Here is a 57,671-nt window from a genome sequence, read left to right as displayed (position 1 = left end):
CTGAGAGCCATCAAAAGGTGCTCCCCAGTGATTTTGTCCGTGATTGGCCGCGTCCTGCTGACTTGCAGGTTTTACACCACCATATCCCTGACCGTATTGGTCCTGTATTTCCCATAAATAATACGGAACATCAAAGGTATTGTGACTAGTAATTTCAACTCCCAGGCCTTTCTTACCAGCACCGGATTTGGTGGTGATTACGATCGCACCATTTTTAGCTCTTGAACCGTACAATGCAGCTGCTGTAGCGCCTTTTAGCACAGTGATCTCTGCGATATCGTCTGCGTTAATACTGGAAATATTGTCTCCCCAGTCAGGATTTGCTCCTGATGGACTACCAAATTGGGTATTGTCCATAGGCATACCATTAATCACATACAAAGGTTGGTTGTCTCCGGAAATAGAGGTATTTCCCCTAATGGTGACTCTTGAAGAGCTTCCTGGACCAGAACCTACACCTGTAACATTTACACCTGCCACTTTACCCACCAAAGAGTTGGCGAAGTTGGTTTCCCTTGCCTTGGAAAAACTTTCCCCATCTATTTTAGTAACCGAATAGCCAAGTGCTTTCACTTCTTTTCTTATACCTAAGGCTGTCACGACAACTTCATCAAGTGCTTTGGAATCCTCTTGAAGGGTGATTGAAATCATAGAACTGTTGCCTACAGCTACTTCCTGGGTAAGGAATCCTATATAGGAAAAAACCAACACATCATTGCTCTCAACACCATCCAGCGTAAAGCCACCGTCGAGGTCGGTTACCGTTCCACGGTTTTTGCCTTTAATCAAGATGGTAACACCAACGAGTGATTCTCCGCTAGCACTAACTACTTTACCCGTGATATTGGCAAACAAATTACCTGGATTAGCAATAGGTCGCGGCGCCAATACCGCTTGTTTATTGAAGGCTTTTTCTTCCTCCTTAATTAATTTATCCAGGTGTTTGGACATGCTGCGGAGAGATTTCAAACCCTCTTCATCATTTTTATAAATGATTAAAAATTGCTCATTAATAAGTTTAAAAGTAAGCGAGGTCTTCTTCAGCACCGTACCGACAGCATCTTCTACATTTACCGCATTTTTGTCATAATTCACCTTAATGCCACTTACCAAGGCTTTGTCAAAGGTGAAGTAAACGTCAAAATCCCGACTAATTTTATCAATTGCCTCAAGGAGGTACATCTCCTCACTAATTTTCAGGTCCAGCGCATTTACGTCCATTACGGACAGTAAACTCATTGTCCAAAGGCTAAATAAGCCTAGCCTCCATCTAAATTGTTTCATAATTTATCTCAGTTATTTAGGGTAATTGTTAATTATGTTATAAGCGTTTAATTTCTACTTGATCCTCATTTTCTATAAATTCTATGTCCAGTGACAAGGACAAAACCTGCTTTACGGTATCCCAGTCGGCAAAAGGGACACCCAGGTAAAGGTCTATGTCCAATAAGGCTTCATCTTCACAGACAAAAGTTTTTCCGTAAATATTGGTAAGCTTTACCAGCACTTCAGCCAGCTTCATGTCTTTGAAATTGAGAATTCCATTTTTCCAGGAAGCTGAATTAATAAAGGAGGTATTCGTTTCTTTAGCAACTTTATTGGTTTCCTGATTCACCTTTACTTTGTCTCCCGGAACCATTTTTATGACCTCAATCTCAGGATCATTCAAATGGACATCGAGGCGACCTTCATCCAGGTAGATTTCTACTTTTTCACTTCTATTGTCTACATTAAAGGAGGTGCCTATTACTTTCAGGGATACTTCGCCTGTTTCCACTACAAAGGGAATCTTTCCAGGAAGCGATTGTATGTCAAAAAACGCCTCGCCTTTCAAGACGATTTGCCGTTTGCCCTTTGCCTCCCAGGCTTTGTCCCAGGTTATGCTGGAGTTGGCATTTAGCTTGATCTCACTCCCGTCAGGCAGCGTTAATTCCTTCACCTCTCCGAAGTCCGTGTGGTACTCTTCAAAACCTGTAGCGCTGTTCTGCAAGAAGACGAACCATGAGGTAAATCCTACAACCAATAAAACGGTGGCGGCTATTCCCCAAAAAGTGAGTTGCCTGGTTGACTTCTTTGCGACTGAGGCAGTTGGGATGCGTTCGGGCTTGGAATCCTCATCCTGCACCCATAATTTATCCAATTCCTTATTTAATGCTGCCAACGAATCATCCCTATCAAGTAGGCTTAGGAATTTTTCGTATTCCTCTCTTGAAAGGGAACCATCAACATATTTTTTAAATAATTCTTCGAATTTATTTTTCACAGGTAAAGCTTTAAATGACAACATAGGTATCCCATGCAACCTCTTATCGGCATTGTCAAAGGGTAAACAGGTAGCGAAATGGACATTCCATTTCAACTTTCTCACATAAGTACAAAAACGATTTCAGGCATCTCCTTCTCAAATAGCCTTAGTCAATAAATTCACAATCGTAAAGAAGACGCCACTTTGATAAAAACAGACCAGTGGAAAAGAAAAAAAATTAAATAAAAGTAGATTGTTTGGTATTTTAAGTGAATTAAAACATAATACGATACCGTTAAAACATTAAAAATCACATCTGTTTTTGTTTTTGCGTTTTTTTAATAAATTAGCCATTCATATCTCCTCTCAGATATTAAAGTAGTCTTTGTTCAATCTATAGCCCAATATTTATTATTAAATATGAACAATGGAAAATAGAATGAAAATCTTAAGGAATAAGGTTTATTTCTTTATTTTAAAACTTGTCAAAGACAGCTCCCTCGCAGAGGACATCACCCAAGATATCATACTGAAAGCCTGGGAGTGTAAGGATAAAATCCTGGGGATGGAGAATCCTGATTTTTATGTTTTTAAGATGGCGAAAAATGCCGTGATGGACCATTTTAAAAAACTTGCCAGGGAGAAGTCTTTACAAGAAACAGTTTGGTTGTCTATGGCAAAATGGGAAAACAAAACAGAAAGCCATATCTACGAACGAGAAACGATACATCGCCTGGACCTCATTATCAAAGAGCTTCCCCAAAGGCAACAGGAAGTATTTAAGCTACACCATTCAGAAGAGCTGTCACTACCTGAGATCGCGCAGGAATTAAACATTGCTCCCAACACAGCAAAAAACCATCTTTTCAGGGCGTTAAAGGTAATCCGTTCACAAATGAAACCTGAATTGTTGACCGTTATCATAGGATCTATTGGCCAATTGAATTTTTAGGGAAGAATTTATCCTCACTTTTTATCGCACTTAAAGGAATAGGTGCTCACGACATACTCCCTATGGTAATATTGACGGCTAAGCCTAACAAATTCCAAAACCCGATAGGGTTGTCATTTTTGTAGCCAAGGCTGTCAAGCCTTGGTCAAAACGATAAGCACAATCCGATTTTGGCGGTATTGTTGCTTTTTTTTTGCAACAATGCTGACAAAATCACTCTCGCTTATAGTTAACCAAATTTCTACCTATTCATTTTTGGCCCTGAGTTGCTACGCTTCAGGGCAGGCCCTGAGTGAGTTAAAAATCAGGGCAGGCCCTGAGTGGGTTAAAAATCAGGGCAGGCCCTGAGTGAGTTAAAAATCAGGGCAGGCCCTGAGTGGGTTAAAAATCAGGGCAGGCTTGCCACAAAAACGAACCAAAAAAGTCAAGGCTGTATGTAAATCTTAACGCAAAATGAATCACTCCCTGTCTAAACAAAAAAACTCGGCCGAAAAGGCCTCAAACAGTTTTTTGTTTTTAACGCCATTGAGCAATCCATTTAACTAATTTCCATAAGGCCGAAAAAAGTAAATGGAATTGAATAAGCTTAGGCAGCTAAAGCTATACAGGCTAGCTATTTAACCTAGCATAGAACTCATTTTCGCTTGACATTACTCCCTATGGAAATATTGACGGTAAAGCCTAACAAATCCCAAAACCCCAAGGGGTGCCATTTTTGTAGCAAAGGCTGTCAAGCCTTGGTCAAAACGGTAAGCATAACCTGATTCTGGCGGTATTGTTGCTTTTTTTTCTGCAACAATGCTGACAAATTCAATCTCGCTTAAAGTTAACCAAATTTGTACCTGTTCATTTTCCCCCCTGAGTTGCTACGCTTCAGGGCAGGCCCTGAGTGAGTTAAAAATCAGGGCAGGCCCTGAGTGGGTTAAAAATCAGGGCAGGCCCTGAGTGGGTTAAAAATCAGGGCAGGCTTGCCACAAAAACGAACCAAAAAAGTCAAGGCTGTATGTAAATCTTAACGCAAAATGAATCACTCCCTGGCTAAACAAAAAAAACTCGGCCGAAAAGGCCTCAAACAGTTTTTTGTTTTTAACGCCATTGAGCAATCCATTTTACTAATTTCCATAAGGCCGAAAAAAGTAAATGGAATTGAATAAGCTTAGGCAGCTTAAGCCATATAGTCTAGCTATTTAACCTAGCATAGAACTCATTTTCGCTTGACATTACTCCCTATGGAAATATTGACGGTAAAGCCTAACAAATCCCAAAACCCCATAGGGGTGCCATTTTTGTAGCCAAGGCTGTGAATCCTTGGTAAAAACGATAAGAATAACCCGATTTTGGCGGTATTGTTGCTTTTTTTCTGCAACAATGCTGACAAAATCATTTATAGGCATTATTTTTTTTATTCAGCTATTCTATTTTTCAAATCCATTCTTTCGTGTAAGATCCTGATAATTTCAATTCTTTCGGGCTTAATTATTTGATAGAAGATTATATGCTTTCCAGATTTTATTCCAAGAAGGTTTCTATTTATTCCATCATATTCTTTTCCAATGTTTGGATTATCAGCGATTCCATTACACACCATTTTTATCGTTGCGTAATACTTGTCCGCTTGAGTTTCAGACCAGGTTTCGAAAGTGTAAAACCAAATATTATTTAAATCGTCGATGGCTTTTTGCCTTAATACAACTTTAGCCATTTTTTCTTTTTTCCGCTTTTAATTTTTTAAGATTCTCATCGAAATCAAAGTCTTCAACAATTGGACTATTTAATCCTTGTTGAATTGCATTTCTTAAAGCAATTTCTTTGCTTTCCTCATTTTCCAATAATCGAAGTCCAGCTCTGATTACCTCGCTTACATTTTTATACCGTCCGGTAGAAACTTGGCTACTCACAAATTGGTCAAAATAATTCCCGAGTGATATTGAAGTGTTTTTACTCATAATTTTAACTTTTACTCTAAAATACCAATTATTGGTAATTTTCCCAAATAACACTAAACAACTTTATAAACTCAAGCTTAGCTGAGAATTTGCGCATAAGCCAAACATTCACACTATCGGCTTGAATTTTGCTTTTTTATTTTGAGCCTTGATAGTGTGATTTTTACCAGCAATGGGTGAAATAATATTGTTGTAAAGCCTAAAAAATCCCAAAACCCCATAGGGGTGCCATTTTTGTAGCCAATGCTGTCAAGCCTTGGTCAAAACGGTAAGCATAACCTGATTCTGGCGGTATTGTTGCTTTTTTTCTACAACAATGCTGACAAAATCAATCTCGCTTAAAGTTAACCAAATTTCTACCTGTTCATTTTCCCCCCTGAGTTGCTACGCTTCAGGGCAGGCCCTGAGTGAGTTAAAAATCAGGGCAGGCCCTGAGTGAGTTAAAAATCAGGGCAGGCTTGCCACAAAAACGAACCAAAAAAGTCAAGGCTGTATGTAAATCTTAACGCAAAATGAATCACTCCCTGTCTAAACAAAAAAACTCGGCCGAAAAGGCCTCAAACAGTTTTTTGTTTTTAACGCCATTGAGCAATCCATTTTACTAATTTCCATAAGGCCGAAAAAAGTAAATGGAATTGAATAAGCTTAGGCAGCTTAAGCCATACAGGCTAGCTATTTAACCTAGGATAGAACTCATTTTCACTTGACATTACTCCCTATGGAAATATTGACAGCTAAGCCTTACAAATCCCAAAACCCGATAGGGTTGTCATTTTTGTAGCCAAGGCTGTCAAGCCTTGGTCAAAACGATAAGCACAATCCGATTTTGGCGGTATTGTTGCTTTTTTTTGCAACAATGCTGACAAAATCATTTATAGGCATTATTTTTTTTTATTCAGCTATTCTATTTTTCAAATCCATTCTTTCGTGTAAGCTCCTGATAATTTCAATTCTTTCGGGCTTAATTATTTGATAGAAGATTATATGCTTTCCAGATTTTATTCCAAGAAGGTTTCTATTTATTCCATCATATTCTTTTCCAATGTTTGGATTATCAGCGATTCCATTACACACCATTTTTATCGTTGCGTAATACTTGTCCGCTTGAGTTTCAGACCAGGTTTCGAAAGTGTAAAACCAAATATTATTTAAATCGTCGATGGCTTTTTGCCTTAATACAACTTTAGCCATTTTTTCTTTTTTCCGCTTTTAATTTTTTAAGATTCTCATCGAAATCAAAGTCTTCAACAATTGGACTATTTAATCCTTGTTGAATTGCATTTCTTAAAGCAATTTCTTTGCTTTCCTCATTTTCCAATAATCGAAGTCCAGCTCTGATTACCTCGCTTACATTTTTATACCGTCCGGTAGAAACTTGGCTACTCACAAATTGGTCAAAATAATTCCCGAGTGATATTGAAGTGTTTTTACTCATAATTTTAACTTTTACTCTAAAATACCAATTATTGGTAATTTTCCCAAATAACACTAAACAACTTTATAAACTCAAGCTTAGCTGAGAATTTGCGCATAAGCCAAACATTCACACTATCGGCTTGAATTTTGCTTTTTTATTTTGAGCCTTGATAGTGTGATTTTTACCAGCAATGGGTGAAATAATATTGTTGTAAAGCCTAAAAAATCCCAAAACCCCATAGGGGTGCCATTTTTGTAGCCAATGCTGTCAAGCCTTGGTCAAAACGGTAAGCATAACCTGATTCTGGCGGTATTGTTGCTTTTTTTCTACAACAATGCTGACAAAATCAATCTCGCTTAAAGTTAACCAAATTTCTACCTGTTCATTTTCCCCCCTGAGTTGCTACGCTTCAGGGCAGGCCCTGAGTGAGTTAAAAATCAGGGCAGGCCCTGAGTGAGTTAAAAATCAGGGCAGGCTTGCCACAAAAACGAACCAAAAAAGTCAAGGCTGTATGTAAATCTTAACGCAAAATGAATCACTCCCTGGCTAAACAAAAAAAACTCGGCCGAAAAGGCCTCAAACAGTTTTTTGTTTTTAACGCCATTGAGCAATCCATTTTACTAATTTCCATAAGGCCGAAAAAAGTAAATGGAATTGAATAAGCTTAGGCAGCTTAAGCCATATAGTCTAGCTATTTAACCTAGCATAGAACTCATTTTCGCTTGACATTACTCCCTATGGAAATATTGACGGTAAAGCCTAACAAATCCCAAAACCCCATAGGGGTGCCATTTTTGTAGCCAAGGCTGTGAATCCTTGGTAAAAACGATAAGAATAACCCGATTTTGGCGGTATTGTTGCTTTTTTTTCTGCAACAATGCTGACAAAATCACTTACGTAAACCGGCTTACCTAACCACTCTAAAAATTGTGGATTTTCATCCAACCCATTGGCCACAGCGAAAAAATCCCTCATCCAATCATCTATCTTACAAAGGTTGCCTCTTTGGTTTTTGTGGCATCTTGTGACTCCCCTTTTACTCTCAAGTAGGTAGAACGTACCGCTTCTATATCTGAAATCATTGCCCTTACAGCATTTAAATCATCCACAGAAATCTTGAACCTTGCGAGTTTGCTATTCAGCTGGGGATCTGTGATTTAGTGATCAGTGATCTGAGGTTATACCAATTTGAAAATAATTCAAAACCATCACACGATCACCACATCACCAACTCACTACATCACAACATCACCCGATCACCAAATCACCCCATCACCACATCACCACATCCATTTAAATCAGTATTCCGGCGGCTCTAATTCTGCAAGAAGTTGTGCGAACAGTCCCATTCCCCAATTGCATATTGAACCTTTTGTTTTTCTTTGAAATGCTATACCACCTTTATTTTCTTCCGCTACACCATCAAGATACCCGTCGGCTGTAAGTCTTTTCTCCACCCCTTGTAAAGCCAGCAATGCAGCTGCTTTAGCATTCTTTCCTAACCAACCTCTACGCACTCCAATTGCCATTGCCGTGGCTATACCGCATGTGCCGGATGTTTCAGGTGCAGTAAGAGAATCTCCGGCAAAGACTGACCACATCCCATCTTCTCCTTGAATTGTAATTAAATAATCAGTTGCCCTTTGTAACTCTTCAATTAAATCTTGTGGAGGATTAGGTAAGACATCCAATGTTTTTGCAAGCCCTAATACATACCAGGTTAAACCTCTCGACCACAAGCGGAAAGTTCTTTCCTGTGTAGCTAAATTGTATCTTAACCAAATTGCCCCTTGTTTGTCAATTAGGTAATCGCGTCGAAATCTTAACTGACTGATTGCTACATCTGCCAATTCAGGTTTGTTTAATTGTTGAGAAATTACCGCTAAAGGCCAAGCGACAGTGTAATTTCCTTCGGCAACAATTGTATTTCCATTTTTTATGACACCCGCTGAATCTGTTTTACTTTCCCAAAAGTTTAAAACATGCTCAATTTCAGGATGCTCAGGTTTCCATAGGGCCAACTGAGCCAGACACGATGTAAACTCTATTCCAATTTTTTCATAGTTGTGATTAATACTATCATTATTAGGAAAAATGAGTGACATGTGCTTTTCCAGGCTATTTTTATACCTTGTTCCATCCCCTGCCCTTTCCGACAGTTTAGCGATTCCATCTATTACGCATCCCTCTTGCCATCCGTACTCTGTTAAACTGGCAAGAGAAGCCATTCTTTTATAAAATTCTTCTCGAGGTGATGTTTCGCCCGGAATGAGTAGATGTGGTAAAAAGTTATCTAAACCCAGTGCTGTATGCGTAAAAACGCCAACAGGCCCTCCTTTTCCTTTTGACCGGACTTTCAATCCGTTCTTTAAAACATCAGGTAGGTATTTTCCTTGAATTTTACATTGTACGAGCTGAAAGGGTGTACCAAGAGATATATCCATTGAATCAATTAATTCATTTCCCTCCGTAAACAATAAAAATTTTTGGCGACTGTTTAAATCAGAATCAAGCGTAAGCCTGAAATAAGCCCCTTCATTAAATGATTTATCGGATAAACTATCCCATTTAAAGATCAATTCACTCTGCGAAGAGTCAGGATACAATAGGGCAGATTCAAATCCCATTTTCACCCCGCCTGTTTCTTCTTCCTTGGACTGCCTATAATTCCCCATGATTTTAGGAACGGAATAAGAGGCTTCCTCCCTTACCTTATCAATTTGTGTTTTAGTATTATGCTTGCAGCCCCATCCAACAACTATCAAAATGATCATTACTATTACTTGCTGACATCCCATTCTCATTGATTTTTCTATATAGTATTTTTGGCTCTTTAATCTCATTGTAAGTATTTTAATAACCACTAACGGTCCAGTATATCGATCGTATTTTTCTGTGTTGCGCCTGCGGCTAAAAATATGCTCCGACCAGCGTTTGTTATGTGTCTGATTTCATTTTATAGCATAATTTGTCCCGGGTCCTTTTCCAAATTTTTCGATTATTTCATCTTTAATCATTTGACTTAATATCCTCTTGGTTGTTGGGTTAGGAATAATAAGTTTTGCTGATATTTCTCCAGATTTACATCCTGGATTTGACGAAATAAATAAATATATGGACCTATCTCGTGGTGACAGTTTTGCAGTGGTTGCTTTAATTTCTAATTTTTTATCGAGTTTAATTTGAATCTTTATTAGTGAATCTAAAAAAAAATTCACCCATTCTGATATATTTTCATTAGGTCGTTGTGCCTGACAATTTCTGAGAACATTATAATATTCTTTCTTACGATTTTCAATTTCATGCTCGAAGCTTATGTATTGAATCCAGATATAGTTATTTTTTATTAGTAACAATGTTGTCAGTAAGCGGCTTAATCGGCCGTTACCATCTTGGAATGGATGAATACTTAGGAATTCATATACGAATAAAGCTACTTTGATTAAATGATGCGTTTCAGATTTTCGATTGTACCAGTTAATTAGACTATTCATTGCATCGTCAGTAGCAAATCCTGGTTCGGTGGTTCTGAAAATTACTTGCTTACTACCATCTGGAAAGTTTGCTTCCACTGCGTTACTGTGTTGCTTATATTCCCCTTTATGCCATTTATCCTTTTCACTTATTTTTAATAATTGATTGTGTAAGTTTTTTATAGCACTTTTCGAAATGGTGATTTCATTAGGGGAATCCGTTATAATACTTAGTACATTATAGTACCCTGCAACTTCTTGACTATCCCTATCGTCAATTTGTGATAGCTTAATATTCTGGATTAAGGCTTTAACCTCATCATTATTCATATGAGAGCCTTCGATTCTCGTTGAAGAACCTACACTTTGAATGGTTGCAAACGCTTTCAATTGGCTAAGATTCTGCTTTTCTCGTTTTTCAAGTGCCGTCCAAGAAGCATCAAATCTATCTATTTGACTAAGCTGGGATATTAACTTCCAATTTAGATCAATTTCGAAATTGTATATTTTTTGGCTCATTACTATCAAAGATACAAAAATTACTGATACGGTATGATACGATATGAGCTATTTTTGATTCGGTAATTGACATAGTAGCGTATAGCCTGATAGCCTACTTGTGTCCTGCTAGTTTACTACAAATCAAATGACTGTTGATCTTTGTAGTAGGACAGGGTTCTCCCGAAAAATCGGATTCAAAACTGTCCCCAAATCTATGGGTACAATTATTGAAGCTACAACGGGTTCACACTTGCGCATTGCGGCTTAAGTATTTGAAACATCGGAGCTTCAGCGAATTCCTCACGAAATTTACTGTCCGCTTTTCTTCAGGGTGAACAGTCTATTGCCCTGGTAGGATTTACACCTACTGGATAAATCCCACTTCGTGGCGCACTAACGTTTAATGTAAAATGCGTTTTAATTCATTTTTTCTTAGTGTTGGCTACAGTTTTTATTTTATTAAATAGTCCAATGTTCAATAAAATCGGTGCAGTCCACCATGCATAATAAGTCCCGCAATTTTGGAACCATATCGTTAAATCGTAAGTCTTTATTCCCATATCTGATATGAATTTTATCGTACAGTTACTGTCGTTTAACCAAATGTAACTTGCAATCAAAATGCAGATGAATGTCCCGTACCATATCCAACTTTTCTTCTTAACTACTTGATAAAACAGACTTATAAAGATTACTGAGAATAGTAAAAAGGGAAGTGACCTGTCTAAGAGTATTAGAAGAGTCAGGTCAGATTTATGGAAAACCACATAAAGAAGATCTTCAAATAAGGTCGTATTAGTCAGCAGTAGTAGGGCTGAGACAATAAATCCTGCTTTTAGATTTTTAGTCAGAACGAGTATTAATGCAATTGGAAAAAGCAGCAAAATATAAGGGGAATATCCAATTTGGTCAGTTTTTGCGAACGAAATAATGGTTTCCAAATCATAAGAAGTCAGCCTGCTTGGGAGAAATATAGATGCGATTAAAATCAGTGTCGCTGCTCCGATTATGTATTTGGATTTCTTCTTCATTTTAATTGTTGCCAACGGTAAGTGTAGCCGATTGCGTGGCACTTAGCTGTCAAGTTACACAAAAGTTGGAGCGAGCTACAACCCTTGAATTTACTACTGTCTCGGCTATTATTTTTATACATTGTTACCAGCTGGGCTTTATTATTTTTTATTCTTAATCAAATCACTAATAGCAGCTTGTAAAACTTGCCATGATATTTTTGCTGTATCAATATCAGGTGAAAATCCACTAATCATTTGTTGATATGGATGAATATAATTTCTAAAATCTCTCAATGAGTGACTAAATTTCTGTACATCTAATCCAAGTAATCCAACACTATAAGCAACATCTATCAAATTGTTTAATGTCCAGTCTTGAAATGAAAGAACCTTACCTGTTTCTTTATTTTTAGGGCTTGCAGTTGATTGATTGAATTCTTTCATATTTGAAGTAGCAGTTCCTAATAGAATCCCCTCTAAAACACTTCCACACATTATCACTACCGACAGAGAAGATTCGCTTTGAATACTTTTTCTAATTTCATTTAATCTTGATTTCAAGATTTCAATTACGCCACTGTCAATTCCCAATTAATCAATAGCAAGGTTTTTAAATTCCTTTTTCAGAAAATCACTTTCAGATGTTTCAGAATTATTATTAGTCTTTTTTGATACTCCTCTTAATTTATTTGCAAGTGTAAGACTATCATTAAATATTTGAACTTCACTTTTAGTAAGCTCCTCATTATTAATTTTCTTCTTTGCTCTCCAATAAGCAAGCATCTCATTTGTCAGTATGCCAACCTGCTTATCTGATTCCAGTTGCCAAAAAGCTCTTAGTCTTTTTGCCTTTGAATCACCATACACTTCATATTTTGAATTATAAATATCAATTTTACATGTGTCGTATACAAACTGTTGAAATGTTGTGTTGGAAAAATCTAAGACATAGCCACCGCCCATATCAAATAGGTTTTCAAGTATTAATTTATCAGTCTGTTTTAAATTTGCCACAATTTATTTTTTTTCAAGTTTATTTATTCCTTTTAAAACAGCTTCTCTATTTTTTCCAGAAGTCATCCAAGTGGGGAGTTTTTCAACCATTGTCCAGCCACTACGACCATACTTCTCTCTCAAATCTGCCGATATGTATTCTTTCAAGTATGAAAGATGGTCATAATTATATGCCCACAAAGTATTTCCCTTAACTGACTGTGTTAGCCACAGAGGAAGTTGAAAATAAGGGTCTGTAGGTTTTCCGTTATATTCATAAATCCACTCAAGTCTAATATTCCTCGGCTTGTAGTTGTTTGTCTCATCACACTTCGAACACTTTAATGCTACTTCCTCTTTCTTTTCATTGACACTTGGGATACTAAATTTTATATCCTCTGCACAATTTGAACACTTACAATTTAACTCAACTTTGTATGATTCTTTTCTTCCAATCTGAGTATATGAACAATTTGGACAATTAATCCGCCTAGTGGAGAGGTAACTTGGTTCGTCTCTTGAAACAATTGCTCTTAATTGACATTTTGGACATTGAATATATATTTCATTTTCAAAGTGGCCTAATCCATAATTTTTATCTTGGAATCTTTTCATTTTTAGCAATAAAGTTTATTTAGTAGCACTGTCTCCGCCTTGCTGGTAACGCCATGGCTAAGAAACGTGCGGTTTTTGGAACACGTTAATGACCATTTAGCCGTGATTTGAGTGGAAGATAATCATCTTCAATTTAACGGGATCCCGCATGTTTTCTTAGGTGATGTTGTGCTTAGTTTTTATTTTTTTTCGTATTTCAGTTAATCCAAAATTCATGATTATCGAAACAATGATTGTCACGGCTAATATGGGTCTCCAATTTTCTATTGGGTAGAACATTACGATTATCAATAACAGTAGTGGAATAATGTAGCTAAACTTCTTCAAGCTTAAGAGATTCTGTGTCAATGCTGTCAAAGCAAGAGTCGCAATAATGGCAATCATACAAGGAATAAAAAAAACAACTAGATACATTCCGCCTGCATTCATGTCTCCGTGCTCCTTGACGTAGCCATAAACAAGCAAGCAGGGAATCAAACTTAAGGTCAGTATGATGAGATTTTTAATCATCCTAATTGTCTGCGTTTGAAAAAAGCGAATATGAAACCTGCAAGAATGTGTCCTAGAACGACAGCAGCAATCAAGAACAATTGTCCTAGTCCATATTCATCATGTCCCAAAAATTCAATCTTCGATTGTGTCAGCCAAGTCAGATAGCCAACCATAAGAATCAAGTTAATCAAGAAAAACGTCCAAAATTTTGTCCACCTAGACAGCCAATAAAGACTAATCATCCATACTCCAAGTGGTATCATCATTATAAGTGCGATTTCCATTTTTTTTAATTAGGCACAACAATTGTATATAAACACATTTTAGCCCAGGAGTTACGTATATATCGACTATGCACACCACTCCTTCCTTTACCTTCCCCTTAAATTAACAATTTAGGCCAACCAAACCATTGTAAATACTAAAATCTTAATGGAATTAATTAAAAACGGTCAGAAAAATGACATAAATGGACATTACTTTTACCAAAAAACAGAATATACTTAGGCCTACGCTTTTCTCACTTCCATAATTTAGAAGCAATAAGCCCGAAAGCCAGTCTATATACAAAAAGCCACCAGAAATTAATCTTGGTGGCTTTGGCATGGTTTTATGTTGGTATTTTTGGTCTAGTCCAATACCCCAGGATCTCCAAGTTTACCCACAAACAAAAGCGCTCCACTGCTGTTCTCCTGAATAAAAAAGACAAAGGGCTTGTCCAGACTAAAAATCCTTGGTTGGGAAGGACCTGCACTGGTTAACTCGATTTCCACCACAGTGGCCGCAGCAGCTTCTGTACCTTTTTCACTGACTTCAATAACCGCCTCGTGAATCACCCTACTGATCGCCATTGGTGCGGTTGGATTCACAAAGAGCTTACTGAAATTAATAGGACTGGGCACAAATGGTTTTACCAAACCTAAATTCTGTAGCTGTTCTTTCAAATTGTCTATTCTATACCCCATCTTAAACTTGGGCATCTTTAGGATAAAATTTGAGGTATCCGCATTGGCTCTAAAATGCTCGAGGTCTTCCAAAGTAAAAGCCTCCATCTTATTGTCCAATTCAAAATCCTTATCCATGATTACACCCATGGTATACTGCCCGGTGCTATATGGGATTTCCAGGTACTCCAATGCGCCATCAGCGTAATACCTCAACCCGGCCGGAGAAGACATTTCCATCATGTCCACTTCTACTTCCTGACCCGAAGCGGTATAAAAAGGTGCTTTCTTCGTATTACCAACATCAAAACGATACTTCCAATCCGCTTTAAAATAGATTGCATTAACCAAGTACATGGCTGCATCCGGAGAAACTGCGTCAAGCATATCTTTGATCATCCCATTGGTATTGTTTTCGATCCACTGATTAATTATGTCCTTGGATTGTGGGTTGGACATGTCCAGGCTCGCAATCTCTGCACTGAAACTGTCCCTGACATCTGCTGCAAACTCCTGATTCAATTCCAAGCCCTGCCTGTACCAAATGGCATTGGCGATAGCCAACCTCACCTTGGGATCAAGTGCCAACAAATAATTGGTCAGAGACTTTGCTGCTTGATTCGCTTCTTCCAATTCCATCCCCTCAAATCTCAAAACCCGCATGAATTCTGCCTCAATCTCGCCCTCATTGCCATTCATGGCCATGGCGAGTGCCTGATGCACACTGTAGGGACTAAAAAACTGATTGACATCCTCCTTCTTCTGAAGTTCATGAAACAAATCGAAGGCAAACTGGGAGCTGCTCAAAACCATCTCTTGCTCCTGAACCTGCAAAGGCCGGATATTGGGCTTAAGGTCGATCTCCTCCTCTTCACCCCAGTTACAAGCGGTAAATACGAATAAACAGAACAAAGCAGTAGATATTTTCATGATTTTTGGAATTTATTTATCACCTATACGGAAAGCTGTGAGGAAATGCTACAATGAAAATTGAAAAAACCAAAATAGTCTTCCAATTCCGGATTGAAATAACTAATTCCCCCTTTCAAAAGGGGGATTTTGGTTTTTTAGGATTTACGAGTACGTTCCTGATTTAACATTTCAACAGTACCTATAAATTCTAAAAATTCAGCGTTAAAACACATTGGCTGAAACTTCCCCAAGGGGGATTTAAACGGCCTTTAGCTAGATTTCACTTTTACTCCTTTTCGAACCTGACCACCAGGTACCTGAAAACTCCCTCATCATAATCAGCATGAAACTGGTTATTTCTAGAAAGGTACAAGCCATCTTCCCTGACAAAATAATTGTTGCCAACATAAACTTCGAAAGCGTCAAAAGTATGTTCAGCCAATAAATTAAGTTCTTTGTCCAAAACCATGATACCGGTGTAGGGGCGGTGATAGTTCAGCCTGTTTAAATCTTCATCTGAAGCCTCCGGGTCATATTCTACTGCCGGTGTGGTGACCCTATAAAAAACATCTCTAAAAGGATCATAAATCAGGGCACCATATTGGTCATATTTTATCCTTCCTTCCAAAGCTGCCCTAGGATTAGGTGCCATTTCATTTACATAATGAAAATTATTGACCGTTTCAGATTTAACCTGTTTCCTATTGATAACCTTACCCGATTTCGTGTCAAAAACTTGGATTTCATGATCATGCAAGGCCGCAATATAAATTTTATCGGCTCTTTTTGCCCAGGAATACCCGCTGATCTTTTTCCCCTTTCCCCAATAGTCTTCCCTGTAAAAAACATCATACCACTGCGCGGTATCCTCTAATATATCATAACTGTATACCAGCTGGTGCTTTTGAATGTCCGCCTTATCCATGTCATGATGCCCCATAAAAAGTGGCTGCGCACCATATACCTCATTACCTATTTGGTAAAGCGGGGTTCCCGAGGAAACACCTATATGAGAAACAGGGAAAAGTGAATTTTCAATGGACTTTTCTAGTTGAACCTCCCCTTCAAAATTGATTAGCTTTATTCCTGGAGGTGCTCTTTTAACAATCCAAATGGAGTCTTCAGCAGTGAGTACTCCACCCGAAAATGGCTTGACGCTATTGGGGCCTTCTAAATATAAGGGGACCTCTTTCACCAACTTTCCCTCAGGATAGGAATAAAATTGGTATATTTTTTTAAAATAATTGTATAGAAATATTTGAGAACCCGAATCAGTTTCCAAAAACTGAATATGCCCCGGATTGACAGGTACCAGACTGTCCGTTTCAAAAGTAATTTCATCCACAACTTTCAATTTCAGTTCCCCTTTCTCATTGTTATTCTGGCAGGCAATAAACAAGAGGGGTAGTACTAGACAATAGCAAAACAGATTCCATTTCATAAAACACATTTGTTAACCTTCAATCTAAAACTAAAAAAATAATTGTCTCTTTGCAATATTCACCTCACTTCATCTTTGAATATGAACCCTTTGTTGGGCAAAAATGCGTTCAGGCATGCCATTACTTAATAGGACTTCCTGGAACGCTCAATCAAACCAGGTCAAAACTTAATTTAACCCGATAGTATTTGCATAATTAAGATTAAATTAGAAGATTAAGCCCTTCATTAGCAATAAACCCTACATTAATTATGGAAAGAAGACAATTTTTAAAGCTTGGTGGCCTTGGTTCCGTCGCTTTATTTTCCGGAATACCTTTTTCAAGCCACGCTCGATCTGATTTCAAAATCAAAAAAATCCGCTATTATGCTGCCCCAGGTTATAACAAGCCTCTTTTTAATCAGGCCAGAGGCATCGTAGAAATAGAAACAGATTCCGGATTAATCGGGATCGGCGAGGGCGGCACCCCTGACATGGTCAAGCAATGTGCTGAAATGCTTATCGGCGAAGACCCATTCAGAATCGAACACCTTTGGCAATACCTTTATAGAGGAATGTTCTACCCTCCCGGCCGTGAGAAGCTCCATGGAGTGGGCGCCATAGAAATGGCACTATGGGACCTTAAAGGCAAAGCTTTGGGAGTTCCTGTTTACGAATTATTGGGTGGGAAAACACGTAATTATGTAGAATGCTATGCCACTGGATTCCGCAAAAGCAATGCTTCAACAATGGAAGGCCAGGCACAGGACTGTCTTGAAGCAGGGCTAAGGTGTTATAGAATAGGCCCTACCGGTGGCAATGGGGACTTGCCTTTTGATTTTTATGAAAATAGTAAAAAAACCATTGAAACTTGTCAAAGGCTAGATAAAGCTGTGGGCGGAAGTGGGAATTGGGCCATTGACCTACACACCCGCTTTGATACGACAGAAGCGATAAAAATCTGTGATGCGCTGGAAGAATTGGAACCCTATTTTGTTGAGGACATCATCCGATCTGAAAATCCTGAAGTTTACCGGACCATCAGAAACATGACCAAAGTGCCCATAGCAGTGGGAGAGCAATTTGGCGATCGCTGGGACAGCAATGTGCTGATGGAAAACCACTTGATAGATTACAGCAGGGTCACCCTACCAAATACGGGAGGGATTAGCGAAATAAAGAAAATAATAGCGATTGGGGAGACCCATTATGTTGGCATCATTCCACATTTTACCGGCCCGCTTTCTACAGCCGCACTTGTGCATGTCTTGGGATCCTCCAGCCCCACCCGATGCATGATAGAATTGGCAGGCGGAGAACCTGAGAAACCCACTTATTTTAATGAGGATTTTATTGATTTCAGGGAGGGTAAAATTCATCTGAATGACCGTCCCGGGCTTGGTGTGATTTTCTCCCCAGAAAAAGCATCGCTTTTGTTTGAGGTCACAAAAAACACCGAGTTTACGCATCCCTACCTAAAAAGCCCTGATGGCGCCATTCACAATTGGTAGGAAATGGTTTTAAGTAATCAAAGAACTTAAGATTTTGGCGGTATTGTTGATTTTTTCTGCAACAATACTGACAAAATCACAACCTAGGTTTCATTCTTCAATGGTTTTAGTATTCCATTTCCATTGTTATCGCTTAATATACTCCCTATGGTAATATTAACGGCAAAACTCAACGAATCCCAAAAACCCTGTAGGGGTGTCATTTTTGTAGCCAAGGCTGTGAAGCCTTGGTCAAAACGATAAGAACAACCCGATTTTGGCGGTATTGTTGCTTTTTTTTCTGCAACAATACTGACAAAATCATTTAATGCGTATTTCCTAAACCACGGTTATACCTCTGGCTGTGATATTTCGGGCTGTGGGCTTGTGTTTTTATTTTTTATTAGAGCCCTGTATTCTAATATCTACCAGCGATAGGTGAAGCCCATCGTTAAAAGACATACGATTTTAGCATTATAGCCTATGGTAATATTGACGGCAATGCTCAACGAATCCCAAAAACCCCATAGGGGTGTCATTTTTGTAGCCAAGGCTGTTAAGCCTTGGTCAAAACGATAAGAACAACCCGATTTTGGCGGTATTGTTGCTTTTTTTCTGCAACAATGCTGACAAAATCATTTAATGCGTATTTCCTGAGCCACGGTTACACCTATGACTGTGATATTTCGGGCTGTCGGCTTGTGTTTTTATTTTTTATAAGAGCCCTATATTCTAAATATCTACCAGCGATGGGTGAAGCCCATCGTTAAAAGACATACGATTTTAGCATTATTGCCTAAGATAATATTGGCGGCAATACTCAACGAATCCCAAAAACCCCATAGGGGTGTCATTTTTGTAGCCAAGGCTGTGAAGCCTTGGTCAAAACGATAAAAACAACCCGATTTTGGCGGTATTGTTGCTTTTTTTTCTGCAACAATGCTGACAAAATCATTTAATGCGTATTTCCTGAGCCACGGTTATACCTATGACTGTGATATTTCGGGCTGCCGGCTTGTGTTTTTATTTTTTATTAGAGCCCTGTAATCTAATATCTACCAGCGATAGGTGAAGCCCATCGTTAAAAGACATACGATTTTACAAGCCCTGGAAGGGTGACATAATATTCTCTTTGCACAAATCAACAAATTGTAGGTCTCGGTTTCTATTTGAATCCTGTAACAAGGGCTTCGCTTTACATTAGGATGGGCAACCTTCGGAGCTTGGAATTTCTCCCCGCTTTTTATCGCCCTTACAGGAATTGGTGCTCAAGTCACAATTGGTATTACACCCTTTCCTTGGGTACTTTGAATTACCCAATAAACTTTCTACCTGTATTGAATATTTTCGTAGGATCTGAAAAAATGAAAACTATGGGCGCATGCCAATGGTCAGAAAAAGGTAAGATATGATTGGCATTATAGCCTATGGTAATATTGTCGGCAATGCTCAACGAATCCCAAAAACCCTGTAGGGGTGTCATTTTTGTAGCCAAGGCTGTGAAGCCTTGGTCAAAACGATAAAAACAACCCGATTTTGGCGGTATTGTTGCTTTTTTTTCTGCAACAATACTGACAAAATCATTTAATGCGTATTTCCTAAACCACGGTTATACCTCTGGTTGTGATATTTCGGGCTGTGGACTTGTGTTTTTATTTTTTATTAGAGCCCTGTATTCTAATATCTACCAGCGATAGGTGAAGCCCATCGTTAAAAGACATACGATTTTAGCATTATTGCCTAAGATAATATTGACGGCAATGCTCAACGAATCCCAAAAACCCCATAGGGGTGTCATTTTTGTAGCCAAGGCTGTTAAGCCTTGGTCAAAACGATAAAAACAACCCGATTTTGGCGGTATTGTTGCTTTTTTTTCTGCAACAATGCTGACAAAATCATTTACCGTATTTCCTGAGCCACGGTTACACCTATGACTGTGATATTTCGGGCTGTCGGCTTGTGTTTTTATTTTTTATAAGAGCCCTATATTCTAAATATCTACCAGCGATAGGTGAAGCCCATCGTTAAAAGAAATACGATTTTAGCATTATTGCCTAAGGTAATTTTGGCGGCAATGCTCAACGAATCCCAAAAACCCTGTAGGGGTGAAATTTTTGTAGCCAAGGCTGTGAAGCCTTGGTCAAAACGATAAAAACAACCCGATTTTGGCAGTATTGTTGCTTTTTTTTCTGCAACAATGCTGACAAAATCATTTAATGCGTATTTCCTGAGCCACGGTTACACCTATGACTGTGATATTTCGGGCTGTCGGCTTGTGTTTTTATTTTTTGTAAGAACCCTATATTCTAAATATCTACCAGCGATGGGTGAAGCCCATCGTTAAAAGACATACGATTTTAGCATTATAGCCTATGGTAATATTGGCGGCAATACTCAACGAATCCCAAAAACCCCATAGGGGTGTCATTTTTGTAGCCAAGGCTGTGAAGCCTTGGTCAAAACGATAAAAACAACCCGATTTTGGCGGTATTGTTGCTTTTTTTTCTGCAACAATACTGACAAAATCCCGACCGGAGATCGCTGACCTAACATTCCTTTTCAACAGAACCTAAGCCCCATTAAATTAAGGACTTAATTATTTCAATCAAATCACATATAACTTTTAGTACAATAGATTATTTGATTAACAATGTTTTTGGAATAAATATTCGAATTTAATTCATAATTTAATATAAGTAAATTTCTATTTTTTCTATAGAATAATTCTTCAAAAATTAATTAATACACCATATTAATTCTTACAAATACATTTTAACAATCATAAATTGTTTGTTTTAATGAATACTAATATATTGGGTAATTAATTAATAAAGCTTATAGCAAAATAAACATAAATATAGAACACTTTAACAGCTATAAAAAGTACTTATTTTAAATTTTAGAATTATAAAGCATCTAAAATCTAATTAAATATTTATTTTATGCATTCATATAGGTTCATAAATATGTTTTTTGCTATAGCTATTTAATATTATTCAACCCAAAACAACCTAAATTATGAAAAACAAAGTACTTTTGCTTTTTCTGACAATGATTTGGTATGGCCAGATCTACGCCCAGAACAATAGTATTTCTGGAACAGTGACAGATGCTAATGAGGAGCCCATTCCAGGGGCCAGCATCATGATTAGTGGCACCTCACAAGGAACCGTCTCAGACATTGACGGGAAATTCACCTTAAACGCAGCACCGAATTCGACCTTAATTTTTTCCTTTATAGGCTACGAATCTCAATCCATTGATATCCAAAACAGAACAACCATTAACGTAACGTTAAACATAAATGACATTGGTCTGGAGGAAGTAGTGGTAACCGCATTGGGTATAAAAAGAGAAGCCAAAACACTGGGATTCTCTACCACCACTCTGGATGGTGAACTGGTTTCAGATAACAGAACGCCAAATTTCGCCGATGCGCTTCAAGGTAAAATCGCTGGTGTAAACATCTCATCAATGTCCACCGGCCCAGGAGGCACAAGTAAAATCCGAATAAGAGGCCAGTCTTCCTTCAGTGGACAAAACAACCCACTGGTAGTAATTAACGGGGTCCCTATGGACAATTCCAATTATTCTCTTGGCGGCAATTTTGGTGATCGCCAATTGAATAACTCAGATGGTGGAGACGGATTGCTAAGCATTAACCCTGATGACATTGAAACATTAACCGTCTTGAAAGGAGCGACCGCCGGAGCATTGTATGGATCCCGAGCCAAAGATGGTGTCATCATGATCACCACCAAAAGCAAAAACGCAAGTAAGGGCCTCGGGGTAGAAATCAACTCCAACTTTACGTCCGACACACCGCTTGACTTTACAGATTTTCAATACGAATATGGACAGGGAGAAGGAGGTGTAAGGCCTACTACCGCCTACCCTACCTCAGGTGTCTGGAGTTTCGGAGAGAAATTTGAACCCGGAATGACCCAGATTCTTTTTGACAACGAAGAATGGCCCTACGAACCTGTATATGACCGAATCAAACAATTTTACAACACAGGTACCAACTGGACCAATACGGTAACAGTGGCCAATAGTGGAGACAATGGAGGTTTTAGCCTATCATTTGCCAACACTGACAACAAAAGCATTGTCCCTAACTCAGAATTAAACCGAAAAACCATCAACCTTGGCTTTTCTCAAAACATCACGCCTAAGCTTACGGCTTCTGGAAATGCCAATTATTCCCATGAGGCAAACCAGAATCCTCCTCAGGTCAATGCCCAGGATTTCTCTTCGGCAACCGTGATCATGACTCTGGCCAATTCCATGCCTTTTGAGGCATTGAGAAACAACATCACCTACCCCAATGGAGATGAAATAGTAATGGCAAGATTCCTCGTAAGGAACAATCCTTACTACTCCACCTCTAAGCGATTTGACAATGTGAAAAGAGACCGTCTTATTGGCAATGTATCCCTTAATTACCAATTCACTCCCTGGCTATATGCTATGGGTCGCCTCTCCATGGATTTTTATGTCAGAGACAATGACTACAACACCCCCAATGGTTATGCCCCTATACCTCCTGCACCTGCAGGTTTTGTAAATGGTAGCTACACACAGGACACCAGAAGATTCAGGGAAACCAACCATGACTTCTTAATTGGTGCAAACCGCGGTTTTGGGGATTTCAATATCGACCTGACCTTCGGTGGAAACCAGCGCTATGTAAGGATGGATTACAACAGTGTGGCCGTAAAAGATTTTGTGATCCCTAACCTGTACACCGTTATGAACGGCAGGGTAAAAGATCCTTTGTACAGCCTTTCTGAAAAAAAGATCAACTCCTTGTATGGACTGGGTGAATTCTCTTATAAAGAATGGCTTTTCCTTAATTTAACAGCCAGAAACGATTGGTTTTCGACTTTAGCGCCAGCCAACAGGAGCATCATGTACCCTTCTGCCGCAACAAGCTTCGTGTTTTCACAAGCTTTCCAAAACCTTCCCGAGTGGTTGTATTTCGGCAAATTAAGAGTTGCTTATGCAGAAGTGGGAGATGACAATGTTTCCCCCTATTCCAATGCGCTATTTTATGCGGTGGACAATAACCTTTTCCCAAATCCCGACGGACTTCCTTCTCCTCTAGGCAGGGTCAATGCCAGCACAGTACCCAACACCAACTTAAAACCACTAAGGGTACAAGAGACTGAGATCGGAATGGAACTTAGGTTATTTGACGAGAAAATCAATTTTGATTTTGCTTATTACCACAAAATCACCAACGATCAAATTCTTGCCACACAGATCTCAGATGCTTCCAGCTTCACCAATCAATTGGTAAATATTGGCCGAAGCATGAATAAGGGACTGGAAGTTCTGGTATCGGGCTCCCCTCTTCGCACCCAGGATTTCCGCTGGGACGCCAGTGTCAATGCCACTTACAATACCTCAGAGGTATTACAACTAGGTGTATCTGAAGCCGACACCATGATCACCGTTAGCTCTGGAGGAGGAAGAATTCTCCGCCAGGTGGTAGGTCAGCCTATCGGTCAACTTTACACCTTTACCTATTTGAGGGATGACCAAGGCAGAATGGTTTTTGATGAAAACAGTGGGCGACCTCTCCGCAATGATGAGCCTCAAAATATGGGCTCTGTTTTGCCTAAATACTTTGGGGGAATCTCTAACACTTTCACCTATAAAGGATTGAGTTTATACGCCTTGATTGACTTCAAACTTGGACACAAGATGATCGCAGGTAGAAACCAAAACTTCCTACGACATGGATTACATAAAAACACCCTTGATGGCAGAGACCAGGGCTATGTGGTGGGTGATGGTGTCAACCCTAACGGAGAAATCAATACCACTCAATCTTTGATTCAGCCTTTCTACGAAACCACAAACGTATTGGGAATCAATGAAGATTGGGTGAGCAATGCCGGTTTCTGGAAGCTTCGTCAGGTTTCACTGAGCTACGATTTCAGTAAACACCTACCTGACAAACTCTTCATCAAGCAATTGCGCCTAAGTGGTGTAGCGAACAATGTGCTGATCCTGAAAAAATGGACCCAAAACATGGATCCGGAAAACGTTTCTGTAACCTCTGACAATGCCAATGGCATGGATTTCTGGCCTGCCTTACCACCTACCAGAAGTCTGGGATTTAACCTAAACGCAAAATTTTAAAACCATGAAAAAGCTAACAAAATACCTTTTGAGCCTGGTTATGGCAGTGGGATTTTTCAGTTGTGATGAGAAATTTGACGAAATCAATACCAATCTGGTTGACCCTACTACTTTAAACCCACTATTCTTACTTAATCAGGGAATTCTTGACATGCGCTACAGAGATGGTGTAAGCTCCTTGCAAGACCTCTCCTATAATTTTGGAATTGTACAACAAATCATCACTCCTTTTGGCAGCTCCCTTGCCGGCGCCAATTACAACCAATTGAACCTGTCCAATTCTCAACATATATGGACGAACACCTATAGAAATGTCCTGAAGAATACGGTAGATGCGGTAGAAAAAAGCAAGGTGGATCCAGAAAATACCAACCTGTATCATTCCGCGAGGATTTGGAAAGCCTATGCATTCATGGTATTGACTGACACCTATGGTGACATCCCTTATTTTGAAGGAGCCAAAGGTTTCATAGAGCAAATAGTCACGCCAAAATACGACAGTCAGGAAACCATTTACATGGACCTACTGAAGGAACTGGAAGAAGCCACAGCAGGCTTAGACTCCTCCAAACCAACTTCCACAAGTGAGATCCTGTATGGTGGTGATCCTTTGAAATGGAAGAAATTCGGCTACTCTTTGATGCTGCGCGCCGCCATGCGCCTAACTAAAGTCGACCCCTCCACTGCAGAAACCTACGTAGGAAAAGCCGTAGCGGGAGGCTTGATTTCTTCCAATGACGAAAATGCAGTACTTCGCAATACGTCCATCTTTAACAACTACATAGGCGTGCATTTGGGTGCAAGGGAAAAGGCCAATTATTACCTAACCGAACCATTTGTAAATCACCTTAAAGACAATGAGGACCCCAGACTGGTATCCATTGCCATCAGACATGTGGGCGCTACTAATGGCCCTAGTCAAACAATAAGTCGAATAACCAGGGACCCGGACCTACAAATCGGCATGCCCATGGGCCACGACGATGTCTCCATCAACAGTGTTTCAGCTGAAACTGGTGTCGTTAGTCTTTGGGATTATACACAGGCAAATATTTATACGGTGTTAAAAGTAGACTCTCCCCAGTTTTTCCTTACTTATTCCCAAAACCAACTGCTTCTGGCAGAGGCAGCCGTTAGAGGATGGATACAAGGCGATGCCTCCACCTACTACGAAGAAGGGATAAGGGCAAACATGGAACAGATGGCTTTGTATGATGTAGAGGCTACTGTTTCGGAGCAGGATGCTGAAACTTATATCACCAACCATCCACTAGAAAGTGAAATGGCATTGGAACAGATCAACACTGAATATTGGATTTCCGCCTTCCTGGACGGATCAGAGTTATTTGCCAATTTCAGAAGAAGTGGCTATCCAATCCTGGAAGCCAACCCCTATGCCGGCTCTGAAATCACTGGAGATTTTATTAGGAGCATGCCTTATCCTGATTCGGAAACCGTGGTTAACAGGTCCAATTTGCAGGAAGCAATCAGCAGACAAGGACCCAATAACCTGGACCGAAGGGTTTGGTGGGACCAACCTTAAGCAGATAGGGTACTTGTCTGAAAAAGACAGGTACCCTTCTTTTTTCAAAAATCTAAGACTTATTCCACAGATGGCTTTTAATAGTTTAATTTGTGTACTAAATTCTAACTTTCTTTTTGCGCCTTACAATTCAAAAAAAGAAGAATATTACATAAGCGTACCCATTTATTACCCAATGGAAAAATTATAATGTTGGATTTTTTAGATGCATGTTTAAATAGTCAAAAATCCCTGAATCAGTCTGTCTTGGCATGGAACGAAATTACAAACCACTGTTCCAAAACATTCATGGCAAGGATTCCAGCCTAAGAAATTTTAAAAAACGAACAACACATAAAACTAAGACTTAAACAATAACCCGATAATCGATGAAAAAAAGCGACAAAATAGTCAGAAAAAAGCCTGCTTCAGGCCTTGTGACAAGAAGGAATGCCATCCAATCAGTACTAGGACTGGCAGGAACGAGCTTACTTCTTCCAATTTCTTCTTATGCTGAAAAACCTACCCCTACCAACTTTAAGGCAGGTGAAGTAAGAATCACCAAACTGGAAACATTTTTAGTGAAACCACGCTGGATTTTTCTCAAAATTCATACAGATGCTGGTGTATTTGGATTGGGTGAACCATTACTGGAAGGTCGCGCACTAACCATACAGACCGCCATTAAAGAATTAGAACCTTACCTCATAGGCAAGGACCCAAGACATGTAGTGCATCACTGGCAAGCGATTTACCGCCATGCCTTTTATAGAGGAGGTCCCATCTTGACATCCGCACTTAGCGGGATAGACCATGCACTCTGGGACATCAAAGGCAAATTACTCGGCGTGCCTGTGTATGAGCTTTTTGGAGGACCTACCCGAGACAGGGTAAGAATTTACGGCCGTGCTTCCAATGCCGAAGACATGAAAAAGAGGAAGCAGGAAGGTTATACCGTCATCAAAACCGGCGTAGCAAAAAAACAGCCTGCAAGGATAGTGGAGAACCCAGCTTTTATCCAATATGCTTCAGACAATTTTGCTTCCCTTCGAGAAGCTGGTGGACCGGAGATGGATATTGGCATTGATTTTCACGGATCCATCTCCCCACAAACAGCCAAGGTCCTTATCAAAGAATTGGAACAATACCAACCTATGTTCATTGAAGAACCTTGCCAGGCTCAAAATGTGGATGTGATGGCAGAAATTGCCAGAGGTACCCATCTGCCCATCGCTACAGGAGAAAGAATTTTCACCAAATGGGGTTTCAGGGAAATTTTAGAAAAGGGCGCAGCAAGCATTGTTCAGCCGGATCTTTGCCATGCTGGCGGATTAACAGAGGGAAGATTGATTGCCGGAATGGCAGAAGCTTATTACGCCGCCATTGCGCCGCACAATCCAATGGGACCTATTTCTCTGGCCTGTGGCCTGCATTTGGCAGCGAGTGTGCCTAACTTCCTGGTACAGGAGCAAGTCACACTGGGAGAAGGCTACTTAAAAACACCTTTCAAACTTGAATCTGACGGAACGGTACTGATCCCCAAAGGTCCAGGATTAGGCATAGAACTAGACGAAGATGCCCTACAAGACAAATTAGGACATGACTGGACCAATCCTCAATCCTATGACCCAAGGGACGGGTCAGTAGTGGACTGGTAGAAATCGCCAACCAAGGAATATTAATAAAACCGATAAATCATATAGTTGATAAAAAATGAAAGTAAAGGAAAATTACACCAGAAGAAATTTACTCAAAGGCCTGGGATTAGGAACCATGGCAGGAATGCTTGGCGTATTGCCTAATGCCAAGGCTGAAACAGTAAAGGAGAAACCAGCCTATCTCAATGGCCTCCCCCCTTTAACAATCACCAATGTGAAAGCCATAGGCCTTGCTCCGAGTGGCTCCAACCTGATCGTAATAAAAGTAGAAACTTCAGAGCCTGGTCTTTATGGCTTGGGTTGCGCCACGTTCACCCAAAGGGCCTTTGCGGTGATCACCGCTATAGAAAAATACCTGAAGGATTTCTGTGTAGGCAAGGATGTTGACAATATCGAAGACATGTGGCAGTCAGTTTTTGTAAGTTCTTACTGGCGCAATGGTCCGGTGCTCAATAATGCCATTAGCGGAATTGACCAAGCCTTATGGGACATCAAAGGCAAGCGGGCCAATATGCCAGTATACCAATTGTTAGGTGGTAAATGCAGGTTTGCCATTCCATGTTATACCCATGCCAGTGGCAACACGCCGCAGGAGGCTGCAAATCAGGTGTCTTCCTTTATGGAGGAAGGCTACCGTTATGTAAGGATTCAACAAGGAGGCTATGGTGGCGCAGGAATCTCTGGCGAACCGGACTTTAAAAAGCAAGGTTTTGCCCGTGATACGGACCAATACATGGATCAGGGAAAATACAGAAAGGATGTTCCCAAGCTTTTTGAAACCGTAAGGAGGCAATGCGGTGAGGAAGTAGAGTTGCTGCATGACATTCATGAAAGACTGGACCCTATAGATGCCATTAATGTTATCAAAAGTGTGGAGCCTTATCATCCCTTCTTTATTGAGGATCCCTTCTCTCCAGAACAAATGGAATGGTTCAAACAATTGAGAAATGCCACGACTGTTCCTTTGGCCATGGGGGAATTGTTCAACAATATCAATGAATTCAAGGAGCCGATGACCAATCGTTTGTTTGATTATATCCGAATTCATATATCCCAGATTGGCGGTATCACTCCAGCGATGAAGGTTGCGCGCTTAGGTGAATTTTATGGCGTAAAAACTGCCTGGCATGGTCCGGGAGACGTTTCACCTGTAGGACATGCCGCCAATGCACACATTGACCTGGCCATCTGGAATTTCGGTATCCAGGAAGCTGCCAGGATATCGGATTTATCCAGAGAGATTTTCCCTGGATCACCTACGATGAAGGACGGTTATATGTGGGTAAATGAAGTCCCAGGTTTGGGCGTAGACATCAATGAAAAGTTGGCTGCAAAATATCCCATGCACACCAATTCCAGATGGACCGTAAGGAAATTTGATGGAACGATTATTAGGCCTTAAACAAATATCACGATTAACCAGCCCTCCAAGGGTTTTTGAACCCTTGGAGGGCTATTAAAATAGAAGCGAAAAATGCCCGATCCACGTATACCACTGGAGCCTGAACGTATGTATCACATCTGGACACACGCCACTGGAAACGAAAACCTATTCCGATCGAAGGAAAACTACCGTTATTTTCTCGAGAAATACACAAAATACATTTATCCGATTGGGGAAACATTCGCCTATTGCCTTATGCCCAATCACCTACACTTGATGATAAGGTTTCGAGGAGAGAAAGAGCTGAAAAAAACAGAAGTCTTTCAAGGGAATTATACCAAAGCAGAGACAAACCTTTTCCTTAGTAAACAATTCTCCAATCTTTTCAACGGATACTCACAAGCCTTCAACAAAATGTTTAACCGCAAAGGCACTCTCTTTATTCCCCGTTTTCATCGAAAACTTATAGATTCGGACACCTATTTTACTGCCCTGATCGCCTATATCCATAATAACCCTGTACACCATGGGTTTGTAAAAGATCCTACAGATTGGCCACATAGTAGCTGGCATACCTATTTGAAAACGAAACCTACCAAACTGGCCAAAAAAGAAGGCCTTTCCTGGTTTGGGGGAACAGATGCTTTTTTCAGTTTTCATCAGGAGATGAAAAAAAGAGACGTTATTTTACAATTCGAAGATTAATCTTATTCAGAAATTTGTATGAGCTATAGCTATTTTGAGTTATAGTTATTCTTGGGAGATAAAAGGTAATCAGTGATCGATTAAGAGAATAATCACCACAGATCACAACATCACTAAATCACTAAATCACAGATCACCACATCCCTCCCTACCTAAAATACCCCCTATCAACCTGCAACTCCCCCAATAACGGATCGTTTATTTTTTGCATTTTGGCTAATATTTTTTGGTGAAGGGAATCAATGATTTCACGTACTTCATTACTTGGATCATGGATAAGGTTAATGTTTTCTTCAGGATCAAGGGCGATATGGTACAATTCATCCCGCTTGGGATCCATAAAGTCTCTGACCAGCTTCCACTCGGGTGTTCTGTAGCTTCTCAAAAAGGAGGTAGCGTAATTAACCATGCTGTACTCCGAATAAAAATCATTGTCCCAATTGGCAATCTTTTCTCCTTTGATCAAAGGCACAAGGCTTCGCCCTCTTAAAACATGTTCCTCTGCTGAAGGAAGCCCTACACCGGCCATTTCAAGAAGCGTAGGGTAAATGTCAAGCACAGAAATAGTCTCATCAATCTTTCGCCCTGCCGGCGCTACTCCTTTCCAATAAACAATAGCAGGAATCTTAAGAGAATTGTCGTATAAATTGGGTCGGTAACCAGCATTAATATTTTCGGTTTTATCAGGTATAGTCTTGGTGATCCATTTCCCATTGCCTTTGTGCTCTATGCCATTGTGCCCCATATTGTATCCATGATCGGATAGAAAAACAACAATGGTATTGTCAATTATGCCCATCTCCTCAAGCGTTGCCATGAGCCTGCCCACATTTCTATCCATACCTGCTGTACTCGCCAGATACTCTTTCATCTTTCTTTTGGTTTTATCAATGTCCAGATCAGGATAGCCAGGATTAGGAATGACTGGATCCATATTTTGAAATGGTGCCCAGTCCTCATCTGCCACCGGCAACCACTGGGAATGAGGCGCACGTGTATTGAAACACAATAAGAAAGGGGCATCCCTTGTCTCCTTTATAAAAGCCATGGCTTGGTCCGCCAATATATCTGTCGTCAATCCTTTAACGGTTTTCAACTCACCATTTATTTCCAATTCTGGATTCTCAGGAGTAGTCCCCCCACCAGGGAGCCCCATAAAGTAATCAAATCCATGATTTTTAGGATGATATTTCTCTCCTTCTTTAGTTGTCCAGTCCCCCAAATGCCATTTTCCCACCAGTCCAGTATGGTACCCGGCTTTTTGCAACATTTCAGCAAATGTGGTGCTTTTTGGGTCTAGCCCTGCATTTACATTTGGATCATACTGCAATACACTATGCGTGGGACTGACTATAAAATCCAAAATATTGTATTCACTTGCATAGCGCCCGGTCATAATGCTGGTCCGGGAAGGGCTGCACACAGGGGTAGTGGTAAAGGCATTGCGAAAAGTCACGCCTTTAGTGGCTAAATCATCTAAATTAGGGGTAAATGCATTGGGGTCACCAGAAGCACCAAAAGCCCATTGTGCCTGGTCATCTGTTAGAATAAATAAAATATTAGGCCTTTCGCCAGCTCCCTGAAAAGCGTAAGCCACCGAGGTGGACAAAAACAGATAAATTGCTGCAAAAACTATTTTGCCTCTTTTAGTGTACATTTTCTTTGGGTTATTGATTTACTCGTTGGTAGCCTTCTTTTTATAACATTCAAATCCACAATCCAAACAAGTCTAATAGTTGTTTTTGAAAAATTGGATTTTCCTTGCCAAATAAAAAGACGAAACATGGTTTATTATCAAAAACCAAGGTAAAAAAATTACCTGGAATTTTGCTTTAATAGTAGGACTTTGCCAATTAAAAAAACAATCCTTTTCCAAGCATAGTTGGCAATTAATCCTTCTATTTATAGCTTTGCACCATGCAGACCAAGCCTTTTAAATATGTGTTCAGATTGCAATACTTAGGTATCAGATACCATGGCTGGCAAGTGCAAAAAGGAGTGAAAACCATTCAGGGAACACTTGAAAGAACTTTTCGTTATGTACTGCAACATGAAGACTTTAATATCCTGGGGTCGAGCAGAACAGATACAGGGGTTTCTTGTCTTTATGGTGCCTTTGAGTTATTCTTGCCCCAGCCAATCAACCCTGAGGATTATATCAATGCATTGAATGAGAATTTACCTTCTGACATTAAAATATTGGGTGCCAACCAATCCACTTATTCATTTAATATCATTCAGGATGTAGCCAATAAAAGCTATGGGTATTATTTTGCTATTGGAGAAAAACCGCACCCTATGTATGCTGGCTCAGTGGCCTATGCCGGCTTGGAGGTTGATTTGAAAATCATGCAAGAAGGAGCGTCCCTACTAGAAGGAAAGCATGATTTTAGGAGATTCTGCACTCATGGCAAAAATACAGAGGACTTTATTAGGAATATCACTTACTCAAAGATCGAAAAGCCATCTGGAGACCATGCATTTTTACCCCAAAATGATGTCATGGTATTCAGGGTGATTGGGGACGGTTTTCTTATGCATCAAGTTAGAAGGATGGCTGCAGCGCTTTTAAGTTTGGGAAAAGGTGAAATAAGCTTGTCAGAAATTCAAAATGCACTGGAGAGTCCATTGAAAACACCATTGTGTGGAAAAGCGCCTGCTAATGGCTTGATTCTGGAAAACGTCTCCTTTACCAATGATTTATTTTGAATTTGACCCACTTTTATCTATCAGATAAACAGCAACTTAGACACTAATTACCTGTTCTTTTTAAAAGAAGGATTTCAAGAAGGCAGGAGCATTTACCTATACCAAAAAGAATTAATTCTGTCAAATTTGTAGGATTTCTTCCAAAGGTTTTTTTGTTTTTAGGATTTCAGATTACCTTCGTAACTTCATCGTCAAGAAGCAATACATTATGAGAACATGGTTTTTGTGTAAGGTAAAGTACGCCAAAGAAAATGAGGAGGGACTTCTCAAAAATGTCTCAGAACAATACCTAGTAGATGCAGTATCCTTTACAGAGGCTGAAGCCAGGATATATGACATGCTGGGCAGTGTCATCAGGGGAGATTTTCAGGTTACAAGCATCAGTAAAAGCAATATCGTAGATGTCTTTTTCTTCGAAGATGTGGATGTTTGGCACAAATGTAAAATCACTTATATTATAGCCGATGCAGACAGTGGCAAAGAGAAAAAAGTAACCCAGTTCATGCTGGTGACTGCTCACAATGTCAAAGAGGCTTATGATCGTATCTACGAAAGCCTGAACAATATGCTGGTAAGTTTCAATGTTCCGGATATTTCTGAAAGCCCAATTGTTGAAATATTCCCCTACGAGAAAGACGATGAAGAGCTAAACCCTGCCATCCCTTATAATTTGAAGCCTTTGGCAGAAGTAGAAAACCAAAGTGAGAATGTAGAGGAAAACTGACCTTAGAAAAGGTTTGCGCTCCTTCAGGGATCCGTGATTTACCACTAAATTTTAACCTATCACAAACAATATTAGGTTTTAGATTCTAAATCGCCGCATCTTAAATTAATAAAGACAATTCCACGCAATCTACCTACTAGGTTCGTGAATTTATAAAGCATTAACCGAGGTGGTTCAAATCCATCTCGGTTTTATTATGATTTTTTTTTAGGCAAATGGCCTCCATACCCACCCTATATTTTTATCGCTAAAACTTCAGACATCCTGCTAAGCAAGTTTTAAGAAGTGTTAAAAGCGTTTATTCCCTTGTTTTTAACATTTAAAACAATTACTACTGCTTATTCGTTAATACTTAGGCCTTTGGAGAAACAAAAGCAATATTGACCCACATTCAATTGTAATTTCGTAAATTCAGGGTTAATTGATTAAAAGTTTAGCCAAAATCGTTTTATTCAATACGAAATACATTTTACTTAATATATTAACAAGTTATGACTAACTTGCGAATCGAATTACAGGAAATTTCACTATATGAAAAGCACGCTATCCATATTAGTTTGTATATTTTTATTATCATTAAATCCAGTTTTTTCCCAAGATAACCGTACAGACAAGCTTGGCATTGGAATTGGTCCCTCTTTTATGTATGGTGACAATACTGGAATTCATAGCAAATTCAAGTTCAAGGTTTTACCTGCACTTTCCTTCGATTACCAAAAAAAAATAAACCCTTTTTTAGATGTAAAAGGAACGCTTGGCTGGCAAATGATAAACAGTGGTGATCACTACAATCAAGAACAAATAGATGTAATAGCTGATGCAAATCTCCCGCATGCTTTTTCCGGCAATGTTTTTTTTGGAGATGTGATGCCAATTTATCATATCAACCCCAATTTAAGTGGCTATATACCTTCCTTAATAAAAGTGTACACAGGATTGGGTTTAGGGTATTTTTATTCACAGCGTACAGATGAAAAATTAATTCTTAATGACCCAAGAAGACAAACCGAAAGCTATAAGGCTTCTGACGCTGGCGTCTACATACCTTTCCGGATCGGAATATTCAAAGACCTGGAATCAAATGCTGACATTGGCTTTGAAGCCACATTTATTTATAGCCCATTCAGTGAACTAGATGGTAACGATCTTCAGCAAAAACGAATAAAAGCTGACATGTTAATGCAGTTTCAATTTTATTACCGAATTCATTTAGGTTACAGGTATTGATTACATAGGTTAAGTTAATCGTTTTCCCAGTAATTTTGTTGACCATTTAAGAAAACTGGCTCAAACTTTTCCATAATAAACTTATTTTACCTAATGCTTTATTAGTCATCAAGTGAGATTATTATTTTTTAAGCAAAGCCTTAAAAAAACAGAAACACCTACAAAACTGGATTTTAAAACACCTGTTTATTTCTGTTTTACTGTAATATTAAACAATCCGGAGGTGTGAAAGAACCACTTCGTCAATTTCGATCAAGGCCTGGCATTTAGCATTATATGTTGTCATTCTAATTTAAATTCGAAATAAATTTTTTAAAAAGCCCATAACTTTTTAGATTTAAAAAAAATCACACCCAGATAATCTATGAAAATCAATAGCTATGTCCTGTTTCTCTCCCTCGTAGCCGCGTTGGGAGGTTTTTTATTTGGTTTTGATACTGCTGTTATCTCAGGCGCGGAAAGGCAGATTCAGGAACTATGGTCATTAAGTGATTGGAGTCATGGCCTCGCTATAGCTATCGCATTGTACGGTACTGTTATAGGGGCCTTATTTGGGGGTATTCCTGCAGACAAATACGGGAGGAAAAAATCACTTATCTGGATTGGTATACTCTTTTTTGTATCTGCTGTTGGTTCCGCAATTGCTCCAGAAATTTATTCCTTTATGATCTTTCGATTTATCGGAGGCTTGGGTGTTGGCGCATCTTCAGTAGTTGCACCCATGTATATTAGCGAAATCTCACCTGCCAAAAACAGAGGGCAGCTGGTAGCCTTGTACCAATTCAACCTTGTCTTTGGGATATTGATGGCCTATTTATCCAATTACCTCATTGGTCTGAATTTTGGAGAAAATAGTTGGAGATGGATGTTGGGCATGGAAGCCTTTCCAGCTTTGATTTATACCTTATTGGTGATGAGGGTACCACTGAGTCCAAGATGGTTGATTGCTAAAAAGGGAGATTTTGAAAATGCGGAAAGAATCCTTAGAAAAACAGATCCTGAAGGAGTTGAAGAAGCGGTAAGACTTGCATTGGAAGAGAAAAAGCAAAACAAACTACAAGTGGGTTTTATGGCTTTGTTCAATAAAAAATACATAAAAATCACCATGTTGGCTATTTTTATAGCCTTGTTCAATCAACTATCAGGGATCAACGCGATTATTTATTTTGCTCCCAGAATTTTTGACATGGCAGGCATCAGCGCTGAAAGTGCCCTGTTATCTACAGTAGGAATTGGAGTGGTCAATATAATTGCCACCATGCTAGGACTCTTTTTAATTGATAGAATTGGTCGAAAAAAATTAATGTATATTGGTTCATTCGGCTATATCGTTTCTTTACTCCTAATTGCCTATTCCTTTTCCGGAGCTGAAATCAATAATTCCCTATTGCCAATATTTGTATTTATGTTTATTGCCTCTCATGCTGTTGGGCAAGGCGCTGTCATTTGGGTATTCATTTCAGAAATATTCCCTAATGAGCTTAGAGCACATGGGCAGTCCATGGGTTGTTTTACGCACTGGATACTGGCAGCGATCGTCGCCAATATTTTCCCTCTTATGGCCAATCAGTTTGGACCAATGGTGATCTTTGGCTTCTTTGCAGCAATGATGGTGCTCCAATTGATCTGGGTATTTACTAAAATGCCTGAAACAAAAGGGCGTTCACTTGAAGAAATTCAAAAAGATTTTATAAAAGAAAATGGTTAAAAAAATAATCTGCTTCGGCGAAATGTTATGGGATGTATTCCCTAAGGAAAGCATTGCCGGAGGCGCACCTATGAATGTAGCTTTACATCTACAGCATCTTGGCTTGGATGTAAAAATGATCTCTAAAGTAGGTAATGATAAACCGGGCCGTAAACTGCTCTCTTTTACAGAAAAATATGGTCTAAACCATGATTTGATCCAAGTAGACAAAGAATTTCCTACTGGTAGTGTTTTAGTGGACAACCAAGACAAGGAGAATATAAAATATGAAATTGTAAAACCTGTCGCCTGGGACCATATCCAATGGTCCGAAGAGATAGAAAAAGCAGCTAAAAATGTCGATGCCATAATTTTTGGCTCCCTGGCAGCAAGAGACGAGGAAAGTAGGGATACGCTTTTCAAACTTTTGGAAGCTCCAGCGCTAAAAATACTTGACATCAACCTTCGTCCGCCTTTTTACACAGCTGATTTATTGGATCGCCTTATGACCAAAGCGGATATCCTAAAGATTAATGAGGATGAACTTACATTGCTAGCAGATTTTTATGGCCTGCCTAACCAAATGGAGGCAGCCCTCGAAAAACTGAGCGAGCAATTTTCATTTGAATTGGTCTGCATAACCTTGGGGAGTAAAGGTGCAGCGATTTACCAGGAGGGAGAAGTGATCAACCATCCAGGTTATCCAGTAGAAGTAAAGGATACCGTGGGTTCTGGAGATGCTTTTCTGGCTGGGTTTGTGAGCAAATATCTCGCTAAGGAATCGCCAGAGAAAATACTGGACTTTGCTTGTGCGCTAGGAGCTTTGGTAGCAACTTTTAATGGTGGCACACCTCAATACAAGGATGAAGACATCAACGCCATAAAAAGCATTTAAATCCGAAAAAAGCATTAAACATTTAAAAGGTGTACCCGCCAGCTAAAACCTCTTTCTGAAAAAGCTCAGGGAATATTAATGCATAATCCGGTTTAACATTTTAAAGGTTCATTCCCAACCATAAAAATTTCGAGGATCTTTGAATTTGTGTAAATATAAATCTCCCGAAAAATGTAACATCATCCGGGAGATTTTACTAAAAAATTTCAGAAAGTAATCAAAAGGCATGAAACAGCCTTTTCTAACTTACAGGTCCTTGATAAATGTTAGAAACTAATCCCTGCTGACAATTTAAATCCTCTATTGTAAACTGATGCGTCTGAATCTTTGAAAACCGGATTGATTCCAAAATCATAGCTTGCCTGAAGGTTAAAACCTTTTGGTAAATTATACCCGACTCCTACGACCAGGGCTGCATCAAAATCATTAATATTGTCGGTATCCCAACCATAGGTATTCCCCAATGCATCGGCTTCAAAACTAGACCCTAAGAGTACTGAAGCCTGTGGACCAAAAAATAAATTCACACCATCAGTGGCGTAAATTCTAAACAATATCGGTAAATCCACATAGTTCAAAACAGCCCTGGAATTGACCATGTCATCATTTTGTGTTCCTTTTACAGAATAATAAAGGCCTGGCTCGATAGAAAACCGATCAGAAATAAAACCATTCCCATAAATCCCTGCATTGAACCCTACACGATTGTTGTAGTCATTGCTGCTCACATCTGAGCCACCCCAAGTAAAGAAATTTGCTCCACCCCGGACACCAAATCCGGATTTACTTTGCGCATGAACAGCGACAGACCCCAATAATAAAAGCGATAATACTAATCCTAGTTTCTTCATAATCATATAATAATTGGTTTGAATATATTGAAGAAACCAATTCTATGCCAAAGAATATATAATAATCAAATATTAATATAAAAATTTAAACAAAGCATTTATATCCATACAAATACCATAATTTTACCTATAAAAACTAAACAGTTGACGTAGCAGACTAGAAGATAAAATTAGCAACTGGATAAACAGATTTTTAGCACAGGAAGGAAAGCGGCTTAATGCGCTAAAAAATAGAACTTATTTATTCTCCTTTCGATGATACATTTTCTTATTCTGAGCTTGTTCTACCCTTACCATTGCTGCCTCCAAAGCCTGGTCGGCAAAATGACTATTGGGCTTTGAGGCAACAAAATAAAGGCCATTTACCATCCGGAAAAGACCAAAGTTATAGGTAAGGCCAATATGAATTCAATAAGTAAAGAGGTTTCTATCAAACCACTCTCTTTTCTATATAACTAGAATTAAGGATTGCCAGGGCTCCCATGTATTTCAGCTGAAACTTGATTAAGTCTCCCACTTTATAATTTTTTGGGTTTTCCCCCAAATTGATAATGATCATATCAGAACTGGCTCCTAATATTTCAAAGGCTCCATCATCAGGTATAAGGTATTTAGGATCTACATCAAGAAGCCCTAAATCGAGTATGGCCCGAAAGGAAGATTGACCGTAAAGTGAGGTGTCAATTTCCAAGACTTCGCCCTGAGGATTAGCCGCAAGCGTACCTGTAGGTAGCAATGGTTTTTCTTGCATTTCGATAATCTCAGCAAACAATTCAAAAACATTGCTGTGCATTCCCTCAATCGTTTTTTCCTCAACCAGGTCCACGCCAAAATATAGCGTTTCCCCAATTCTAAAATGGTTTACACCTTTAGGCAATTGCTTGCGAAGCATAAGTGGGATGGTGACTGAAGTTCCTGCGGATACCCAAGGGATTTTTTTATTAAACTTAAGCTCAATAATCTGCTTGTATAGGGACAGTTGAATCAACTTATCTGCAGATGGAAGCACTCCATTTAAACAGTTCAAATTGGTCCCTAGACCTATAACTTCAATATTTGGCAGTTCGAATACCTTAGCATAAAAATCCAGCAGATGGTCTCCCATCACTCCTTCACGGAGATCCCCGGTTTCCACCATAATTATAATCTTATGCCTTCTATTTTGCTTTACAGCTTCATCACTAATCCATCTAATGGTATTCAATTCGCTGTTAAGACTGACATCAGCATACCTTACCACATCTCCAAGATTCCTTTTTGATGGTGGCTTAATATAAACAGTCTGAACATCTGGGTTTAATTCTTTTACTTTCGCCAGATTACTAATTCGTGAATCGTGAATTTCATTGGTACCCATGTTGATCAATTCTTGTAGGTACATTCGGTTACCACAAAGAATCTTAGACACAATACCCCAAGACACGTCATTGAGCTCAAACTCATTTTTTAAAAATTCAAAATTAGCTTTGAGCTTATCCCTGTATAGATTTAAGAATGCCATATTATCTTTTCAACCTCATTTCCAAGTATTTATTCTCAAAGCCCAATTTTTCATAAAGAATTTTTGCGGGATTATCGGGCTCAACATGAAGCGCTACATCACCATGCGCCATATCTATAGCTGTTTGCATCAGCTTTTTCCCCATGCCCTTGCCTCTCTGTGAAGCATCCACCGCAATATACACTATTATATTTTCGGGAATATAACCGGACATACCTGTTTTGTTGACAACCACAACGCCTACAACCTTCCCTTCTTCTCTAGCTATAACTGAAAACCCACCTTTATCCGCCGCTTGATCTAGTGCATAATCGAGGCACCGCATGATGTCCTCTTTAGGGTCTCCATATTGATCAAGGTGCTCAAATAAAAAGTCAGCAATTTCAAGTTTTTGCAAATAGGTAGCGTTGTCAATAGCCGATAGTGTTTCTAAGGTAAACATTTATGATTTTTTATTTAATTAAATATAAACTGATCATTTATTAATCTTATTTACAAGCAAAAACACTGCTAAAGATGCAAAAACCCCAAAAAAGTTAGGATCAAGACCAAATGGCAGAGAAAGCGCCATTAAAGACAATCCAGCAGTAGTCCCTCCACCCACAATCATTGATGCCAAGGCAGCTTGGGGTGAGCGCATGTTCCAAAATAAACCTGCAATGATGGGCACAAAAAGGCCTGAGACCATGAAAGCATATGAATACAACATAAGCTCAAGTACATTCGTCATTTGTAGGGCAATAACCAAAGCGATCACCCCTATGAGCAAAGTGAAGAGCTGACTCACCCGCATGACAAACTTATCCTCTTTGGATTTCAGAAACTTCCCAAACAAATCGGTAGTAAGGTTTCCAGATGCTGCCATCAAACAAGAGTCAGCAGTGGAAAGCACTGCAGAAAAATAGGCCGACATCATTAACCCCATAATACCCGGAGGCAAAACAGTGCTTAACAAAATCGGCAGTCCCATTTCTGGGTCCAGGCTTTCGATACTTTCCACGATCAAACCCTGTTCAAAAGCCACTTTGGCCAATAAGCCTAAAGAAACGCCCATAAATGCCATTATTGGCCACTCGAACAAGCCTGCTATAAACCAGGCTTTCTTGGCCGATTTCACATCTGTACTCGCAAATATTCGTTGGTAAAGCGTCATCCCCACAAACCAAATAGGAAGAATAGTGATCCCCCAATTGGCAAGATCCTGCCACCTTAAATTTGTCAATGAGAAATATTCATCAGGAAGTGTGTTTTTAATTACTTCCCAGCCACCTACGTGGTAATAAGAGATCGGCAACCCAATAAATATAAAGCCCATCATCAATACGATCCATTGTATAGTATCTGTATAAATCACAGCCTTGAGGCCTCCCAGCACGGTATAAACTACAGCTATGACACCCATTATAAGCAAGGCAGTGTTCAAATCAAGGGTAGGGAAAGTCCCAGAAGCTAGTTTTGCCCCAGCAAGTAATTGAGATGAGGTAAACCCAAGGTAACCGACAAAGGAGATTACGGCAGCTGCTATTCCTACTTTCTTGTCAAACAAGTATTGGAAAATCTGTGGCAAGGTGTAGAATTTTTCGAATGCAGGGTTGGATTTAACTTTTGGTATCAAAAACACTGCGGCAATCCAAGCGCCCAAAAGACCGGTAAACAGCATCCAACTACCGGAAATCCCCATTACAAAGCCTAATCCACCGAGTCCTACTGAAAATCCACCTCCTACATCCGTTGCCACAACAGAAAGCCCAATATGCCAGCTTCCGATATTTCTACCGCCCACATAGTAGTCGTCCTGACCGGTGTTCTTTCTCATAAAATAAAAGCCTACACCAAGCATTAATAACATGTAGACAATAAAAATAGATAAATCTATAAGCTCCATTTAGTTTTAATTTTTGATTAATTGCTAGCCATAAATAATAAAAAACACCACAAATCCTAATACTCACCACTTGAAGTATAAAACAAGCTTTAGTCAAACATAAAGGTAGGACAAAAAAAAAGACCGGATTATCCGGTCTTTAATTATGTATGTTTTAAATTTTAATGTTCCTCTGTACTGAGAGAAGCTGCAAAATATTCTCTATTAAGTCTCGCAATATTACTTAAGTCGATCTCTTTGGGACACTCCGCAGAACAAGCCCCAGTATTTGTACAGGCGCCAAATCCTTCTGCATCCATTTGAGCAACCATCTTTTCTGCACGCTCTCTTTTCTCTACCTTTCCTTGAGGCAGTAAAGCCAACTGGGAAATTTTAGCTCCTACGAACAACATTGCAGATGCATTTTTACAAGCAGCGACACAAGCTCCACAACCGATACAGGTGGCAGAATCAAATGCTTCATCTGCTATTATCTTAGGAATTGGAATCTCATTGGCATCAGGCACACCACCGGTGTTCACTGAAACATACCCTCCAGATTGGATAATCCGGTCGAAAGCGCTTCTGTCTACCACCAAATCCTTAATTATTGGAAAAGAATTAGCTCTCCATGGCTCTATCGTGATGGTGTCTCCATCTTTAAAAGAACGCATGTGCAATTGACAGGTAGTTGTTTGTGTCGGTCCATGAGGCTGTCCATTGATATACAATGAGCACATGCCGCATATTCCTTCCCTACAATCATGATCAAAATGAACAGGATCATCTCCCTTTTCTGAAAGGTCTTCATTCAAAACGTCTAACATTTCCAAGAAAGACATGTCTGAAGAAATTCCACTTAATGTATAATCTTTAAAGCCCCCTTTATCAGATGGGTTTTTCTGCCTCCACACTTTTAATGTAAGATTCATATTATGATGAATTTTATAGGTTCAATCAATTATTTGTAGCTTCTCTGCGTAAGCTTAACATTTTCAAAAACAAGCTCTTCTTTATTCAAGACTTCTTCTTTCCCTTCTCCTGCAAACTCCCAGGCAGCTACATAAGCGAAATTCTCATCATCTCGCAAAGCTTCTCCTTCAGGTGTTTGGTGCTCATCTCTGAAATGACCACCGCATGATTCTTCTCTATGAAGGGCGTCCACAACCATAAGCTCACCTAGCTCCAGAAAATCTGCAACCCTGTGGGCTTTTTCCAAAGAAAGATTAAGTTCTTCTCCAGTCCCTAAAACTTTCACATCGGACCAGAATTCCTTCTTCAGTTCTTTGATCATTTCTTTGGCCTTGGTTAGACCAGCAGCATTCCTGGCCATCCCGCAATGGTTCCACATGATCTTACCCAATTTTTTATGGAAATGATCTACTGTCTTCTTACCATTGATGGTCAACAATTGTTGCACCTTGGCTTTCACTTCTTCCTCACATCTTTTAAACTCAGGATGATCTACTGAGATTTTATCATTAGGATTGCTTGCTAAATAATCTCCCAAAGTATAAGGGATGACGAAGTATCCATCTGCTAAACCTTGCATAAGTGCTGAGGCTCCAAGTCGATTGGCGCCATGATCAGAGAAATTGGCTTCTCCTAGTGCGTACAATCCTGGTACATTGGTCATCAAATTATAATCTACCCAAAGTCCACCCATTGTATAATGGACAGCAGGATATATTTTCATCGGTGTTTTGTAAGGATTTTCACCGGTGATTTTCTCATACATGTCAAACAAGTTGCCATATTTGCTTTTCACAGCGTCTTCACCATCTCTCAATATAGCATCCCTGAAATCAAGGAATACTGCTTCACCTGTTTCGTTTACTCCCCTTCCTTCATCACAAACATACTTCGCGTTTCGAGAAGCAACATCTCTTGGCACCAGGTTACCAAATGATGGATATTTTGTTTCAAGGTAATAATCCCTGTCCTCATCTTTGATGTCTTTAGGGGCTATTTCCTTTTTCCTTAATTTTTCAGCTGTTGGTATTGTTTTAGGGACCCATACTCTGCCATCATTCCTTAGGGATTCAGACATAAGGGTTAGTTTTGACTGATGATCACCTGAAACCGGGATACAAGTAGGGTGTATCTGTGTGTAACAAGGATTACTGAAATAAGCTCCTTTTTTATGGGCTCTCCAGGCGGCGGTCACATTGGACCCCATAGCATTTGTTGAGAGGTAAAAAACATTCCCATAACCTCCAGTACAAAGCAATACAGCATCTGCACTATGAGACGCTATGGCTCCTGTAATCAGGTTTCTGGTAACAATCCCCTTTGCTTTACCGTCGATAGTAACTACATCCATCATTTCTGTTCTAGGATATAATTTCACTTTGCCATTGGCTACCTGTCGGCTAAGTGCAGAGTATGCACCCAATAAAAGTTGTTGTCCAGTTTGTCCCCTGGCATAGAAAGTCCTTGAAACTTGTGCACCACCGAAAGACCTATTGGCTAGCAAACCTCCATATTCTCTCGCAAACGGTACTCCCTGAGCAACGCACTGATCGATGATATTAACAGATACTTGAGCCAAACGGTAAACGTTACCTTCTCTGGAGCGATAATCGCCTCCTTTAATGGTATCATAAAACAATCGGTAAACAGAATCACCGTCATTTTGATAATTCTTTGCCGCATTAATCCCTCCTTGAGCAGCTATTGAATGCGCTCTTCTTGGGCTATCCTGAAAGCAAAAAGCTTGGACATTATAACCCAGCTCGGCAAGTGAGGCCGCAGCAGAAGCACCAGCCAGGCCAGTACCTACTACTATAATATTGTATTTCCTTTTATTGGCCGGATTGACCAACTTAACGTTAAACTTATGGTTGGTCCATTTTTCAGCCAAAGGACCATTGGGTATTTTTGAATCAAGTTTCATCAATATTCAAATTTAATTTCCCTTTAATTTCTTAATTTTAGTCTCCTTAGCTTCCCTGAATAAACATTACAATGGGAATCAACGCAAATAATGCAGGAACTATAATGGCAAATGCCAATCCTAATTTTTTGATAAAAGGGGTGTATTTCTTATGATTAATCCCTAAAGTTTGAAAGGCACTGGAAAAACCATGGGCCAAATGAAATGCCAAAATACCCATACTCACTACATAGAAGATTACATAAAATATGTTCTGGTAGGCAGCTGAAACGATGGCAAAGCTATCTTTGTAACTCACTCCATCATAGGTAGCAATTGGCACCTCTCCAAACTTTAACTCGTACCAAAACCCTCTTAAGTGAACCAAAAGAAAGATGAGAATCAAAGTTCCTAGAATCCCCATACTTCTGGAACTCCATGAGCTATTCTCTGAAGCTTTCGATACAGCATAACCAATCGGCCTGGATTTCTTGTTATGTCGGGTAAGGATCGCAGCATAAACAGCATGCAGAAGAATAAACCCAAAATTTAAAATTGAAACAACTCTGATCAATGGATTCGAAGCCATTGTCTCAGCATAAACATTAAAGGATTTTCCATCATCTGGCAAAATTAATTGCAAGTTTCCAGCAAGGTGAACTACTAGAAACAAAATAAGAAATAATCCCGTCAGGGCCATCAATAATTTTCTGCCCAGCGTACTATTTAAGGTTTTAGATACCCAACTCATATAATTTTTCGTTATTACGGTTTGATCTTTGTATTGACGCCAAATTTACATTTGTAATCGATAGCAAACAATCAAACAACTGTCAATCATCTTATTTTAAATAGTTCTAAATAATTTACCATTATAATATCTTTGTCATTGATTTTAACTATGCTTATTTCTTTTTGTTTCTGACCCCAAGAATCCATTGTAGGAAAATTTATTCACTGTGTTAGATTAGAAGGATTTAGGGATGAAAAATTTTGTTTATCCCTTCAATTAAGGGGTTTGTAAAATCAAAAAATAGCTTTGAGAAGCCTTAGGGATAAAACTAATCCGTAATAAAACACATTAGAAAATGAAAAATTCACTATAAAGATATAATTTAGGGTAACCATTGAAAAAATAAAAACGTTTTGTTCTTAGGAGCAAGAATTTGATCCGATGTACCTTAGCGATACTGGAGCTATTTTCCTGTAAACTTAAATAGGGCAACCCGCTGAAATAAACCATAATATGAAATATTGCTATTTTCTATTGGGCTTGATGGCTTTAATGCTGAGCTCTGTCTCTTCTTACGCCACCCATATTAGAGCAGGAGAGATCATTGCCGAAAGGGTCTCTACCCAAACATTGACGTACAAAATCACAGTTGTAGGCTATACAGACACGCGCTCTTCTGTAGTTTTTGGCCCCGGAATTATCGATTTTGGGGATGGGAGATCCGAAGAATTACAAACGGAAAGTGATTTTTCGGTTACTGAAAACCTCGGGAATGACATAGAAAAAAATGTATTCGTAATCACCCATACTTTTCAAGGTCCAGGAACCTACACCATTAGGTTTATGGAATTCAATCGGAATGCGAACACATTGAACATGGATCAATCTGTAGACACTCCTTTTTATATTGAAACCATGATAAATATTGACCCCTTTCTGGGCGTTAATAATTCACCCATTCTAACCATAGCACCCGTTGACAATGGGGCTGTCAATCAAACCTATATACACAACCCTGGAGCCTATGATCCTGACGGGGACAGCCTTGCCTATGTTATGGACATTCCAAAACAAGCCTTTCAGCGACAGGTAAACAATTACCGAAGCCCTGCTTCAGGTGAATTTAGTTTCACCAAACAAGATGGTTCCTCCCCGCCTATATTGGAATTGGACCCCGTTACCGGAGACCTGATATGGGATGCCCCAGGTATAGCCGGCCAATACAATGTTGCCTTTAGAATAGAAGAGTGGCGGATGGTTGCAGGTGAATGGACTAGAATCGGTTATGTTTTGCGTGACATGCAAATTATCATTGAAAACACAGACAATCGTAGACCTGTATTAATCATGCCGGATGATATTTGTGTAGAAGCAGGCACTGAAATAACTGAAATTTTTCAGGGTATGGATCCTGATGGGGATCCCATAAAGATCGAGGTATTTGGGGATCCGATAGAAATCACCTCTTCGCCAGCTACCTATAGTCCCATCGCCACCTTCCAATCTTCTCCTGGAATTGTCAATTTTAACTGGCAAACAGTCTGTAACCATGTAAGGGCGCGTACTTATCAGGTGAGGGTAAGAATAGCGGATGATCCGGATTCTGGCCCCTCTTTGATTGACATCAAAACATGGAACATTACGGTAGTGGCTCCTCCTCCAAGTTTCTTTAACATTGAACAACAGCAGGGAAGATCAGTAAACTTAGAGTGGGATCCTTATGTATGTGCGAATACAGCTGAAACAATGCAAGTTTGGCGTAGGGTCAATAGTGACAATTATGAACCTGATTCTTGCGAAACAGGCATTAGGCCAGGCTATGAATTGGTGGGCACCACATCTATGGATGAGGTAGCATTTGTAGACGACAATGACAATATGGGATTAAGCCCGGGAAACACCTATTGCTACCGGCTTGTAGCTGCCTTCCCAGCTCCCAGAAGTGGGGAAAGTTATGTCTCAGATGAAATTTGTATTACAATAGACGTTGATGTGCCACTCATCACCAACGTCAGTGTAGAAAAAACCAGTACAGAAGAGGGAGAAATTTTAGTAAAGTGGACGCCTCCTTATGATATTGATCCAATATTGTATCCTGGCCCATACACCTATGAGTTGATTCGAAGTCAAGGATTTACAGGAACAAATGACCGTACTACATTAATCACAACGAGTGATACGGTGTTTACTGACACCAATATTAACACGGAAAATCTCGTTTACAATTACCAGGTAATTCTCCTCTCTCAGGGAGTGAAAACAGATTCCTCCAATACAGCCTCCTCAGTTCGTCTAGATCCCACTATCATCAATGAGGCCATTGAATTGAATTGGGATTTTGTTGTCTCCTGGAACAATGAGGTAGCGAAATATCCTCATTTGGTATACCGGAACAGAACAGACCCCGGAGCCAATGATGTAGACAACTTTGTATTAATAGGTGAGGTGGATGTGACCCAGGATGGTTTTGTCTTTTTGGATGATGGAAGTCACAATGGCATCCCTCTGGATACTGAAAAAGAGTATTGCTACTATGTAATCACCAATGGAGATTACAATTTAGATATTTTGGAATATCCTCTTGCGAATAAATCACAAATCGTCTGTGCAAAACCTGATGATGACAGGTTGCCTTGCCCTCCGGTGCTTTCCTATGAAGGGCCTGAATGTGAAGCTTTCCTAGCAGACAAGCCATGTAATTTTAGCGACTTCTATCATGACCTAAGTTGGGTACCAGACTTCTCTGGGAATTGTGATACAGAGTTAAATGGCTACAAAGTTTATTTTTCAGAAACCGGAGAAGAAGGCAGCTTTAGCTTCGTCAAAGATGTATCTGTAATAAACAATGAAACAAGAATAGATGGATTAACCGATTTAAAAGGCTGTTATTACATCACGGCCATCGACCGCTCAGGCAATGAAAGTGCACCAAGCAATATCGTTTGCATTGACAATTGTCCATACTATGAATTACCGAATGTCTTTACACCAAATGGAGACAATGTCAATGAAACTTTCCAGGCTTTTGACAACCCTTATGCCAAATGCCCTAGATTTGTTGAAGCCGTAGACATAAAGATTTATAACAGGTGGGGTGTATTGGTTCATGAATACAATAGCAAACAAGCTTCCGAAAATAATATTTACATCAATTGGGATGGAAAAGATCAAAGTGGAAATGAGCTTCCTGCCAGTACCTATTATTATGAGGCAATCATTATTTTCGATGTAATGGATGTAAATCTAAGACAGAAAAAAGTCAAAGGAACGGTACAACTTTTAAAATAAGAATAAAGCTAACGGTCAAATGACCATCTCTTTATGTCAGCAGGATTTAGACACCTAAATAAACCCGTCATTGCGAGGGGCAAATAGGAATGTCATGGGTTAACAGTGACAAATAGTCCCGAATCAATCCTTGAACTAAAGCAGCTTGCTTCGTCGTGCCTCCTCGCAATGACGTACAATTCGGCCTTTGCTTTCCAATCGTCATTGCGAGGAACTGAAGTAAGAATTACCCATTACCGATGAGCATTTGTCCCGAAGCAATCCTTTAACCAAAACAGAGATTGCTTCGTCGTACCTCTTCGCAATGACGTCGAATTCTGAAGCAATTTCTTAAACCAAGATTGATTCCTCATTCCTTCACACAGTGAAGGATAGTAACGTAAAGTCCCGTGGCAATTGGTCTAGTTGCCTAAACCCGTCATTGCGAGGGACAAGAAGAAGTGCTATTCTTTATCGATACCTAGAAGTCCCAAAGCAATCCTTGAACTAAAGGAGATTGCTTCGGCGTGCTTCCTCGCAATGAGGTAGCGAGTCGTTGCGTTACGATGCAATCCGCCAATTAATATCTCTGTAAGAATAGGCTCTCCAGCTAATAATTGAGCCTACTCATTTTTTTGTTTATCTTTGAGGCTTTATTTAAAACTTGAATCAATTACAATGGTAGCCTATATGTTTCCGGGCCAAGGAGCCCAATTCCCAGGTATGGGAAAGTCACTTTATGAAAGCAATTCAGAAGCCAAAATGCTTTTTGATCAGGCCAATGAAATTCTTGGCTTTCGCATTACAGATGTCATGTTCGATGGCACAGCAGAAGCACTAAAGCAAACAAATGTAACCCAACCGGCAGTTTTCCTTCATTCTGCAATAGCCGCTTTAACAGCCCCTGATTTTCATCCGGACATGGTAGCGGGACATTCATTGGGAGAGTTTTCTGCCTTAGTAGCCAACAAATCCCTGCAATTTGAGGATGCTTTAAAACTAGTTCATCAAAGGGCATTGGCCATGCAGGAGGCTTGTGAGATCAACCCATCTACCATGGCAGCTATTCTCGGATTGTCTGATGAGAAAGTGGAAGAAATCTGTGCTTCGATAGAAGGTCATATAGTTGTGCCTGCCAACTACAACTGTCCTGGTCAGTTGGTAATATCTGGTAGCTTAGAGGGCATCCAAATCGTCTGTGAAAAACTAAAAGAAGCTGGTGCCAAGCGCGCCTTGCCATTGCCTGTAGGTGGCGCCTTCCACTCTCCATTGATGGAGCCAGCCAGGCTTAAATTAGAGGCTGCCATTAACTCCACCACTTTTGCAAACCCCATTTGTCCGGTTTATCAAAATGTAAGCACCACAGCAGTTACCGAGGTTACGGCCATCAAAACAAACCTGATTGCTCAACTTACGGCACCAGTAAAATGGACCCAGTCTGTGCAAAACATGATCAAGGATGGCGCCACGCTTTTCATAGAATGTGGACCTGGAAAAGTATTGCAAGGTTTGGTAAAAAAGATCAACAATGAAGTAGAGACCAAATCGCTCGATTAATTCAGGCAAACTAATTTCTGCTAGCAGAAACAAATTGAGTCTATCTTTGATGATGAAGTTAGACTCAATTTTTATTTTTTATACTTAGGTAAATTTCAGTATCAGTAGTAGTCAAAAATTTTACGCTCAACAGCTTGAGTTCCGAAATACAAATCATTTGTGATTTCTTCAATTAATCTATCATTCAAATCATATTTGTATTCAAACGCGGGTCGATACTCTGGGCTTATTATTTTTAAGGATCTGGCTATTAATAAATCTCTTTCATTGTAAAAATATTTATACCGATAAAAGGGATTTTCCATTCCCCATTCCCGGAAATGTTCTTCTCTGATCTTTCTGTCCTCTTCATCATTGTAGTAATATTCGTACAATTCAAAAATTTCATCATCCCCTCGACGGTAAGTGATTTTTCTACCCAGATCATCAAATTCAAAGCGTTCATATTCTTTAAACTTTCCATCTCTGCCCTGCTCCACTCGTATGGTCCTCCCATCATCTTCATAAAACCGTTGAAAATCAAAATCGAAAAATAGCCCCTCAGCTCCTGACCCAAATACACTCGTGCGGTTTAATGCTCCATTTTCTAAGTATTCATTTAAATAGACCCTAGTCGTATCAAAGTCTTTAATACGAACTTTGAGTAACTCTTTACCCGCTTCATCATAATAAAAATCGGTTCTGGACTGAAGCGTCTGTGGACCATAATAAAAAAATTCAGCTTTTAACTTCCCTTCTGGTGTGGCCAAAGGCCCATTGAGCACTTCATTCAATCGAATCAGGTTCTCGTTTATTGGAACGGGGAGTTCTGGAGGCTCGGGATCACTACAGGCAATAATCAAGCTGAACCCAATACAAATATACCATATGGCTACACGCATAAGCACTCGACTTTATTCATTTAACGAGTAACCAAAAGTAATATTATGCTTGTACAATAAAGTAAACTCGAGCTGTACCCCACTTTGCTATCAATAGCAGGAGCTTCCATATAGCACATAAGTATCATTAAAATCCTTTGGCATTTACATACAAGTTTAGGTTAATCACTCCAGGGTTTCACCTTCAACTTGTCCTCACATTCTTCCATTAAAGCCTTGGATGACTTTTCCATCTGTGGATGTACAAAGTCGGGTAAAACTTCGGCCAAAGGCACGAGTACAAAATTTCTTGAAGCCAAATGAGGGTGTGGTACTTTCAGCCTTTCGGTATTAATTATTTCATTGTCAAAATACAGAATATCGATGTCCATCGTTCTATCCCCCCATTTCAAGACACGTTCTCTGCCCAATTGATTTTCTATTTTAAGAATAAATTCCAAACAATTAATGGCACTTAGGCTGGTATTCATAACAAGCACTTGATTGAGATAGGTCGCTTTTGAATTCCCTCCCCAAGCTGCTGTTTGATATATTGATGATTCCTTCACAAGGCTCATTTGTTGGGCAAGAAGATTACTTGCTTTATTTAACAAAGAAAGTCTATCTCCCATATTTCCCCCTAAACCCAATACCACCTGATGCATAAAGAATTAATTAAATCAAAATCAACAGTTTTGTGAAAAATAGGTTAATTTTGAAGATTATAAAACGAGAATAAAGATATGAAATTTTTAAGCAATGTATTGGCTGTCATTGTTGGATTGCTGATTTTCTGGGTAGTTGGTTTTTTCCTGCTTGCCGGATTAATCGCTATTAGTTCCAGTGGTGATCAAACGGAAATTGAGGAAAATTCAGTTTTACATATTAAACTCAATGGCATCCCAATTGTAGAAAGTACTCCAGACGATGACATTGGTTTACCTCCATTGCCTTACTTAGGAAACACGACCACTATAGGCCTTAATCAAATCATAAAAGCCATTCGTACTGCCGCTGAAAACGACGACATTAAGGGTATATATCTCGAAAGCGGTATGCTTTCCGCTGGTCAGGCACATATTTTAGAAATAAGAAATGCGCTGAATGCATTTAAAGAGCGTGGGAAATTTATTGTTTCTTACTCTGAATATTATTCCGAACCAGGCTATTTTCTTTCTTCTGTAGCAGATGAGATTTACCTCAACCCAATTGGGGACATTGAGTTTAACGGGTTTTCCAGTGCCCCCATTTTCTTTAAAGGTTTATTCGAAAAGCTGGAGATCGAGCCAGTTATTTTCAGGGTTGGTGAATTTAAAAGCGCCATTGAGCCATTCATTTTAGACAAAATGAGCGAAGAAAACCGTCTTCAAACCATGACCTATTTAAATGACATGAATACGGTAATGGTTGAGCAGGTAGCCAATAGCCGCAACCTGGAAATTGAAAAAGTAAGGGAAATCAATGATGGCATGTTGGTGAGAAACGGACAAGATGCCTTGGATTACAAATTAATTGATGGCCTTTGGTACGACGACCAGGTGGTAACACGCTTAAAGGAAAAACTAGAGATTTCTGAAGAAGACGAAGACATCAATACCATAGGCATTATGGCCATCAATCAGTCCGCCAAATCTAAGAACAGACTTTCTCAAAACACCATTGCCTTGATCATAGCAGATGGTGAGATTGTAGGTGGAGAAGCCCAAGATCAAATTAGCTCTGACCTCTTTCTAAAGGAGATCAGGAAAGCAAGGAAAAATGAAGATGTGAAAGCAATCGTAATAAGGATCAATTCACCAGGTGGATCTGTGGTCGCATCTGAGGTAATCTGGAGAGAGCTTTCTGAGGCCCAAAAGGAAAAGCCTTTAATCGCTTCCATGTCCAATTACGCTGCCTCAGGAGGGTATTATATTGCCGCTCCAGCGGACACAATAGTTGCGTACCCGAATACCATTACTGGGTCCATAGGCATTTTCGGGCTGTGGTTTAATGCCAAAGGGCTATTGAACAACAAACTAGGTATTACTACTGATGAAGTCAGTACTGGTACCTACTCTAACCTACTAGACCCTTCCAAAACAATTTCTGAAGCAGAAAAAGCCATCATGCAGAAAAAGGTAGAAGAAGGTTACGACACTTTTATCAGCAGGGTTTCGGAAGGGAGAAACATGAGCCGGGAGCAAGTTTTAGCCATCGCTGGCGGTAGGGTTTGGTCTGGGGAAAAAGCCAAAGAAAATGGTTTGGTAGATGTTCTTGGTGATTTCGACGATGCCATAGAAATTGCCGCTAATAAAGCTGGGATTGCGGATGATTACAGATTGGTCGTATATCCAAAGCAAAAAAGTGTTTTAGAACAGTTAATGGAGGATTTGGGTAGTGACGTTCAAAGCACCTACCAACGCATCAAATTGGGTTATTCTTATGAGATTTTCAACACGCTTGAAAAAATCGAAAAACTACAAGGAAGAATGGTTCTATTACCTTTTCAATCAGAAATAAAATAATCAGTTATAAAAATGAATATTTTCACCATTTCAGGGTTAAAATTGCCAAATTTCAATCTTTCAAGTTTCAAGTTTCCGGTAATTCTTTTGATGTTTACTTTTCTTCAGGCCGAGACTTCATTGGCTCAAGAAACCTATAATATAGCTACATATAATATTCGCTACGCCAATCCCAATGACGAGGGGAATTTATGGGAGGATCGAGCGCCACATCTAATCAACCTAATCCATTTTCATGAAATGGATATCATAGGAATTCAGGAAGGGCTGTTTAACCAACTTGAAATGATCAAGGAAGGACTAGACTTTCCCTATATAGGTGTGGGAAGAGATACTGGAAAGAAGGAAGGCGAATTTAGTGCTGTTTTTTACAACCCTGAAAAATTCAAGCTTCTCGATCAAAACACCTTTTGGTTATCGCCTACTCCTGAAAAACCTTCCAAAGGCTGGGATGCCTCCTTAAACAGAATTTGTACCTGGGGTAAATTCAAAACAGAAAAGGGGCAAGAATTTTATGTGTTCAATGTACATTACGACCATAGGGGTCAAAAAGCCAGAGAAGAAAGCAGTAAATTAATAATCCAGAAGATTCAAACGATAAATACACAAAATCTTCCCTGCATTTTAACAGGGGATTTTAATGTAGAAGACGACAATCCAGCGTACAAAGAAATCATAAAGGATGGCAGTATGAAGGACAGTAAAATGGAATCGAAAAAGCCTCCCTACGGACCCCTGGGCACTTTTACTGGTTTCAAATGGGACATGCTCCCTGAAAAAAGAATTGACTACATTTTTGTAAACGATGGTGTTAGCGTCATTCATCAAGGTACCCTATCAGACAATTACGGAAAAAAATACCCTTCCGATCATTTCCCGGTAATGGTGAAAGTTCACCTTGGTAATAAATAATCTTCCACCTTTTCCTTCACTTTTCCTTTGCATAAAATATAACTTTTGGTAATCCTTCGCATAAAGGTGCTCCAAAAAGTATAATTGTATTATTTTTGCACCTCAAATTGATTAGATAATGGCACTACCTACCAAATATACACCCGCAAGCATTGAATCAAAATGGTATCAATATTGGATGGATCACGGAATGTTTCATTCCGAGCCTGACGCCAATAAAGAACCTTACTCAATAGTAATCCCCCCACCCAATGTTACAGGCGTACTCCATATGGGACATATGCTCAACAACACCATTCAGGACATCCTAATTCGAAAAGCGAGAATGGAAGGTAAAAATGCTTGTTGGGTACCAGGTACTGACCATGCTTCTATAGCCACTGAAGCAAAAGTAGTGGCCATGCTAAAGGAACAAGGGATCGAAAAAAAATCGCTTACCAGAGAATCATTTCTAACCCACGCTTGGGAATGGAAAGAAAAATATGGCGGCATAATCCTTGAGCAACTAAAAAAACTAGGTGCTTCTTGTGATTGGGAAAGGACCCGTTTCACCATGGACAAGGACCTTAGTGAAGCAGTGGTCAATGTATTTGTAGACTTACACAAAAAAGGTAAAATATACAGGGGAATTCGGATGGTAAACTGGGACCCAAAAGGACGTACCGCTTTATCTGATGACGAAGTAATATTTAAGGAGATTCCTTCCAAACTTTATTATATCAAATACAAAATAGAAGGCGAGAATGAATACCTAACCATCGCTACTACCAGACCTGAAACAATAATGGCGGATGTGGCAATTTGTATTCACCCAGAGGATGCTCGTTTTTCTCATTTAAAAGGAAAGAAGGCAGTGATTCCATTGATCAACAAAGCCATCCCTATCATTGAGGATGACTATGTAGACATGGAATTTGGAACTGGTTGTTTAAAAATCACCCCTGCTCACGACATTAATGATTACGAAATAGGCATAAGACATCAATTGGAAGTAATCGATATTCTTAGCGATGACGGTACATTGAATGAAAAAGCCCAATTACTTGTCGGAGAGGATCGATTTATAGCCAGAAAAAAGATTGCCAAATTATTAAAGGAGGCGGAACAATTAGAGAAAGAAGAAGCCTATACATCCAATGTGGGCCATTCAGAACGAACTGATGCTGTGATTGAGCCAAAACTATCCATGCAATGGTTTATGGCGATGGAACAAATAACACAACCTGCCCTAAAAGCAGTTATGGATGACAGCGTGAAGCTATTCCCGCCTAAATTCAAAAACATGTACAAAAGTTGGATGGAAAATGTCAGGGACTGGTGCATTTCCCGTCAACTGTGGTGGGGCCATCGTATACCTGCATTTTATCTACCCAATGGCGAATACGTAGTTGCTGCTTCGATAGAAGAAGCAGTGATACTGGCCAATCAAAATCATGCGGGTCATTTCACTGCAGCTGACTTAAGACAAGACGAGGATGTTTTGGACACCTGGTTTTCTTCCTGGCTATGGCCCATCTCGGTTTTTGATCCAAATTTCTTTAAAACAGGTAAAAAGAACGAAGATCTTGCCTACTATTACCCAACAAATGATTTGGTTACGGCACCTGAGATTTTGTTTTTCTGGGTAGCAAGAATGATTATAGCAGGCTACGAATACACTGGTGAGAAACCATTTCAGAATGTTTATCTGACCGGTATCGTGAGGGATAAATTGGGTAGAAAAATGTCCAAATCCCTTGGCAATTCTCCCGACCCGCTAGCATTGATAGAAAAATATGGTGCTGATGGCGTTAGGACAGGCATGCTTTTTAGTAGTCCTGCTGGGAATGACCTTCCTTATGATGAAAAATTAGTAGAGCAGGGAAGGAACTTCTCTAATAAAATCTGGAATGCCTATCGTTTAATCGATGGATGGGAGGTAATCGAGAAAGATGAAAGCACCAATCAGACAGCAATTGACTGGTTTGAAAACCGTTTAAACCAATCCCTCGCTGAAATCGCTGATCATTTTGACAAGTTCCGTATTTCAGACGCCTTAATGTCCGTTTACAAACTTATCTGGGACGACTTCTGCTCTTGGTACCTGGAAATGGTCAAACCTGAATATCAAGCGCCTATTGACAAGAAAACAAAGGATAAAACCATTGTCCTTTTCGAAAACCTCATGAAGGTATTGCACCCATTTATGCCATTTATTACCGAAGAGCTTTGGCAACAATTAGGAAAAAGAAAAGATGGTGAAGCACTGATGTTATCAGAGTGGCCTCAAACCGGACCTTTTGACAACAAAACCATTGAGGAGGCTTCAAAAATATTTGAAATAGTATCGCAAATACGAAACGTAAGGGCTTCAAAAGGAATCTCTCCTAAAGAAGCATTCGAACTTACGATCCATACAAACGATCAAGAATTATACACCAAGTACGAAACAATCATCTCTAAACTAGCCAATATAAGCGCAATCCAGTTTGGGGAAAACGTGGCCAATGCTGTAAGTTTCGTAGTGAAATCCGATGAGTTTTTTATTCCTTTGAATGAGAAAATCGATCTTGAGCAAGAGCGAGTGAATCTTCAAAAAGAACTGGATTACACTTTAGGCTTCTTAAAGACGGTATCAAAGAAATTACAAAATGACAAATTTGTAAACCATGCTCCAGAAGCAGTTGTCGCAAGGGAAAAGAAAAAGATGGAGGACGCCATATCTAAGGTCAAAGCCTTGGAAGATAACATCAAAAAACTAGGCTAATTAAGCACAGGAAAAGCTGTGCTATAACCTTTCAGTATAGGTTATTCAAAGCCGCCCTACAGTATAAAAGAGCCTAGAATTATTTTAGCCCGGATTGTGAAATAATGTATTTATTTCACAATCCGGGCTAAACAATTTTTATCCTTTAAAACTAAGGCTACAATCTCTCTATTTAACTGTCCTAAAAGTTCTATCGTAGAGTGCTATCGATTCATTTATTATGCGCTTAGCGTCCTCTTTACCAAGAAAATCTTCCACTTTCACTTCCTTATTTTCGAGTTTCTTATAATCCTCAAAAAAGCGATGTGTTTCCTTCATAAGGTGAGGAGGAAGTTCAGAAATATCCTCATAATAATTCACAGACTGGTCATCAGCCGCTACAGCGATGATTTTATCATCCGCTTCCCCTCCATCAATCATTCGCATCACGCCAATAACTTTTGCTTTGACGAGTGTCATCGAAGGGATGTCAATTTGGGATATAATCAATATATCAAGGGGATCATGATCCTCACAAAATGTTTGAGGGATAAAACCGTAATTGGCAGGGTAATGCACCGCTGAAAACAGTACACGATCCAAAAGTAACATACCTGATTTTTTATCAAGTTCGTACTTACCTTTACTTCCTTTGGGTATTTCTATTACTCCCGTTACGTAATCTGGTGAGTCTGGCCCAATACTCACATCATGCCAAGGATTAATCATAAAAAAACATTTTTTTAATAAAACTGATGGTGCAAATTACCTCCATTTTATATCTCAACAAAGAATTTTGGAGAATATTAATAGGATTTCAGGATATTCAGGCATGCCATACAATATAATATTGCGAGTTCCCGCCTATTTTAAACCTAAACAGGTTTCCCTTCACTGATCTCCCTGTTAATTTCATAAAATCAATACTCTAACAAGTCAGGCAGGTGA

At 39.4% G+C, this 57,671-nt stretch carries 46 protein-coding genes (2 of these 46 only partly in view); 17 read left to right on the top strand and 29 right to left on the bottom strand.

Annotated features, from left to right (window positions below; all coding sequences use genetic code 11):
- Together AC0L7T_RS05835 and AC0L7T_RS05830 are read right to left on the bottom strand one after the other, a co-directional pair.
- A protein-coding gene (locus AC0L7T_RS05835; RefSeq protein WP_473341551.1) for a SusC/RagA family TonB-linked outer membrane protein crosses the window boundary here: on the bottom strand, positions 1 to 1,284 show its beginning. The gene continues 2,160 nt to the left of window position 1, outside the view; only the first 1,284 of its 3,444 coding nucleotides appear in the window; it begins with the start codon at positions 1,282 to 1,284; its stop codon lies beyond the left edge, outside the window.
- A gap of 37 nt (positions 1,285 to 1,321) precedes the next feature.
- Complete coding sequence (locus tag AC0L7T_RS05830; protein WP_473341550.1) at positions 1,322 to 2,263, bottom strand: FecR family protein; 942 nt, start codon at positions 2,261 to 2,263, stop codon at positions 1,322 to 1,324.
- Positions 2,264 to 2,672: 409 nt separating this feature from the next.
- Here AC0L7T_RS05830 and AC0L7T_RS05825 point away from each other — a divergent pair, with 409 nt between their 5' ends.
- On the top strand, positions 2,673 to 3,197 hold the full coding sequence (locus tag AC0L7T_RS05825; RefSeq protein ID WP_473341549.1) for an RNA polymerase sigma factor: 525 nt from the start codon (positions 2,673 to 2,675) through the stop codon (positions 3,195 to 3,197).
- Between the two features lie 1,402 nt (positions 3,198 to 4,599).
- Here the strand turns inward: AC0L7T_RS05825 and AC0L7T_RS05820 are convergent.
- The 14 genes from AC0L7T_RS05820 to AC0L7T_RS05755 form a co-directional block, all read right to left on the bottom strand.
- On the bottom strand, positions 4,600 to 4,899 hold the full coding sequence (locus AC0L7T_RS05820; RefSeq protein ID WP_473341548.1) for a type II toxin-antitoxin system RelE/ParE family toxin: 300 nt from the start codon (positions 4,897 to 4,899) through the stop codon (positions 4,600 to 4,602).
- The gene (locus AC0L7T_RS05815) at positions 4,892 to 5,143 is read right to left on the bottom strand and encodes a type II toxin-antitoxin system ParD family antitoxin (RefSeq protein WP_473341546.1); all 252 of its coding nucleotides are present in this window, start codon (positions 5,141 to 5,143) and stop codon (positions 4,892 to 4,894) included. Before AC0L7T_RS05815 ends, AC0L7T_RS05820 begins: the two co-directional genes overlap by 8 nt.
- Before the next feature lie 891 nt (positions 5,144 to 6,034).
- Positions 6,035 to 6,334, bottom strand: coding sequence for a type II toxin-antitoxin system RelE/ParE family toxin (locus AC0L7T_RS05810; RefSeq protein ID WP_473341547.1), 300 nt, complete (start codon positions 6,332 to 6,334; stop codon positions 6,035 to 6,037).
- Positions 6,327 to 6,578 carry a type II toxin-antitoxin system ParD family antitoxin gene (locus AC0L7T_RS05805; protein WP_473341546.1) on the bottom strand — a complete coding sequence of 84 codons (252 nt, stop codon included), beginning with the start codon at positions 6,576 to 6,578 and terminating at the stop codon, positions 6,327 to 6,329. The genes AC0L7T_RS05810 and AC0L7T_RS05805 overlap by 8 nt, the downstream gene beginning before the upstream one ends.
- A gap of 741 nt (positions 6,579 to 7,319) precedes the next feature.
- Positions 7,320 to 7,535, bottom strand: coding sequence for a hypothetical protein (locus AC0L7T_RS05800; protein WP_473341545.1), 216 nt, complete (start codon positions 7,533 to 7,535; stop codon positions 7,320 to 7,322).
- A 323-nt stretch (positions 7,536 to 7,858) separates the two neighbouring features.
- Complete coding sequence (locus tag AC0L7T_RS05795) at positions 7,859 to 9,403, bottom strand: glycoside hydrolase family 88 protein (RefSeq protein WP_473341544.1); 1,545 nt, start codon at positions 9,401 to 9,403, stop codon at positions 7,859 to 7,861.
- Between the two features lie 108 nt (positions 9,404 to 9,511).
- Positions 9,512 to 10,552 (bottom strand): Fic family protein, encoded by a 1,041-nt coding sequence (locus AC0L7T_RS05790; RefSeq protein ID WP_473341543.1) that lies wholly within the window; start codon positions 10,550 to 10,552, stop codon positions 9,512 to 9,514.
- Positions 10,553 to 10,956: 404 nt separating this feature from the next.
- Positions 10,957 to 11,565 (bottom strand): hypothetical protein, encoded by a 609-nt coding sequence (locus AC0L7T_RS05785; RefSeq protein WP_473341542.1) that lies wholly within the window; start codon positions 11,563 to 11,565, stop codon positions 10,957 to 10,959.
- Between the two features lie 141 nt (positions 11,566 to 11,706).
- On the bottom strand, positions 11,707 to 12,108 hold the full coding sequence (locus tag AC0L7T_RS05780) for a hypothetical protein (RefSeq protein ID WP_473341541.1): 402 nt from the start codon (positions 12,106 to 12,108) through the stop codon (positions 11,707 to 11,709).
- A 30-nt stretch (positions 12,109 to 12,138) separates the two neighbouring features.
- Positions 12,139 to 12,561, bottom strand: coding sequence for a hypothetical protein (locus AC0L7T_RS05775; RefSeq protein WP_473341540.1), 423 nt, complete (start codon positions 12,559 to 12,561; stop codon positions 12,139 to 12,141).
- A gap of 3 nt (positions 12,562 to 12,564) precedes the next feature.
- A complete protein-coding gene (locus tag AC0L7T_RS05770; RefSeq protein WP_473341539.1) occupies positions 12,565 to 13,155 on the bottom strand; it encodes a hypothetical protein in 591 nt (196 codons plus the stop codon).
- Positions 13,156 to 13,661: 506 nt separating this feature from the next.
- A complete protein-coding gene (locus AC0L7T_RS05765) occupies positions 13,662 to 13,931 on the bottom strand; it encodes a hypothetical protein (RefSeq protein WP_473341538.1) in 270 nt (89 codons plus the stop codon).
- A gap of 345 nt (positions 13,932 to 14,276) precedes the next feature.
- On the bottom strand, positions 14,277 to 15,521 hold the full coding sequence (locus tag AC0L7T_RS05760) for a serpin family protein (protein ID WP_473341537.1): 1,245 nt from the start codon (positions 15,519 to 15,521) through the stop codon (positions 14,277 to 14,279).
- A 268-nt stretch (positions 15,522 to 15,789) separates the two neighbouring features.
- The gene (locus tag AC0L7T_RS05755) at positions 15,790 to 16,944 is read right to left on the bottom strand and encodes a DUF4221 family protein (RefSeq protein WP_473341536.1); all 1,155 of its coding nucleotides are present in this window, start codon (positions 16,942 to 16,944) and stop codon (positions 15,790 to 15,792) included.
- Between the two features lie 251 nt (positions 16,945 to 17,195).
- On the opposite strand from AC0L7T_RS05755, the gene AC0L7T_RS05750 reads away from it, so the two are divergent.
- On the top strand, positions 17,196 to 18,434 hold the full coding sequence (locus tag AC0L7T_RS05750) for a mandelate racemase/muconate lactonizing enzyme family protein (RefSeq protein WP_473341534.1): 1,239 nt from the start codon (positions 17,196 to 17,198) through the stop codon (positions 18,432 to 18,434).
- 1,291 nt (positions 18,435 to 19,725) lie between these two features.
- Here the strand turns inward: AC0L7T_RS05750 and AC0L7T_RS05745 are convergent.
- Positions 19,726 to 19,896 (bottom strand): hypothetical protein, encoded by a 171-nt coding sequence (locus AC0L7T_RS05745; protein ID WP_473341533.1) that lies wholly within the window; start codon positions 19,894 to 19,896, stop codon positions 19,726 to 19,728.
- A 1,535-nt stretch (positions 19,897 to 21,431) separates the two neighbouring features.
- On the opposite strand from AC0L7T_RS05745, the gene AC0L7T_RS05740 reads away from it, so the two are divergent.
- From AC0L7T_RS05740 to AC0L7T_RS05720, 5 genes are all read left to right on the top strand, one after another.
- Positions 21,432 to 24,563: a SusC/RagA family TonB-linked outer membrane protein gene (locus tag AC0L7T_RS05740; protein WP_473341532.1), complete on the top strand. Its 3,132-nt coding sequence runs from the start codon at positions 21,432 to 21,434 to the stop codon at positions 24,561 to 24,563.
- Positions 24,564 to 24,567: 4 nt separating this feature from the next.
- Positions 24,568 to 26,106 (top strand): SusD/RagB family nutrient-binding outer membrane lipoprotein, encoded by a 1,539-nt coding sequence (locus tag AC0L7T_RS05735; protein ID WP_473341531.1) that lies wholly within the window; start codon positions 24,568 to 24,570, stop codon positions 26,104 to 26,106.
- Positions 26,107 to 26,474: 368 nt separating this feature from the next.
- Complete coding sequence (dgoD, locus tag AC0L7T_RS05730; protein WP_473341530.1) at positions 26,475 to 27,743, top strand: galactonate dehydratase; 1,269 nt, start codon at positions 26,475 to 26,477, stop codon at positions 27,741 to 27,743.
- Positions 27,744 to 27,798: 55 nt separating this feature from the next.
- Positions 27,799 to 29,145 (top strand): enolase C-terminal domain-like protein, encoded by a 1,347-nt coding sequence (locus tag AC0L7T_RS05725; RefSeq protein WP_473341529.1) that lies wholly within the window; start codon positions 27,799 to 27,801, stop codon positions 29,143 to 29,145.
- Between the two features lie 72 nt (positions 29,146 to 29,217).
- A complete protein-coding gene (locus AC0L7T_RS05720; RefSeq protein ID WP_473341528.1) occupies positions 29,218 to 29,832 on the top strand; it encodes a transposase in 615 nt (204 codons plus the stop codon).
- A 148-nt stretch (positions 29,833 to 29,980) separates the two neighbouring features.
- On the opposite strand, the gene AC0L7T_RS05715 is transcribed toward AC0L7T_RS05720, so the two are convergent.
- The gene (locus AC0L7T_RS05715; RefSeq protein WP_473341527.1) at positions 29,981 to 31,489 is read right to left on the bottom strand and encodes a sulfatase family protein; all 1,509 of its coding nucleotides are present in this window, start codon (positions 31,487 to 31,489) and stop codon (positions 29,981 to 29,983) included.
- Positions 31,490 to 31,749: 260 nt separating this feature from the next.
- On the opposite strand from AC0L7T_RS05715, the gene truA reads away from it, so the two are divergent.
- The 5 genes from truA (at position 31,750) to AC0L7T_RS05690 (ending at position 37,074) form a co-directional block, all read left to right on the top strand.
- The gene (gene truA / locus AC0L7T_RS05710; RefSeq protein WP_473341526.1) at positions 31,750 to 32,541 is read left to right on the top strand and encodes a tRNA pseudouridine(38-40) synthase TruA; all 792 of its coding nucleotides are present in this window, start codon (positions 31,750 to 31,752) and stop codon (positions 32,539 to 32,541) included.
- Between the two features lie 208 nt (positions 32,542 to 32,749).
- On the top strand, positions 32,750 to 33,265 hold the full coding sequence (locus AC0L7T_RS05705; RefSeq protein WP_473341524.1) for a DUF4494 domain-containing protein: 516 nt from the start codon (positions 32,750 to 32,752) through the stop codon (positions 33,263 to 33,265).
- A 531-nt stretch (positions 33,266 to 33,796) separates the two neighbouring features.
- Positions 33,797 to 34,492 (top strand): hypothetical protein, encoded by a 696-nt coding sequence (locus AC0L7T_RS05700; RefSeq protein ID WP_473341523.1) that lies wholly within the window; start codon positions 33,797 to 33,799, stop codon positions 34,490 to 34,492.
- 364 nt (positions 34,493 to 34,856) lie between these two features.
- Positions 34,857 to 36,200 (top strand): sugar porter family MFS transporter, encoded by a 1,344-nt coding sequence (locus AC0L7T_RS05695; RefSeq protein ID WP_473341522.1) that lies wholly within the window; start codon positions 34,857 to 34,859, stop codon positions 36,198 to 36,200.
- A complete protein-coding gene (locus AC0L7T_RS05690) occupies positions 36,193 to 37,074 on the top strand; it encodes a carbohydrate kinase family protein (protein WP_473341521.1) in 882 nt (293 codons plus the stop codon). Before AC0L7T_RS05695 ends, AC0L7T_RS05690 begins: the two co-directional genes overlap by 8 nt.
- A 266-nt stretch (positions 37,075 to 37,340) precedes the next feature.
- Here the strand turns inward: AC0L7T_RS05690 and AC0L7T_RS05685 are convergent, their stop codons facing one another.
- The 7 genes from AC0L7T_RS05685 to AC0L7T_RS05655 form a co-directional block, all read right to left on the bottom strand.
- Entirely contained in the window at positions 37,341 to 37,925 is a 585-nt protein-coding gene (locus AC0L7T_RS05685; RefSeq protein WP_473341520.1) for a porin family protein, read from the bottom strand.
- A 430-nt stretch (positions 37,926 to 38,355) separates the two neighbouring features.
- Positions 38,356 to 39,426, bottom strand: coding sequence for an alanine racemase (locus tag AC0L7T_RS05680; protein ID WP_473341519.1), 1,071 nt, complete (start codon positions 39,424 to 39,426; stop codon positions 38,356 to 38,358).
- A 1-nt stretch (position 39,427) separates the two neighbouring features.
- The gene (locus AC0L7T_RS05675) at positions 39,428 to 39,868 is read right to left on the bottom strand and encodes a GNAT family N-acetyltransferase (protein ID WP_473341518.1); all 441 of its coding nucleotides are present in this window, start codon (positions 39,866 to 39,868) and stop codon (positions 39,428 to 39,430) included.
- 33 nt (positions 39,869 to 39,901) lie between these two features.
- The gene (locus AC0L7T_RS05670; RefSeq protein WP_473341517.1) at positions 39,902 to 41,311 is read right to left on the bottom strand and encodes a sodium:solute symporter family protein; all 1,410 of its coding nucleotides are present in this window, start codon (positions 41,309 to 41,311) and stop codon (positions 39,902 to 39,904) included.
- A gap of 161 nt (positions 41,312 to 41,472) precedes the next feature.
- Positions 41,473 to 42,222, bottom strand: coding sequence for a succinate dehydrogenase/fumarate reductase iron-sulfur subunit (locus tag AC0L7T_RS05665; protein WP_473341516.1), 750 nt, complete (start codon positions 42,220 to 42,222; stop codon positions 41,473 to 41,475).
- Between the two features lie 29 nt (positions 42,223 to 42,251).
- Entirely contained in the window at positions 42,252 to 44,186 is a 1,935-nt protein-coding gene (locus AC0L7T_RS05660; RefSeq protein ID WP_473341515.1) for a fumarate reductase/succinate dehydrogenase flavoprotein subunit, read from the bottom strand.
- A gap of 46 nt (positions 44,187 to 44,232) precedes the next feature.
- Complete coding sequence (locus tag AC0L7T_RS05655; protein ID WP_473341514.1) at positions 44,233 to 44,916, bottom strand: succinate dehydrogenase cytochrome b subunit; 684 nt, start codon at positions 44,914 to 44,916, stop codon at positions 44,233 to 44,235.
- A gap of 495 nt (positions 44,917 to 45,411) precedes the next feature.
- Between AC0L7T_RS05655 and AC0L7T_RS05650 the strand changes: the two genes are divergently transcribed.
- Together AC0L7T_RS05650 and fabD are read left to right on the top strand one after the other, a co-directional pair.
- Positions 45,412 to 48,186 (top strand): T9SS type B sorting domain-containing protein, encoded by a 2,775-nt coding sequence (locus AC0L7T_RS05650; RefSeq protein ID WP_473341513.1) that lies wholly within the window; start codon positions 45,412 to 45,414, stop codon positions 48,184 to 48,186.
- A 657-nt stretch (positions 48,187 to 48,843) separates the two neighbouring features.
- Positions 48,844 to 49,722, top strand: coding sequence for an ACP S-malonyltransferase (fabD, locus tag AC0L7T_RS05645; RefSeq protein ID WP_473341512.1), 879 nt, complete (start codon positions 48,844 to 48,846; stop codon positions 49,720 to 49,722).
- 101 nt (positions 49,723 to 49,823) lie between these two features.
- On the opposite strand, the gene AC0L7T_RS05640 is transcribed toward fabD, so the two are convergent.
- Complete coding sequence (locus AC0L7T_RS05640) at positions 49,824 to 50,603, bottom strand: hypothetical protein (RefSeq protein WP_473341511.1); 780 nt, start codon at positions 50,601 to 50,603, stop codon at positions 49,824 to 49,826.
- A gap of 161 nt (positions 50,604 to 50,764) precedes the next feature.
- Positions 50,765 to 51,247, bottom strand: coding sequence for a 2-amino-4-hydroxy-6-hydroxymethyldihydropteridine diphosphokinase (gene folK / locus AC0L7T_RS05635; RefSeq protein ID WP_473341510.1), 483 nt, complete (start codon positions 51,245 to 51,247; stop codon positions 50,765 to 50,767).
- Positions 51,248 to 51,325: 78 nt separating this feature from the next.
- Here folK and sppA point away from each other — a divergent pair, with 78 nt between their 5' ends.
- The 3 genes from sppA to AC0L7T_RS05620 all read left to right on the top strand — a co-directional run bounded on the left by sppA (position 51,326) and on the right by AC0L7T_RS05620 (position 56,744).
- Positions 51,326 to 53,086, top strand: a complete 1,761-nt coding sequence (gene sppA, locus AC0L7T_RS05630) for a signal peptide peptidase SppA (protein WP_473341509.1) — start codon at positions 51,326 to 51,328, stop codon at positions 53,084 to 53,086.
- A 12-nt stretch (positions 53,087 to 53,098) separates the two neighbouring features.
- Positions 53,099 to 53,998, top strand: a complete 900-nt coding sequence (locus AC0L7T_RS05625; RefSeq protein ID WP_473341508.1) for an endonuclease/exonuclease/phosphatase family protein — start codon at positions 53,099 to 53,101, stop codon at positions 53,996 to 53,998.
- 118 nt (positions 53,999 to 54,116) lie between these two features.
- Positions 54,117 to 56,744, top strand: a complete 2,628-nt coding sequence (locus AC0L7T_RS05620; RefSeq protein WP_473341507.1) for a valine--tRNA ligase — start codon at positions 54,117 to 54,119, stop codon at positions 56,742 to 56,744.
- A 168-nt stretch (positions 56,745 to 56,912) separates the two neighbouring features.
- On the opposite strand, the gene AC0L7T_RS05615 is transcribed toward AC0L7T_RS05620, so the two are convergent.
- Positions 56,913 to 57,452: an inorganic diphosphatase gene (locus AC0L7T_RS05615; protein WP_473341506.1), complete on the bottom strand. Its 540-nt coding sequence runs from the start codon at positions 57,450 to 57,452 to the stop codon at positions 56,913 to 56,915.
- Positions 57,453 to 57,643: 191 nt separating this feature from the next.
- A protein-coding gene (locus AC0L7T_RS05610; protein WP_473341505.1) for a hybrid sensor histidine kinase/response regulator crosses the window boundary here: on the bottom strand, positions 57,644 to 57,671 show its 3' end. The gene runs 1,061 nt beyond the window's last position; only the last 28 of its 1,089 coding nucleotides appear in the window; the start codon falls outside the window, past its right edge — the gene reads right to left on this strand; it ends in the stop codon at positions 57,644 to 57,646.

The sequence above is a fragment of the Cyclobacterium sp. 10D3-21 genome (assembly GCF_055809755.1).
This window is presented reverse-complemented; position numbering and strand designations above follow the sequence as displayed.

Bases quoted from the DNA above. Each gene is read 5' to 3' on its own strand.
- dgoD (WP_473341530.1), top strand. From the start codon at position 26,475: ATGAAAAAAAGCGACAAAATAGTCAGAAAAAAGCCTGCTTCAGGCCTT.
- AC0L7T_RS05675 (WP_473341518.1), bottom strand. From the start codon at position 39,868: ATGTTTACCTTAGAAACACTATCGGCTATTGACAACGCTACCTATTTG.
- AC0L7T_RS05685 (WP_473341520.1), bottom strand. From the start codon at position 37,925: ATGAAGAAACTAGGATTAGTATTATCGCTTTTATTATTGGGGTCTGTC.
- AC0L7T_RS05640 (WP_473341511.1), bottom strand. From the start codon at position 50,603: ATGCGTGTAGCCATATGGTATATTTGTATTGGGTTCAGCTTGATTATT.
- AC0L7T_RS05740 (WP_473341532.1), top strand. From the start codon at position 21,432: ATGAAAAACAAAGTACTTTTGCTTTTTCTGACAATGATTTGGTATGGC.
- AC0L7T_RS05705 (WP_473341524.1), top strand. From the start codon at position 32,750: ATGAGAACATGGTTTTTGTGTAAGGTAAAGTACGCCAAAGAAAATGAG.
- AC0L7T_RS05665 (WP_473341516.1), bottom strand. From the start codon at position 42,222: ATGAATCTTACATTAAAAGTGTGGAGGCAGAAAAACCCATCTGATAAA.
- AC0L7T_RS05690 (WP_473341521.1), top strand. From the start codon at position 36,193: ATGGTTAAAAAAATAATCTGCTTCGGCGAAATGTTATGGGATGTATTC.
- AC0L7T_RS05655 (WP_473341514.1), bottom strand. From the start codon at position 44,916: ATGAGTTGGGTATCTAAAACCTTAAATAGTACGCTGGGCAGAAAATTA.
- folK (WP_473341510.1), bottom strand. From the start codon at position 51,247: ATGCATCAGGTGGTATTGGGTTTAGGGGGAAATATGGGAGATAGACTT.
- AC0L7T_RS05765 (WP_473341538.1), bottom strand. From the start codon at position 13,931: ATGGAAATCGCACTTATAATGATGATACCACTTGGAGTATGGATGATT.
- AC0L7T_RS05735 (WP_473341531.1), top strand. From the start codon at position 24,568: ATGAAAAAGCTAACAAAATACCTTTTGAGCCTGGTTATGGCAGTGGGA.
- AC0L7T_RS05815 (WP_473341546.1), bottom strand. From the start codon at position 5,143: ATGAGTAAAAACACTTCAATATCACTCGGGAATTATTTTGACCAATTT.
- AC0L7T_RS05615 (WP_473341506.1), bottom strand. From the start codon at position 57,452: ATGATTAATCCTTGGCATGATGTGAGTATTGGGCCAGACTCACCAGAT.
- AC0L7T_RS05790 (WP_473341543.1), bottom strand. From the start codon at position 10,552: ATGAGCCAAAAAATATACAATTTCGAAATTGATCTAAATTGGAAGTTA.
- sppA (WP_473341509.1), top strand. From the start codon at position 51,326: ATGAAATTTTTAAGCAATGTATTGGCTGTCATTGTTGGATTGCTGATT.
- AC0L7T_RS05805 (WP_473341546.1), bottom strand. From the start codon at position 6,578: ATGAGTAAAAACACTTCAATATCACTCGGGAATTATTTTGACCAATTT.
- AC0L7T_RS05755 (WP_473341536.1), bottom strand. From the start codon at position 16,944: ATGAAATGGAATCTGTTTTGCTATTGTCTAGTACTACCCCTCTTGTTT.
- AC0L7T_RS05700 (WP_473341523.1), top strand. From the start codon at position 33,797: ATGAAAAGCACGCTATCCATATTAGTTTGTATATTTTTATTATCATTA.
- AC0L7T_RS05620 (WP_473341507.1), top strand. From the start codon at position 54,117: ATGGCACTACCTACCAAATATACACCCGCAAGCATTGAATCAAAATGG.
- AC0L7T_RS05750 (WP_473341534.1), top strand. From the start codon at position 17,196: ATGGAAAGAAGACAATTTTTAAAGCTTGGTGGCCTTGGTTCCGTCGCT.
- AC0L7T_RS05770 (WP_473341539.1), bottom strand. From the start codon at position 13,155: ATGAAAAGATTCCAAGATAAAAATTATGGATTAGGCCACTTTGAAAAT.
- AC0L7T_RS05800 (WP_473341545.1), bottom strand. From the start codon at position 7,535: ATGAGGGATTTTTTCGCTGTGGCCAATGGGTTGGATGAAAATCCACAA.
- fabD (WP_473341512.1), top strand. From the start codon at position 48,844: ATGGTAGCCTATATGTTTCCGGGCCAAGGAGCCCAATTCCCAGGTATG.
- AC0L7T_RS05660 (WP_473341515.1), bottom strand. From the start codon at position 44,186: ATGAAACTTGATTCAAAAATACCCAATGGTCCTTTGGCTGAAAAATGG.
- AC0L7T_RS05795 (WP_473341544.1), bottom strand. From the start codon at position 9,403: ATGAGATTAAAGAGCCAAAAATACTATATAGAAAAATCAATGAGAATG.
- AC0L7T_RS05725 (WP_473341529.1), top strand. From the start codon at position 27,799: ATGAAAGTAAAGGAAAATTACACCAGAAGAAATTTACTCAAAGGCCTG.
- AC0L7T_RS05715 (WP_473341527.1), bottom strand. From the start codon at position 31,489: ATGTACACTAAAAGAGGCAAAATAGTTTTTGCAGCAATTTATCTGTTT.
- AC0L7T_RS05820 (WP_473341548.1), bottom strand. From the start codon at position 4,899: ATGGCTAAAGTTGTATTAAGGCAAAAAGCCATCGACGATTTAAATAAT.
- truA (WP_473341526.1), top strand. From the start codon at position 31,750: ATGCAGACCAAGCCTTTTAAATATGTGTTCAGATTGCAATACTTAGGT.
- AC0L7T_RS05670 (WP_473341517.1), bottom strand. From the start codon at position 41,311: ATGGAGCTTATAGATTTATCTATTTTTATTGTCTACATGTTATTAATG.
- AC0L7T_RS05760 (WP_473341537.1), bottom strand. From the start codon at position 15,521: ATGAAAATATCTACTGCTTTGTTCTGTTTATTCGTATTTACCGCTTGT.
- AC0L7T_RS05720 (WP_473341528.1), top strand. From the start codon at position 29,218: ATGCCCGATCCACGTATACCACTGGAGCCTGAACGTATGTATCACATC.
- AC0L7T_RS05785 (WP_473341542.1), bottom strand. From the start codon at position 11,565: ATGAAGAAGAAATCCAAATACATAATCGGAGCAGCGACACTGATTTTA.
- AC0L7T_RS05825 (WP_473341549.1), top strand. From the start codon at position 2,673: ATGGAAAATAGAATGAAAATCTTAAGGAATAAGGTTTATTTCTTTATT.
- AC0L7T_RS05680 (WP_473341519.1), bottom strand. From the start codon at position 39,426: ATGGCATTCTTAAATCTATACAGGGATAAGCTCAAAGCTAATTTTGAA.
- AC0L7T_RS05625 (WP_473341508.1), top strand. From the start codon at position 53,099: ATGAATATTTTCACCATTTCAGGGTTAAAATTGCCAAATTTCAATCTT.
- AC0L7T_RS05745 (WP_473341533.1), bottom strand. From the start codon at position 19,896: ATGACACCCCTACAGGGTTTTTGGGATTCGTTGAGCATTGCCGACAAT.
- AC0L7T_RS05650 (WP_473341513.1), top strand. From the start codon at position 45,412: ATGAAATATTGCTATTTTCTATTGGGCTTGATGGCTTTAATGCTGAGC.
- AC0L7T_RS05810 (WP_473341547.1), bottom strand. From the start codon at position 6,334: ATGGCTAAAGTTGTATTAAGGCAAAAAGCCATCGACGATTTAAATAAT.
- AC0L7T_RS05695 (WP_473341522.1), top strand. From the start codon at position 34,857: ATGAAAATCAATAGCTATGTCCTGTTTCTCTCCCTCGTAGCCGCGTTG.